General features: G+C 29.4%; 57 protein-coding genes (2 of these 57 only partly in view). 43 read left to right on the top strand and 14 right to left on the bottom strand.

Features of this window, described 5'->3' with window-relative positions; all coding sequences use genetic code 11:
- Positions 1-68, top strand: the 3' portion of a protein-coding gene (locus tag QU666_RS08185) for a PepSY domain-containing protein (protein ID WP_036070878.1). It extends 286 nt beyond the left edge of the window; 68 of the gene's 354 nt are visible here — the last part of the coding sequence; its start codon lies beyond the left edge, outside the window; it ends in the stop codon at positions 66-68.
- Positions 69-266: 198 nt separating this feature from the next.
- Here the strand turns inward: QU666_RS08185 and QU666_RS08180 are convergent, their stop codons facing one another.
- Positions 267-1,211 (bottom strand): ROK family protein, encoded by a 945-nt coding sequence (locus QU666_RS08180; protein WP_036070866.1) that lies wholly within the window; start codon positions 1,209-1,211, stop codon positions 267-269.
- A 290-nt stretch (positions 1,212-1,501) separates the two neighbouring features.
- On the opposite strand from QU666_RS08180, the gene trpS reads away from it, so the two are divergent.
- From trpS to QU666_RS08160, 4 genes are all read left to right on the top strand, one after another.
- Positions 1,502-2,476: a tryptophan--tRNA ligase gene (gene trpS, locus QU666_RS08175; RefSeq protein WP_036070869.1), complete on the top strand. Its 975-nt coding sequence runs from the start codon at positions 1,502-1,504 to the stop codon at positions 2,474-2,476.
- The gene (locus QU666_RS08170) at positions 2,476-2,616 is read left to right on the top strand and encodes a hypothetical protein (RefSeq protein ID WP_021769209.1); all 141 of its coding nucleotides are present in this window, start codon (positions 2,476-2,478) and stop codon (positions 2,614-2,616) included. The genes trpS and QU666_RS08170 overlap by 1 nt, the downstream gene beginning before the upstream one ends.
- A complete protein-coding gene (locus tag QU666_RS08165; RefSeq protein WP_021769210.1) occupies positions 2,588-3,478 on the top strand; it encodes a CPBP family intramembrane glutamic endopeptidase in 891 nt (296 codons plus the stop codon). The genes QU666_RS08170 and QU666_RS08165 overlap by 29 nt, the downstream gene beginning before the upstream one ends.
- A 92-nt stretch (positions 3,479-3,570) precedes the next feature.
- Complete coding sequence (locus QU666_RS08160) at positions 3,571-3,753, top strand: hypothetical protein (RefSeq protein WP_036070871.1); 183 nt, start codon at positions 3,571-3,573, stop codon at positions 3,751-3,753.
- A gap of 320 nt (positions 3,754-4,073) precedes the next feature.
- On the opposite strand, the gene QU666_RS08155 is transcribed toward QU666_RS08160, so the two are convergent.
- Genes QU666_RS08155 through QU666_RS08125 form a run of 7 tightly spaced genes read right to left on the bottom strand, consistent with a single transcriptional unit; the run spans position 4,074 to position 10,386 of the window.
- Entirely contained in the window at positions 4,074-4,598 is a 525-nt protein-coding gene (locus QU666_RS08155) for a gamma carbonic anhydrase family protein (RefSeq protein ID WP_021769213.1), read from the bottom strand.
- A gap of 19 nt (positions 4,599-4,617) precedes the next feature.
- Entirely contained in the window at positions 4,618-5,388 is a 771-nt protein-coding gene (trmD, locus tag QU666_RS08150; RefSeq protein WP_021769214.1) for a tRNA (guanosine(37)-N1)-methyltransferase TrmD, read from the bottom strand.
- A 33-nt stretch (positions 5,389-5,421) separates the two neighbouring features.
- The gene (rimM, locus tag QU666_RS08145; RefSeq protein ID WP_021769215.1) at positions 5,422-5,931 is read right to left on the bottom strand and encodes a ribosome maturation factor RimM; all 510 of its coding nucleotides are present in this window, start codon (positions 5,929-5,931) and stop codon (positions 5,422-5,424) included.
- Between the two features lie 34 nt (positions 5,932-5,965).
- Positions 5,966-6,385, bottom strand: coding sequence for a PTS-dependent dihydroxyacetone kinase phosphotransferase subunit DhaM (locus QU666_RS08140; protein ID WP_021769216.1), 420 nt, complete (start codon positions 6,383-6,385; stop codon positions 5,966-5,968).
- 36 nt (positions 6,386-6,421) lie between these two features.
- The gene (locus QU666_RS08135; protein ID WP_021769217.1) at positions 6,422-6,985 is read right to left on the bottom strand and encodes an RNA methyltransferase; all 564 of its coding nucleotides are present in this window, start codon (positions 6,983-6,985) and stop codon (positions 6,422-6,424) included.
- A gap of 21 nt (positions 6,986-7,006) precedes the next feature.
- On the bottom strand, positions 7,007-8,092 hold the full coding sequence (locus QU666_RS08130) for an O-antigen ligase (RefSeq protein WP_021769218.1): 1,086 nt from the start codon (positions 8,090-8,092) through the stop codon (positions 7,007-7,009).
- A 35-nt stretch (positions 8,093-8,127) separates the two neighbouring features.
- On the bottom strand, positions 8,128-10,386 hold the full coding sequence (locus QU666_RS08125) for a U32 family peptidase (RefSeq protein ID WP_036070881.1): 2,259 nt from the start codon (positions 10,384-10,386) through the stop codon (positions 8,128-8,130).
- A gap of 326 nt (positions 10,387-10,712) precedes the next feature.
- On the opposite strand from QU666_RS08125, the gene QU666_RS08120 reads away from it, so the two are divergent.
- From QU666_RS08120 to QU666_RS08050, 15 genes are all read left to right on the top strand, one after another.
- Positions 10,713-11,156, top strand: a complete 444-nt coding sequence (locus tag QU666_RS08120) for a DUF3290 family protein (protein WP_021769220.1) — start codon at positions 10,713-10,715, stop codon at positions 11,154-11,156.
- Positions 11,157-11,228: 72 nt separating this feature from the next.
- Positions 11,229-11,843, top strand: a complete 615-nt coding sequence (locus QU666_RS08115; protein ID WP_304984797.1) for a DUF421 domain-containing protein — start codon at positions 11,229-11,231, stop codon at positions 11,841-11,843.
- A 287-nt stretch (positions 11,844-12,130) separates the two neighbouring features.
- Entirely contained in the window at positions 12,131-13,345 is a 1,215-nt protein-coding gene (locus QU666_RS08110; protein ID WP_021769222.1) for a saccharopine dehydrogenase family protein, read from the top strand.
- Positions 13,346-13,533: 188 nt separating this feature from the next.
- Positions 13,534-14,574 (top strand): BMP family protein, encoded by a 1,041-nt coding sequence (locus QU666_RS08105; RefSeq protein ID WP_021769223.1) that lies wholly within the window; start codon positions 13,534-13,536, stop codon positions 14,572-14,574.
- A 256-nt stretch (positions 14,575-14,830) separates the two neighbouring features.
- Positions 14,831-16,135 (top strand): thymidine phosphorylase, encoded by a 1,305-nt coding sequence (locus QU666_RS08100; RefSeq protein ID WP_021769224.1) that lies wholly within the window; start codon positions 14,831-14,833, stop codon positions 16,133-16,135.
- A 155-nt stretch (positions 16,136-16,290) separates the two neighbouring features.
- Positions 16,291-16,695 carry a hypothetical protein gene (locus tag QU666_RS08095; RefSeq protein WP_021769225.1) on the top strand — a complete coding sequence of 135 codons (405 nt, stop codon included), beginning with the start codon at positions 16,291-16,293 and terminating at the stop codon, positions 16,693-16,695.
- Positions 16,696-16,757: 62 nt separating this feature from the next.
- The gene (secA, locus tag QU666_RS08090) at positions 16,758-19,418 is read left to right on the top strand and encodes a preprotein translocase subunit SecA (RefSeq protein ID WP_021769226.1); all 2,661 of its coding nucleotides are present in this window, start codon (positions 16,758-16,760) and stop codon (positions 19,416-19,418) included.
- 186 nt (positions 19,419-19,604) lie between these two features.
- On the top strand, positions 19,605-21,152 hold the full coding sequence (locus QU666_RS08085) for a flotillin family protein (RefSeq protein WP_021769227.1): 1,548 nt from the start codon (positions 19,605-19,607) through the stop codon (positions 21,150-21,152).
- Positions 21,153-21,648: 496 nt separating this feature from the next.
- A complete protein-coding gene (gene grpE / locus QU666_RS08080) occupies positions 21,649-22,257 on the top strand; it encodes a nucleotide exchange factor GrpE (RefSeq protein ID WP_021769296.1) in 609 nt (202 codons plus the stop codon).
- A gap of 2 nt (positions 22,258-22,259) precedes the next feature.
- Complete coding sequence (locus tag QU666_RS08075; protein ID WP_021769297.1) at positions 22,260-23,912, top strand: Hsp70 family protein; 1,653 nt, start codon at positions 22,260-22,262, stop codon at positions 23,910-23,912.
- A 146-nt stretch (positions 23,913-24,058) separates the two neighbouring features.
- Positions 24,059-25,825, top strand: coding sequence for a hypothetical protein (locus tag QU666_RS08070; RefSeq protein WP_021769298.1), 1,767 nt, complete (start codon positions 24,059-24,061; stop codon positions 25,823-25,825).
- 112 nt (positions 25,826-25,937) lie between these two features.
- Entirely contained in the window at positions 25,938-26,525 is a 588-nt protein-coding gene (locus QU666_RS08065) for a restriction endonuclease subunit S (protein ID WP_021769299.1), read from the top strand.
- The gene (locus QU666_RS08060; protein WP_021769300.1) at positions 26,515-27,645 is read left to right on the top strand and encodes a hypothetical protein; all 1,131 of its coding nucleotides are present in this window, start codon (positions 26,515-26,517) and stop codon (positions 27,643-27,645) included. The genes QU666_RS08065 and QU666_RS08060 overlap by 11 nt, the downstream gene beginning before the upstream one ends.
- Before the next feature lie 37 nt (positions 27,646-27,682).
- On the top strand, positions 27,683-28,474 hold the full coding sequence (locus QU666_RS08055) for an endonuclease/exonuclease/phosphatase family protein (RefSeq protein ID WP_021769301.1): 792 nt from the start codon (positions 27,683-27,685) through the stop codon (positions 28,472-28,474).
- 218 nt (positions 28,475-28,692) lie between these two features.
- Complete coding sequence (locus tag QU666_RS08050; protein ID WP_021769302.1) at positions 28,693-30,270, top strand: alpha-glucoside-specific PTS transporter subunit IIBC; 1,578 nt, start codon at positions 28,693-28,695, stop codon at positions 30,268-30,270.
- A 274-nt stretch (positions 30,271-30,544) separates the two neighbouring features.
- Here the strand turns inward: QU666_RS08050 and QU666_RS08045 are convergent, their stop codons facing one another.
- On the bottom strand, positions 30,545-31,744 hold the full coding sequence (locus tag QU666_RS08045; protein WP_021769303.1) for a homoserine dehydrogenase: 1,200 nt from the start codon (positions 31,742-31,744) through the stop codon (positions 30,545-30,547).
- A gap of 41 nt (positions 31,745-31,785) precedes the next feature.
- A complete protein-coding gene (locus QU666_RS08040) occupies positions 31,786-33,048 on the bottom strand; it encodes an aspartate kinase (RefSeq protein WP_021769304.1) in 1,263 nt (420 codons plus the stop codon).
- A gap of 318 nt (positions 33,049-33,366) precedes the next feature.
- Here QU666_RS08040 and QU666_RS08035 point away from each other — a divergent pair, with 318 nt between their 5' ends.
- The 3 genes from QU666_RS08035 to groL all read left to right on the top strand — a co-directional run bounded on the left by QU666_RS08035 (position 33,367) and on the right by groL (position 36,226).
- A complete protein-coding gene (locus QU666_RS08035) occupies positions 33,367-33,990 on the top strand; it encodes a hypothetical protein (RefSeq protein ID WP_021769305.1) in 624 nt (207 codons plus the stop codon).
- A gap of 182 nt (positions 33,991-34,172) precedes the next feature.
- On the top strand, positions 34,173-34,436 hold the full coding sequence (locus tag QU666_RS08030; protein ID WP_021769306.1) for a co-chaperone GroES: 264 nt from the start codon (positions 34,173-34,175) through the stop codon (positions 34,434-34,436).
- Positions 34,437-34,603: 167 nt separating this feature from the next.
- Positions 34,604-36,226: a chaperonin GroEL gene (groL, locus tag QU666_RS08025; RefSeq protein ID WP_021769307.1), complete on the top strand. Its 1,623-nt coding sequence runs from the start codon at positions 34,604-34,606 to the stop codon at positions 36,224-36,226.
- A gap of 62 nt (positions 36,227-36,288) precedes the next feature.
- Here the strand turns inward: groL and QU666_RS08020 are convergent, their stop codons facing one another.
- The 3 genes from QU666_RS08020 to QU666_RS08010 all read right to left on the bottom strand — a co-directional run bounded on the left by QU666_RS08020 (position 36,289) and on the right by QU666_RS08010 (position 39,496).
- Positions 36,289-37,581: a hydroxymethylglutaryl-CoA reductase, degradative gene (locus QU666_RS08020; protein ID WP_021769308.1), complete on the bottom strand. Its 1,293-nt coding sequence runs from the start codon at positions 37,579-37,581 to the stop codon at positions 36,289-36,291.
- A 98-nt stretch (positions 37,582-37,679) separates the two neighbouring features.
- The gene (locus QU666_RS08015) at positions 37,680-38,270 is read right to left on the bottom strand and encodes a sugar O-acetyltransferase (protein ID WP_021769309.1); all 591 of its coding nucleotides are present in this window, start codon (positions 38,268-38,270) and stop codon (positions 37,680-37,682) included.
- A 23-nt stretch (positions 38,271-38,293) separates the two neighbouring features.
- Positions 38,294-39,496 carry a hydroxymethylglutaryl-CoA synthase gene (locus QU666_RS08010; RefSeq protein WP_021769310.1) on the bottom strand — a complete coding sequence of 401 codons (1,203 nt, stop codon included), beginning with the start codon at positions 39,494-39,496 and terminating at the stop codon, positions 38,294-38,296.
- 279 nt (positions 39,497-39,775) lie between these two features.
- Between QU666_RS08010 and QU666_RS08005 the strand changes: the two genes are divergently transcribed.
- The 14 genes from QU666_RS08005 (at position 39,776) to QU666_RS07940 (ending at position 50,357) form a co-directional block, all read left to right on the top strand.
- Positions 39,776-40,129, top strand: a complete 354-nt coding sequence (locus tag QU666_RS08005; protein WP_021769311.1) for a hypothetical protein — start codon at positions 39,776-39,778, stop codon at positions 40,127-40,129.
- 305 nt (positions 40,130-40,434) lie between these two features.
- A complete protein-coding gene (gene mreC / locus QU666_RS08000) occupies positions 40,435-41,349 on the top strand; it encodes a rod shape-determining protein MreC (protein ID WP_021769312.1) in 915 nt (304 codons plus the stop codon).
- A 76-nt stretch (positions 41,350-41,425) separates the two neighbouring features.
- Positions 41,426-41,965 (top strand): hypothetical protein, encoded by a 540-nt coding sequence (locus QU666_RS07995; protein ID WP_021769313.1) that lies wholly within the window; start codon positions 41,426-41,428, stop codon positions 41,963-41,965.
- A 41-nt stretch (positions 41,966-42,006) separates the two neighbouring features.
- The gene (recO, locus tag QU666_RS07990) at positions 42,007-42,702 is read left to right on the top strand and encodes a DNA repair protein RecO (protein ID WP_021769314.1); all 696 of its coding nucleotides are present in this window, start codon (positions 42,007-42,009) and stop codon (positions 42,700-42,702) included.
- Positions 42,692-43,162 (top strand): PTS sugar transporter subunit IIA, encoded by a 471-nt coding sequence (locus QU666_RS07985; RefSeq protein WP_021769315.1) that lies wholly within the window; start codon positions 42,692-42,694, stop codon positions 43,160-43,162. Before recO ends, QU666_RS07985 begins: the two co-directional genes overlap by 11 nt.
- A 165-nt stretch (positions 43,163-43,327) precedes the next feature.
- A complete protein-coding gene (gene nrdR / locus QU666_RS07980; RefSeq protein ID WP_021769316.1) occupies positions 43,328-43,789 on the top strand; it encodes a transcriptional regulator NrdR in 462 nt (153 codons plus the stop codon).
- 26 nt (positions 43,790-43,815) lie between these two features.
- Positions 43,816-44,085 (top strand): septum formation initiator family protein, encoded by a 270-nt coding sequence (locus QU666_RS07975; RefSeq protein WP_021769317.1) that lies wholly within the window; start codon positions 43,816-43,818, stop codon positions 44,083-44,085.
- 36 nt (positions 44,086-44,121) lie between these two features.
- On the top strand, positions 44,122-44,616 hold the full coding sequence (locus QU666_RS07970; protein WP_021769318.1) for a hypothetical protein: 495 nt from the start codon (positions 44,122-44,124) through the stop codon (positions 44,614-44,616).
- A gap of 100 nt (positions 44,617-44,716) precedes the next feature.
- Positions 44,717-46,162, top strand: a complete 1,446-nt coding sequence (locus QU666_RS07965) for a serine protease (RefSeq protein ID WP_036070981.1) — start codon at positions 44,717-44,719, stop codon at positions 46,160-46,162.
- A 38-nt stretch (positions 46,163-46,200) separates the two neighbouring features.
- On the top strand, positions 46,201-47,364 hold the full coding sequence (locus QU666_RS07960) for an ABC transporter permease (RefSeq protein ID WP_021769320.1): 1,164 nt from the start codon (positions 46,201-46,203) through the stop codon (positions 47,362-47,364).
- Entirely contained in the window at positions 47,357-48,055 is a 699-nt protein-coding gene (locus QU666_RS07955; RefSeq protein WP_021769321.1) for an ABC transporter ATP-binding protein, read from the top strand. Before QU666_RS07960 ends, QU666_RS07955 begins: the two co-directional genes overlap by 8 nt.
- Before the next feature lie 12 nt (positions 48,056-48,067).
- The gene (dinB, locus tag QU666_RS07950) at positions 48,068-49,159 is read left to right on the top strand and encodes a DNA polymerase IV (RefSeq protein WP_021769322.1); all 1,092 of its coding nucleotides are present in this window, start codon (positions 48,068-48,070) and stop codon (positions 49,157-49,159) included.
- 50 nt (positions 49,160-49,209) lie between these two features.
- Positions 49,210-49,617, top strand: a complete 408-nt coding sequence (gene cdd, locus QU666_RS07945; RefSeq protein WP_021769323.1) for a cytidine deaminase — start codon at positions 49,210-49,212, stop codon at positions 49,615-49,617.
- A 257-nt stretch (positions 49,618-49,874) separates the two neighbouring features.
- The gene (locus tag QU666_RS07940) at positions 49,875-50,357 is read left to right on the top strand and encodes an SH3 domain-containing protein (RefSeq protein ID WP_021769324.1); all 483 of its coding nucleotides are present in this window, start codon (positions 49,875-49,877) and stop codon (positions 50,355-50,357) included.
- A 195-nt stretch (positions 50,358-50,552) separates the two neighbouring features.
- Here QU666_RS07940 and QU666_RS07935 read toward each other — a convergent pair whose 3' ends face one another.
- Complete coding sequence (locus tag QU666_RS07935) at positions 50,553-52,184, bottom strand: ABC-F family ATP-binding cassette domain-containing protein (protein ID WP_021769325.1); 1,632 nt, start codon at positions 52,182-52,184, stop codon at positions 50,553-50,555.
- A gap of 154 nt (positions 52,185-52,338) precedes the next feature.
- Here QU666_RS07935 and QU666_RS07930 point away from each other — a divergent pair, with 154 nt between their 5' ends.
- From QU666_RS07930 to pykF, 6 genes are all read left to right on the top strand, one after another.
- A complete protein-coding gene (locus tag QU666_RS07930; RefSeq protein WP_036070984.1) occupies positions 52,339-53,115 on the top strand; it encodes a histidinol-phosphatase in 777 nt (258 codons plus the stop codon).
- 31 nt (positions 53,116-53,146) lie between these two features.
- Positions 53,147-53,647, top strand: coding sequence for an NUDIX hydrolase (locus QU666_RS07925; protein ID WP_021769328.1), 501 nt, complete (start codon positions 53,147-53,149; stop codon positions 53,645-53,647).
- Between the two features lie 37 nt (positions 53,648-53,684).
- On the top strand, positions 53,685-54,113 hold the full coding sequence (locus QU666_RS07920; protein WP_021769329.1) for a hypothetical protein: 429 nt from the start codon (positions 53,685-53,687) through the stop codon (positions 54,111-54,113).
- Between the two features lie 25 nt (positions 54,114-54,138).
- Positions 54,139-55,368, top strand: coding sequence for a DUF4272 domain-containing protein (locus QU666_RS07915; protein ID WP_036070988.1), 1,230 nt, complete (start codon positions 54,139-54,141; stop codon positions 55,366-55,368).
- 175 nt (positions 55,369-55,543) lie between these two features.
- Positions 55,544-56,506 (top strand): 6-phosphofructokinase, encoded by a 963-nt coding sequence (gene pfkA / locus QU666_RS07910; protein WP_021769331.1) that lies wholly within the window; start codon positions 55,544-55,546, stop codon positions 56,504-56,506.
- Positions 56,507-56,614: 108 nt separating this feature from the next.
- On the top strand, positions 56,615-57,671 hold the 5' portion of the coding sequence (gene pykF / locus QU666_RS07905; RefSeq protein WP_021769332.1) for a pyruvate kinase PykF. 371 nt of this gene lie beyond the right edge of the window; the window shows 1,057 of its 1,428 coding nt (coding positions 1-1,057); its start codon is at positions 56,615-56,617; its stop codon lies beyond the right edge, outside the window.

The raw sequence follows: 57,671 nt of genomic DNA, 5'->3' as shown, positions 1-57,671 counted from the left end.
ATAAGCTAAGATACGAATTTGATATTGATGCTAGCAGCGGTTCAATTATAAAATTTGAAAAAAGGTAAATAAAAAGAAAGACTATATGGAAAATTAATAATAATCTATATAGTCTTTTTAATATGTTTAAATTCTATACTATTGTTAAATAAAATAGCAAATTTAGTATAAGATCTTAAAAAAACAGTTCTTGTTATCAGAAAATAAATAAAATATAAGTTTTGTTTTTTAAAATAGTCTTAGCACCGGTATTATTTGTTTGTAAATTACATCATTCCAAGATAAGCAGCACCTAAAATTCCTGCATCATTACCAAGAGTTGCTGCAACAATTTTTAAATTTTCCAAAATTGATGGGAACGCCACGTCTTTTAATTTTTCTTTTACACGATCAAACAGAAAATCTCCAGCAAGTGCAACTCCCCCACCAACTACTACGATTTCAGGATCTAATATGCTAAGTAAATTTCCGATTCCCAATGCTAATTTTTCTGCTTCATAGTCTACAATGTCAATTGAAAATGCATCTCCTTTTTTAGCAGCATCAAATACATCCTTTGCTTCTAAATCTCTACCTTTTGTCATTTCATAAAGCAAGTTTTGCCTATTTACTGCAAGACGGCTTTTTGCTTCACGAATTATTCCTGTAGCAGAAGCATAGGCTTCCCAGCATCCTTTTTGACCACATCCACATAATTTTCCGTTTGGCTCAATTTTAATATGTCCAACTTCTCCACCTGCTCCGTGTTCTCCACTTACAAGTTTTCCATCGACAATAATTCCGCCACCAATTCCAGTTCCTACAGCAAGCCCTAATACATTTTTATATCCTTGTGCAGAACCTTTCCACATTTCTCCAAGTGTAATTACATTAACATCATTATCAGCTTTTACTGGTTTGCCAAGATTTTTTTCAAATTCCAATGCCAAATCTACTCCGTGTTTCCAAGGGAAATTTGCCCAAAACTTAACAACTCTAGAATTTAACACAGGTCCTGGCACTCCAACACCGACTGAAACAACGTCATCAAAATTAATATTACTTCCTTCAATTTGAGTAATCAAAATTTTTGATAATCTTTGAATTGTTTCAGAAAAACCTTCCATTGAATCAGTTTTTACAATAGTAGTAAAAATAATATTTCCTTGTTCATCAACAAGTCCAATTTTTGTGTTAGTTCCTCCCAAGTCAATTCCTACATAATATTTCATATCTCCTCCTAAGTCTAATTTTATTTTATTTACACAACACATAGCAAAACATCTTTAAAATTAATTATTAGATCAATATAAGTTTACCTTATTTCTTCAACTTTTTCAATATTTTACAAAATTTTTTTTTAATGATATAATGTAAATATGTTTTTTAAAGAAAAAGAGTCTGTTTAATAATCTAATTTTTAAGTGGAATACTTGTGGAGAGGTAGTGGTATTTTAAAAAATTATAGAATAAAAATTAAGTTATTGGACAAATTTAATAATACAGAATTATGGAGGTTTTTATGAGAAGTTTATCGGGAATACAACCCAGCGGGATTTTACATATTGGAAATTATTTTGGGGCTATTAAGCAGTTTGTAGAGTTGCAAGATGAATATGAAGGATTTTATTTTTTGGCAAATTATCATGCTTTGACGTCTTCACCGAAGGGAGAGGATTTGAAGGCTAATACAATTGGTGTAATTTTGGACTATTTGGCTTTGGGGCTGAATCCTGATAAATCAACGCTGTTTTTGCAGTCAGATGTGCCTGAACATGCTGAATTATCTTGGATTTTATCGAACATTGCTCCAATGGGGCTATTAGAAAGAGCTCATTCATACAAGGACAAAGTTGCGAAGGGAATTAAGCCAAATGTGGGGCTTTTTACTTATCCAATACTTATGGCTGCTGATATTTTAATGTATTCGCCAGATATTGTGCCTGTCGGAAAGGATCAGAAACAGCATTTGGAAATGACTCGTGATATTGCAACTAAATTTAATGAAACTTACGGCAAAGAAGTGTTTAAATTGCCAAAAGAAAAAATCGTTGAAAATGTAGCAACTGTGCCAGGAACAGATGGCGATAAAATGAGTAAGTCCTATGGAAATGTAATAAATATGTTTGGTTCAAAAAAAGCATTGAAAAAACAGATAATGAGTATTGTAACAGATTCAACGCCTTTAGAAGAACCAAAAGATCCTGATAACAACATTACAAAATTATATGCTCTTTTCGCAACAGAAACGGAAGTGGAAGCGCTGAAGGAAAAATTCAGGGCTGGAAACTTTGGATACGGACACGCTAAAAATGAATTGTTTGATAAATTCATGGATTATTTTTCTCCATTCCAGAAAAAAAGGGAAGAGCTGGAAAATAATATGGACTATGTATATGGAATTTTGCGAGAAGGTGCAAATAAGGCTAGAAGCATTGCGACTGCGAAGATGGATGAAGTTAGAGATGTTGTGGGGCTTTTGAAGAAAAATTATTAGTGATTTTATTTGAAAAGTTTTATTTTAATTATGAAGAAAAGGCACGTTTAAGTGTCTTTTTGGATTTTAAAAATTTTGCAATGATATTCATAAAACAGGAGGCAGAATCGAATGAAGAGAATAGCGAATTTAGAGGATAATCCAAAAGAAGATGTTTTTTTTATTCCACTTATAATTTATATGTTTCATCTAGTATTTATGATTTTTGTGAATAATAAAACATTAGTTATAGAAAGTCACATATTTAGACATATATACATGTTTAGAATATATAGATGGATACTTAGTCTTCCAATAATTTATTATTTTGTAAAAACTTATAAAAAATATGAATATTTTAAAACAAATGAAAAATTGAATGTAAAAGACTTTAATACATATTTTGCACTAGTTTTTTTCATAGGGAATCTTTGTAATTTATTGATTATATCAATATTTAAATTTAAAGGAAGAACGCCTTTAATAAATGAGCCTTTGTATATAGATGTAATAATGGCAGTATTTGTAGCACCAATATTGGAAGAAATTGTATTTCGTGGAGTTATAATGAATAATTTGAGAAAATATGGAATTAGAGTAGCAATAATTATTAATTCGCTTCTTTTTGGGCTATCTCATTATAACATAGAGATGATTGTTCCAGCATTTTTGACAGGCATCATCTTTTCTTATGTTGCGTGCAAATATTCAATAAAATATTCTATTTTAATACATTTTTTTATAAATGTAATAACAAAAACATCTCAAGTTTTAGCAATTTTAAGAATTGATATACTTCTAATTCTAGTTGGTTTGTTTTCTGCTTTTTTGATTATCTTTTTATTAGTATTTTTTATAATTGGACTGGCAAAAGGAAGATACAAGGAGATATTTTTTATTTTAAAATTAAATGTTGAAGATAGGAAGAAATTAGCTGAGTTTGTGAAAAATGATTTTCTGTATCTGCTGATAATATTTGCGATTGTAGTTTCTAATTTTTTCTTTAATTATAAAATATTTTAATTAATAAGTAATTTGACAAAATATTTAAATTAGAGTAACATATACGCAGAAGGATAAAATAAATTAAAATATCGTTGGTGGAGGTAAAAATTATGAGCAGTAAAAAATATCAAAATATATTAATTATAGTAATCTCTGTAATTTCTTCCATACTTGGAAGCAAAGTTATTGATATGTACGGATGGATTCCAGGATTATTGACTGCAGCAGCGATAGGTGCTGTTATTGGGTTAGGTGGAAAGTATTTGTTTAAGTTTTTTAATAAAACTGAATAGGTAATTTTTAATATTGTGCTAGAAAGGGAGTTTTTGTATGTTTTAAAACTCCTATTTTGATATATTTTAAGCTATATAACATAGTCTGTAATTCAAAATGTATTAACATTTACTATTTAAACAGAAATAATAGAAAATAGTTTATTTTATAATTTTCAGTATTTCATTTTTCCCATTTTTATCATTTTAGCTTCATTGTTATTAAAGTACAAAGTAATTTTCCAATTTTATTGCTCCTAAGAAAATATAAAAATATCAATAGTGAATAAAAAAAGACAACCTTTAGGCTGCCCTTAAACAAACCACATTTTATGCTTTTTTTAGACATTCTCCTTTTTCAAAGTTTTAGTAAACAGTTTTCCATTTTTTACATAATGGTCAGCATTTTTTTGAATATGTTCTATCTCTTCATCAGTCAATTTTCTCACTATTTTAGCAGGACTTCCTAAAATAAGAACCCCTTTCTCATAAGGAATTTTATGAGTAACTAAAGAACCTGCACCTATAAGACAGTTAGGAGCGATTTTTGTCCCGTTTAAAACTGTACTGCCCATTCCTACTATCACATTATCTCCTATTTCACAGCTATGAAGTATCACATTATGACCCACAGTAACATTTTCTCCTACAACACAGGGAAGTCCAAAATCAGTGTGTAATGTCGAATTATCCTGAACATTGCTATTTTTTCCTATAGTTATTTTCTCCACATCTCCTCTTAGTACCGCACCGAACCATATATTTACCCCGTCATTCAGTTCTACATTTCCCATAACATCAGCACTTTCAGCAATAAATACCTCTCCCGATATTTTAGGTTTTATCCCGTCCAATTCATAAATCATCCTGAATACACTCTCCTAACTACTTGTCTTTCTTTTTCAAGTATTTCTTATAAACTTTCTTAAATTCCAAATCTTCATCAATATTTTCTAACTTTTTTTCAAACAAATCCATTCTATTCTTCATAGTTTTCTCAATTGAATGAAATTGCCGGTATTCATCTATTTTAGCGTGATTGCCGCTTCGCAGGACTTCTGGAACGGTGTATCCGTCAATTTCTACGGGCCTTGTGTATTGCGGAAAGCCTAAAAGTCCGTTATAGAAAGAGTCGGTTTCAAAGGATTCTTTTTTTATTACACCTTCCTTTATACGAATAACAGAATCCATGATTACAAGTGAAGGCAAATCGCCGCTGCTTAGGACATAATCTCCAATGGAAATTTCTTCATCCACAAATTTATCAATTACTCTTTGATCTAGTCCTTCGTAACGCCCTGAAATAAGTACAATTTCATCTTTTTCTGAAAGTTCAGTAACTTTTTTATGAGTCAGCTGTTTTCCTTGTGGAGATAAAAAGATTACATAAGGTTTTTTTGAATTTTCATTATTTTCATTGTTATAAAACCCGTAGTTTTCATAAAAGAAGTTCCAGTAGGCTTCTGGCTTTAAAACCATTCCAGCACCGCCACCAAAAGGGATGTCATCCATCTGGCTGTGTTTATTTCTAGCATAGTCCCTTATGTTTACGATGTTAAAGTCGATAATATTTCTTTCGGTTGCTCTTTTTAGTATAGTTTGGGATAAATATTGTTCAAATAATTCTGGAAATAGTGTAAGTACGTTAAATTTCATTAATTTTACCTCTTGTTTAGTTTCAAATTCTATTTATTCTCTCATTCCATCAATTAGAGTTACTTCGATTCTGTTACTTGGAAAATCGATTTTTGTTACAAATTCATCAATTAATGGAATCATTATTTCTTTTTTTGTTGAAATATCCTCAATAATTAAAATATTATGTGCAGCAGTTTCCATAACATCTGTAACTTCTCCAATTTTTTCATTTTCAGAAAATACTTCTATTCCAAACAAGTCTTTTACATAAAACTCCTCTTCATTTCTTTCAGGCAGTAAATCACGACGAATTTTGACTTTATAGCCATTCAGTTCCTTCGCGGCATCAATATTGTCAATCCCTTCAAAGTCCAAGATTGCTTTTTTATCATTTAGCCTTTTTACGTTTTTTACAACAAGTAATTTCTTTTTGTCATTTTTTTCAAGAAGAACACGCTCATTTTTGATAAGTTCAATATTTTCAAAAATTGAGGTAATTTTAACGCTGCCACGTAAATGATGTGTTCCGACAATTGTTCCTATATTTACTAAGTTTTCCATTATTTGTTATTGCTTCTCTCTTTCTTGAATTTTTTTAAATATCTTTTTTTAATTTTGTGAATTTTCTGCTATCCTCAGCAATTGTTTTTAAGTCAGCTAAGCTAATTCCATCAAAGTTAGCTGCAACTGCTGAAATTACTCCTTCCACTAATGGAGCATCTGCAATTTTTGCTTCAACTTGTCCTTCCAGCTCTTTTATTGCCTTAGCTGCATTAAATACAGAACTTCCCATATCTACGAAAACAAGTACTCCAGCACCGCTATCAGCACGGATTATTGCTTCCTTGACATTTTCGACATTTGTTCCGTAAACTTCCCTGCTTGCATTTCCACCATTTTCCAATGCAAAGTCTTCCTGCTTAAATACTTTTACAAAATTAATAATTTCCTGTGCGAGCGTGTTACTGTGGCTAACTACCACGATTCCTACTAAGTTATGATTATTTTCTTTCATTTTTTATTTATGTCCTTTCATATTATGGTTATATTTTTAGTTTTCTCCCAGTAATCTGTCTAAAATTATTGAAACAGCACTTCTGACACACAAATGATTGTATCTGGTATTCCCGCGGATTGGCTCCAGAATTTTATAGGATAAATCCATAATTTCATTTGTAAGTCCCCAACCTGTTCCAAATAAAATTAAATACGGAGTATCGTCTTCGATGATTTCTTTTCCTAAATCAGCATATCCAACAGTATTTGGGAAAATTTTTGCTGAAGTTGTAATAATTTTTGGTTTTTTTCCTTCAATTTTTTCAATTGTTTCTATAGCACTTTGGACAGAATCTTCAAGTTCTGTATTTTCAAAGGCTTCGTTTCTATTTTTGTTAAATTCTATCCCATTTCCTTCAGTCCAGTATCCGATAATTCTGCCAGTCAGCTCTTTCTGGGCATCAACTGGAGTTATAATGAAATATTTTTTTATATCGTAAGTTCTGCAAGTCCTAGAAATATCGTGTATATCAAAGTTTGTGACAGAAGTTGCCACAACATCGTTATTTCTGTTATAAACAGGGTAGTGGACAAGCCCCACATATATGTTATCTCTCATTTTGATATTCCTTTCAGTTTTTTATTTATTTCGTCTCTGTCTGTAGCCACGTATCTGTTCATTTTGCTCTTTATAAGCTAAAGCCATAATAAATAACAGTACAGTTTGTACCCAAAAAATTGCAAAATCGGTAAAATTATGTACTACAATTCCAGCAATTAGAGCAATTTTTAATACATTATTTCTGTCATTTCTCAAAATATCATACAAGTAGCGTAAAAACACAGTAAATAATGCTATTGTTCCAATTAGTCCGTAACTTAAAAGCAGTTCTACAAGTGCATTATGTGAATGTGGATACACATAATTGGTAAATTTGTAGTAAAAAAAGTTTCCGTGTCCATACAGGATATTGGTTTTTTTAAAAATTCTAAACGCCATATCAATAATTTCAACTCTTAGCCAGAAATATTCTATTAATGTACTTTCACGCAAGAATGGGAAAACGCCTGAAACTACTCCCAAAATATATGATAAAAGAATTAAAATACATCCAGCAAAATATCTTCTTCGTAAAAAGTAGAAAAATAATGCGAATATTCCTAAAACAACTGCAATTAGTGAAGATCTTGATCCAGTAAGCAGTATTGTCAGAATATTCATTAAAAATACAGCAAAATTAATTTTTGATTTTTTTTCAAAAGTAAAATATAAATTTATGATTGCTGACATCATCATAATGCTTCCTGAATAATTTGGATTAAAGTATGCAAAATATCCGATTCTGTTATGCGTGAATAAAAATTCTCCTAACCCAACTAAAAGCGAAATTCCGGAAAATTTTGCCATCCATTCCAAATTATTTTTTTTGAATTCTACATCAACAATTAACGTATAATAACGCCCAACTATAATACATAAAAATATGGGAATTGCCATTAAACCTAAAATATTTTTATAAAATGCGGAAGTTATAAGTGAAAATCCCAAAACAATTCCTACTGTAATGAGCGACTTGTCCTTAAATATTTTTTTATATTCTCCAGTTATGAATATATTTATTAATATTAGAATGCTAAATAGGATAACTAAAGCATAATGTATAAAAATTGAAGCACCTAAAAGTAAATACAATTTTTCTAGATACTTCTGATTTTTTGTTTCCAAGGTTCCTCCTTATAATTATAATAACATAGTAATTTTTATAAGACTCCCTGCTCAAAGGCATAAGGAGTATATTTGCCACTTTTTGTATCAATACTTTTAATAATTTTTTTGACTTCTGTTGCTGTTTCAAATGTAAAATCCAGCCTCAATTCATCTAAATTCAGTTCATAAATATCATCCAGCCTTGGTATCAGATTCATTGGCTTGTCTAGATAGAGTTCAATATTATCAAGTTCATTTTTTACAATTTTGTACTTGTCATAAAATTCGCCTTCCAGCTCCTTGTATTCCTTATCAAAAATTTTATGTTCGATATACATTCCTTTTAGGTAACCATAAATCACAAGCCCTTTTTTCAGTTTGTCAGATTTTATGTTTTTTAATTGTCGATAACTTAATTCTGGCGATAAAAATACTGTTTCAAGATTTTTGAAAGTAGAAAACATCTCGATTGTATGATTATTGAAAACATTTAAGTTCCAGTCCAGCGTTTGTCCTTTTACTCCAGTTTTTTCTCCCATAATTGCCTGATAAAGATTGGAAACTAGGTTTGTACCTGTTTTTATCTTATCTGTTTTTGACAAATTCTTTTCCTTTGCAACGTCAAACTGTTTTCGGTAAATTTTTGTTATTCCCATTTCACGGCAGGCATTTTCCTGTTCATCATTTGTAACAAGTGCTGAAATAATAGGTTTTTCATTATTTTTATATTTTATGTCTTCCAGATTAACTGTTTCAAAATTATATGTTTTTCGTTCGATAGCAGTTCTTTTGTAAGAGTCAAGCAATTTTTCCAAAAGTTCTGAAACACATTCTCTTTTGAGATTTTTTAGTTCACTAAAAGGAATGAACGAAGTTCCATCATAATTAATCTGAATTTTACCAAGTTCAAAAGTCGTATCTCCAAGTTCGCCAATTTTCTCTGCGATTTGCTCTTTTGTAATCAATTTTTTGGCATCTTGTTCAATAAGATTCCCTTTCTTTGTCACAGAAATTATCTCATTTTTCAAATTTTCAATTTCCAGCGTAAGTTCGATTTCCTGCCCTTTTTTTGCAAGTAATGTCGCATTAACAGTGGCATACCTTTTAGAAACTTTTATATTATGGATAATTCTGTCGTTAATTTCTTTAGAATAATTTTTGTAAATATATTTTGTTCCTTTTGGTAATTTTCCGATTGAAACAATGTCAAATCTACTAGCCTTTTGGATTTTTTCTTTCTCATTGTGATTATTTTGCTTTTTATTTTCCTGTTCAGAATTTTCACTTTTTCCAGCTTCAATAATCCGAATTTTATTTACATATTCTCCGCCAATCTGCTCAAAATTCTCATCTACAAATTGAACACCATCTCCTAAAATAAGTTCATCATCAATTTTAAAGTTATTTGATTCTCCAATCCTTGCTCCAAGAAAATATCCAAAATTTGAAGAATATTTAAAGTTCATAAGTTTGTTATCCAAATAAAAATATCCTTTTGAATATCCACGGTTAAACAACTTATAACTTTCCGTCGGACGAGGAGTGCCTTTTAAAATATTGTCATAGTAGCTTACAGTCTCGAAAACGTACTCGCTTGATTTTTTTCGTCCTTCAACTTTTATCGCATCAATTCCAATATTTTTTAACATATTGATTTCTTTTTCCTGCAATAACTGGTCATTAGGGCTTAAAAAATAAGCACTTTCTCCATTTTCATCGGTAAACTTTTTACGGCAGGAATAGGCACAAAGTCCACGGTTTCCGCTTCTTCCTCCAATAAAGCTGCTTATGTAGCAATTTCCAGAATAAGAAATACAAAGTGAACCTGAAACAAATATTTCCAGTTCAATGTCAGTTTTTTCACGAATGCTTTTTATTTCTTCAAAGGAAAGTTCTCTTGCAAGGCAGACACGGGTAAGTCCTAGTTCCTTTAATTTATTGGCTTCCACGTGATTTGCCACAGTCATCTGCGTACTTCCATGAATTTTTAAATCTGGAAAATTTTCCTTCAAAAATTTCACAAATCCCAAATCCTGCACAATAACAGCGTCAATCCCATGCTCATAAACTCTCTTAATGTTGTTGTACATGCTGTTAATCTCACTATCTTTCAAAATCGTATTTAAAGTCATAAGTGTCTTAACGCCACGTGAATGAGCATAGTCAATTCCGTCGAATACTTCCTGCATTGCCAGATTTTCATTATTTCTTCTTGCTCCAAATCCTTTCAGACCAAAAAATACTTCATTAGCTCCAGCTTTCACAGCGGAAACTAGTTTTTCATAATTTCCAGCTGGTGCTAAAATATTCATTTTTCCTTTTTTATCAAAATTTATATCTTGTTCCAATTTAATTTTCTCTCCATTTTTCTAAAAGTTTTATCTTATATATTATAGCAAATTTGGTATTTTTTTCCAATTTATTTTTTAATAAACTTGAAAATTATAAAAAATATTTATTAATAATCATTTCTTGATAAACTTTCAATAAAAATCACTAATTTGAAAATTTTAAGAATAAAATTTAGAAACATATTTAGAAATTCAAATTATTTTTTTTATAAAACTCTTTATTTTTTGATAAAAAAATGATACTATATAGGATGTAAATTATAAAGAAAGGAGAGAATGCTAAAAATATGGAATTTTATAATTTTATTTATTTAGAGAATAAAAAGCTTGTAATTGACAAGTTTTTTCTTATTATGATTATTTTTGTAATTGCATTTGTATTATTTGCATTCTGGAAATGGTTTAAAGGAAGTATTTCTTTAAGAGATAAGCAGCTTAGTATGCTTGGTTTGATGTTTATTTTCTTGTTTGGATTGTATCATTTTGAAAATTACAGAGCTAATAATAATCGGGAAAAAGTTTATAAAAATTCGGCAAGTGTTATTAAAAAATTAGCTGAAAAATTTAAAGTTGGAGAAAATGAGATTTTTGTAAATACTCCTGAAATAACAGAACATACAGTTTATAAAATAAGGGATAAGTTTTATCAGATTCATTGGGTAGACAATAATATTTTAGTTGAACAAATGACAGTTCCTTACGTAGATGAAATTAAAACATTTAAAGAATAATGAAACTTCTTGTTTTTAAAAGGAAAGATAATAAAGAAAGTGAGATGATGTAATTTGGATTTTATAATTCCTTTGGCGATAAAACTTACAATTGGATTTATTGCTTTAGTAGTATTTATGAATTTAAACGGACGAAGCCAGCTGGCACCAACTTCAACAGAAGATCAGATAGGTAACTATGTTCTTGGGGGAATTATTGGTGGTGTAATTTACAATCCGAGCATAACAATAGTTCAGTTTTTAATAGTACTGTTAATATGGGGACTGTTAATGACAACAATAGATTTTCTAAAAAATTCAAACAAAAATGTAAAAAAAATGATAGATGGACAAATTGTATACTTAATAAAAGGTGGAAAAATGCTAACAGAAAATTTTGCTCAGGCAACTCTTTCCATTCCTGATTTTTATACAAAATTAAGAACAAAAGGTATTTTCAAAGTATCAGAGATTGAAGATGCATTTATGGAATCAAATGGACAATTAATTGTTATACAGAAAAACGATGAAAATTATTCAAATTTATTAGTTTCCGAAGGTAAAATAATGGAAGATAACTTAGTGCATATTGGAAAAAATGATGAATGGCTTAAGGAAGAGCTGGCAAAGTACAATGTTCTAGATATTAATGATATTTTCTTGGTGGAATACAGTAACGATGATAAACTTTTTATTGTGAAGAAATAATATAAAATAAATTTAAAAAAATACTCAAACAGCTAGGTTATTTGTTGTCTGAGTATTTTTTATTTATGTTTAATTTGTTCAAATAAATATAGAGATACAATAATTTTTGTGTTTCAACTTAAAAAGTTGAAATATTTATAAAATAGTAAAAAAGTAATTTACAGAATAAAAATTTTACAGTATAATATGGACAAAGAAAGACAGAAAAATATTATTAAAGATAAATGATCAAAAAGATTTGGAAATAATATTTTATAAGAATAAATTTATATTGAGGAGGAAAATTAATGGGAAAAAAAGCATTAGTAATCGGAGCTGGAGGCGTATCAAATGTAGTGTGCCACAAATGTGCACAAAATTCAGAAGTATTTAGTTCAATCATGATAGCCAGCCGTACAAAGGCAAAATGTGATGAAATCAAGGAAAGAATTGAAAAAAGTAAATATGCTGGAAGAATTGAGATTCAGACTGCAAAGGTGGATGCAAATAATGTGCCTGAGCTAGTGGCATTGATTAATGAATATAAGCCTGATATTGTGATAAATGTGGCTTTACCATATCAAGATTTGACAATTATGGATGCTTGTCTTGAAACTAAGACTGATTATTTGGATACAGCAAATTATGAGCCTTTGGACACAGCCAAATTTGAGTATAAATGGCAATGGGCTTATAGAGAAAAATTTGAAAAGGCTGGGATTACTGCCATTTTAGGAAGTGGATTTGATCCAGGTGTTACTGGAGTGTTTTCAGCATATGCACAAAAGCATTATTTTGATGAAATAAATTACATTGACATTCTTGATGCAAATGCAGGAGATCACGGTTACCCGTTTGCAACAAACTTTAATCCAGAAATTAATATTAGAGAAGTGACAGCTAATGGAAGTTACTGGGAAGATGGAAAATGGGTAGAAACAGAACCGATGGAAATTAAAAGAGTATACAATTTCCCACAAATTGGTGAAAAGGATATGTACTTACTGCACCATGAAGAATTAGAATCGCTTGCAGTTAATATTAAAGGTATTAAAAGAATTAGATTCTTTATGACTTTTGGACAAAGTTACCTGACTCACTTAAAAGTGCTTGAAAATGTTGGGATGACTTCTATTGAGCCAATAGAATTTGAAGGAAAGCAAATTGTTCCGTTACAATTTTTAACAGCAGTATTACCTGATCCAGCTTCACTTGGGCCTAGAACAAAAGGTAAGACAAACATTGGAAATATTTTTAGAGGTAAAAAAGATGGCGCAGAAAAAACTTATTATGTATACAATGTTTGCGATCATGAGGAATGTTACAAAGAAGTTAGCTCACAAGCTATTTCTTACACAACAGGAGTGCCTGCAATGATAGGGGCTGCAATGGTTCTTACTGGAGAATGGAAAAAACCAGGAGTATTCAATGTAGAAGAAATGAATCCAGATCCATTTATGGATGCGTTAAACAAGTTTGGATTGCCTTGGGTTGAAGATTTTAATCCAACGTTAGTTGACTAATAAAAAATATATTCGTAGTAAAATATTTTTTTAAATCAAACTATTGAAAGATATAAGAACTCATATTTTTTGATAGTTTGATTTTTTATAAAAAAATTTAAAAAAATTATGAATATACTATTTTAAAATTGAAAAAAATGGGGTATAATTAAGTATGAAATTAAATATAAAATTTTTAGGAGGAGAAAATGAAAAAGATTGTAACAATTTTTAGTGTGATTTTTGCACTAATGTTAGTTGTAGCTTGTGGAAATAAACCAGCTACTGGAGATCAAGTGAAAGATGGTAAAACATCTGCAGATGCAGCGAATTCTAAAAAAGCTGTTGCAGTAGTATATTCTACAGGTGGTAAAGGAGATAAATCATTTAATGATGCAACTTTTAGAGGATTAGAAAAAGCTCAGAAAGAATTAGGAATAACTTTTAAAGAGTATGAACCAAAAGATCCATCAACAGAAGCTAAAAATGCTTTGACACAATTTGCTGAATCTGGAGAATTTGACTTGATTATTGCAGTTGGATATAGTATGAAAGATTCTTTAGTTGCAGTGGCTCAGACTTTCCCTGATCAAAAATTTGCAATAATTGATGAAACTGTAGAAGGTTTACCAAATGTTGCTTCTATTTTATATAAAGAACATGAAGGATCATTCTTAGTAGGTGCATTAGCTGCAATGATGGATAAAACAGGAAGTGTTGGATTTGTTGGTGCAAATGAAAGTGATCTAATCAAGAGATTCTATGCAGGATATGCACAAGGTGCACAATATATAAAACCTGACATCAAAGTTTTACCTGTTTATATTGGAGGAAATAACTCATTTAATGATCAAGCATCAGCTAAAGCTAAAACTGAAACATTAATTCAACAAGGTGCAGATGTTATTTATCATGCTGCTGGAGCAAGTGGACTAGGGGTTTTCCAAGCAGTTAAAGAAAAAAATGTTTATGGAATTGGAGTGGATTCTAACCAAGATAACTTATATCCAGGAATAATTTTGACATCTATGATGAAATATGTTGATAATACAGTATTTGATATTATAAAAGCTACTATGGATGGAAAATTTGAAGCAAAAGTTCAAACTTTTGGAGTTAAGGAAAATGGAGTAGGAACAACTAACTTTGAATTTACAAAAGATAAAATTGGAGAAGAAAACATCAAACGTCTTGAACAAATTAAACAAGACATTAAAGATGGTAAAATTCAAGTAAAACCTGCATTATAATTATTTTTCAAAAAATAAAACATAAAAATTAAAGTGTAAAAATTTACTAAAATAAGTTATTTGAATACTCAGTACAATAATAAATGGTTGTTTGAGAGTGGAAATTGATTGATTGCCATTCTTTTGCAACCTTTTTATCTTTTCTTTATTCTTTACCTTAAAATTTTTATTAAACTATTAATCTGAAATTGGAATAAAAAGATTTTAATTTTTAAAATGGAATTTAATAATATCAAAATATTTAGGAGATGATTTTATGAGAGCAGTTGATATAATTGAAAAAAAGCGTGATAATCTTAAATTATCTGATATAGAGATAGAATTTTTATTAAATGAATATTTGGCTGGAAATGTACCTGATTATCAAATGTCAGCATTTCTTATGGGAGTTTACTTTAATGATATGACACAGGAAGAGCTGTTAAAATTTACAATGGTAATGAGAGATTCTGGAGATGTTATAAAATTTGATGAAATAGATAAATTTCTTGTAGACAAGCATAGTACAGGAGGTGTGGGAGATAAAGTTACAGTAATACTTTCTCCTATTTTATCAGCACTTGGAATGGGAAATGTGAAACTATCTGGAAAAGGACTTGGACATACTGGAGGAACAATTGACAAGTTTGAATCAATTCAAGGATTTAAGTTTTCAGCAACAAAAGAAGAGCTTGTAAAAATTGCCAATAAAACGGGAGTTGGGCTGATGGGCTATAGTGACAAAATTGTTCCTCTTGATAAAAAATTATATTCTTTGCGTGATGTAACTGCAACTGTACCAAGTATTCCATTAATTGCAAGTAGTATTATGAGTAAAAAATTAGCAATTTATTCAGATGTTATAATTCTTGATGTAAAAGTTGGGGATGGAGCTTTTATGAAAGATTTGGAACAAGCTAAAAAATTGGCTCAAAGAATGATTGAAATTGGAAAAGGTGCTGGAAGAAAAGTTAAAGTTGTGCTTAGTAATATGGATGAACCGCTTGGACACGCAGTTGGGAATGCAAATGAAATTATTGAGGCTATTGAGTTTCTAAAAGGAAATTGTGCAGCTGACGTAAAAGAAGTTGTTTACACTATCGCAGGACTTGCCTTGAAAGAAAAGGGTGAATTAACAGAGCTTAGTGAAGCAAAAGAAAAAATTGACGAAGTAATAAAAAATGGAAGTGCGTTGCAAATATTAGCAGAATTTATTGGAGAAAGCGGTGGAAATAAAGAGCTTATAAATGACTATAACTTACTTCCGAAAGCTAACTCTGTAATGGAAATTTTTTCTGAAAATGAAGGATATGTAAAAAAAATAAAGACAGAAGAAATTGGGAAAGCTGCAATGATTATAGGTGCTGGACGTGCAAAAAAAGAAGATGAAGTTGATCATGCAGTTGGAATTAATATTTTTAGAAAAGTTGGAGAAAAAGTATCAAAAAATGAAAAAATCGCCGAAATATATTACAATGATGACAAAAATGTGCAAGATTCTAAAAATATGATTTTGGATGCATATGTAATAACACCAGAAAAAGTTGAAGAACCGAAGGCAATTTTAGAAATAATAGAATAATTTTAAAGTTTTATAAATGCGTTTGATGGAATTTTTAGGATTAAATTTTTAATTTTTTATTCTGTCAAAGGCATTTTTTTTATAATAGACAAAAAGCACAATAATATGATATAATAAATAAGTTTTTAATAAACTAAAACATTGAAATTTTAGGAGTGATAAAAATAGTTATAGATAAAAGAAAAAGAGTAATGCTTGTTATGACTTGTATTCTTTTTATGATGACTTATTCGAGTCTTTTAGGAACACCTAGTTTTAGTCATAAATTAAGTGTTTTTGTAGATGAGAATGATTTGACCCATGAGGATATTCGAGATTTGATTGTGAAAATTAATCAAATTGAAACTGTAAACAATAGACGATTGACAAAGGAATTGAAGAAAATTGGAAAACGTAAGGAAAAAGAAAAGGAAAAACATAAAGATAGCCTTTTTTTGTCATTTGAAAAAAATCAAAATATCGTTTTTTATAAAACTTATGATAAAATTCCTAAAAGTATTGGAAATATTAGTGCTTTTTTAATGAAAAAAGATGAAAATAATTTGCGAACACGAGAATAGGAATCAAATATTTTGAAACCTGTAATTTTAAAAATTTAATATACGAAAGGAAAAATTAGAAAATGTTAAAAAAAATAGGAGAAAAAATATTTGGTACATCAGATGAGAGAGAAATCAAAAAAATGCAAAAATTGGTAGACAAAATTAACGAGATTGAACCACTTTTTGAAAAACTGACAGATGAGCAATTAAGCCATAAAACAGTTGAATTTAAAGAAAGATTAGAAAAAGAAACACTTGACGATATATTAGTGGAGGCATTTGCAACAGTTAGGGAAGCTTCTAAAAGACTTATGGGTATGCGTCACTATGATGTTCAGCTCATTGGTGGAATGATACTTCATAAAGGTTGCATCGCAGAAATGAAGACGGGGGAAGGAAAAACTCTGATGGCAACACTGCCAATTTATTTGAACGCATTGCCAGGTAAAGGAGTACACGTTGTAACGGTTAATGATTATCTTGCAAAACGGGATAGAGATATTATGGCAGGACTTTTTGAGTTTTTGGGATTGACTTCTGGAGTTGTTGTTGGAAACATTACCCCAGAACAAAGAAAAGCTGCTTATAATTGTGATATTACTTATGGAACAAATAATGAATTTGGATTTGATTATTTGAGAGATAATATGGTTGGAGAGCTTGATGAGAAAGTACAACGTGGACATAACTACGTTATTGTCGATGAGGTAGATTCAATCCTAATTGATGAGGCAAGAACGCCACTTATTATTTCGGGAGCAGCAGAAGAAACTACAGAATGGTACAACACTTTTTCAGAAGTTGCCAAAAAATTAAAAAGAAGTTACAAAACTGAGGAAATTAAAGATAAGAAAAATACGGTAATTCCTGACGAAGATTGGGAAGATTATGAAGTTGATGAAAAATCACACACAGTTACAATTACTGATAAAGGAATTAAAAATGTTGAAAGAATGTTAAAAATTGATAATTTATATTCGCCAGAATATGTAGAACTTACTCACTTTTTAACACAAGCATTGAAAGCAAAAGAATTGTTTAAACTAGATAGAGATTATATTATAAACGATGACAATGAAGTTATTATAGTAGATGAGTTCACTGGACGTTTGATGGAAGGAAGACGTTATTCAGATGGACTACATCAAGCGATCGAAGCAAAGGAAAAATTGGAAGTTGCTGGAGAAAACCAAACTCTTGCGACAATTACATTACAAAACTATTTCAGAATGTATGAAAAATTATCAGGAATGACAGGGACTGCAAAAACAGAAGAAGACGAATTTAAACAAATTTACAGCTTAAAAGTTATTGTAGTGCCTACAAATAAACCTGTTGCTAGAGTAGACCTGCCCGATGTTATTTATATGAATAAGAATGCAAAATATAAAGCAATTGCAAGAAAAATAGAAGAACTTTACCAGAAAGGGCAGCCAGTTCTTGTTGGTACAGCTTCAATTCAGCATTCAGAAGAAGTATCTGCATTATTGAAAAAAGCTAAAATACCACATGAAATATTGAATGCGAAACACCATGAAAGAGAAGCAGAAATTATAGCACAAGCAGGGCGTTTCAAAACAGTAACAATTGCAACAAATATGGCAGGACGTGGAACGGATATTAAACTTGGAGGAGATGCAGAGTCGTTTGCTACAAAAGTTGCTGTAAAAGGAACACCTGAGTATGAAGATGTTTACAGAGCATATGTAAAAGAATGTGAAGAAGACAAGAAAAAAGTGATTCAAGCTGGTGGATTATTTATTTTAGGAACAGAAAGACATGAAAGTAGACGTATTGATAATCAGTTAAGAGGACGGGCAGGGCGTCAAGGAGATCCTGGAACATCAGAGTTTTATTTGTCGCTTGATGATGATTTGATGAGATTATTTGGTGGAGATAGATTAAAAAGCATGATGAAAATGTTAAAAATTGACGAAGATGAAGAAATTCGTCACAAACAAATAAGTAAATCTGTTGAAAATGCTCAAAAACGTATTGAAAGCCGAAACTTCTCATCAAGAAAGAGCCTTATCGAATATGATGATGTAAATAATACTCAAAGGGAAGTTGTTTATGAACAAAGGGATGCTATCTTGAAAAATGAAAACTTGAAAGAGTTAATTACAAATATGATTTCAGATACTGTAGATGATATTGTGCATTCTGCCTATGTTGGTGAAGATAATGGGGAGAAAGACTTCAATTTATTATCAGATAAACTTCACGAAATATTTGAATATGAAGTTTCAGCAGATTTAGCAAATGCAAGTGCAGATGAGATTTCAAATAGTGTTTACAATGATTTGGTAAGAATTTATGATGAAAAAGAAGAAGCAATTGGAGAAGAAATTTTTAGAAGAATTGAAAGATACATTATGCTGGAAGTACTAGATTCTAAATGGCGACAACATTTGAAAGATTTAACAGAACTGCGTGAAGGAATAAGACTACGTTCTTATGGACAAAGAAATCCTATTCATGATTATAAAATTGTGGCTTATGAGATTTATAATGAAATGATTGACGCTATAAAACGTGAAACGAGCTCGTTTATCTTAAAATTAAGAGTTCGTAGTGAAGAAGATACAAACAACTTGACTCACGAAGAAGTTTCAAATGTAAGATACGAGCATGAAGAAAATGAGATGATAGGTGATGATATTTCAGATAGAACACCAAATGAATCACACCGTCCCCTTTCAAGAAGAGAAAGAAGGGAACGTGAAAGAAGAAATGTATAATTTTGAAAAATTAAAAGACTTACTAATTTTAAATAAAAAATATTCATATTTTTATAAGTTTTGGTAAAAATTGTTTTTCTTAGATTAATTTATTTTATAAGGGTATGATATTTCATGCCCTTTCTTTCGTTTTTTAATAAGTTTATTAATTTATAGTTGTAAATAAAAAATAAGGAGTTGGTAAATATGGCATTTTTATTAGGAAATTTTATTCCGATATCGAGTGTTTTGCTAATTATTTTTGTACTTTCGCTTGTTGGATTTATTCGTGTTCCTATGGATAGGGCAGCATTTATAAGTGGATTTAAAAGAAGAGTTGTGACTGGGAAATTGGCTTTTTATTTGAGATATTTTGAAAGAGTGGATTATCTAGATCTATCGTTATTTTCTGTAGATGTTAACACTTCGGTTTTTGTTCCAACAAATGATTTTATCAATATAAAGGCTGATGCAATTGTAAAACTACAAATTTCACAAGAGCCAGAAATTTTGAATATTGCTTCTAAAAACTTTTTAAATAAAAAAAGCGAATATATTGGTGAATCTGTAAAGGAAGTGCTGGAAGGAAATTTACGTGAAATTATAGGACAAATGAACTTGAAGGATATGGTTCAAAATAGAAAAGAATTTAATGTGAAAGTTCAAGAAAATGTATCCCCAGACTTACGGGAAATGGGTCTTGTCGTAGTTTCATTTGCTGTACAGTCGTTTATGGATGAAAAAGGGGTAATTGATAATTTAGGAATTGAAAATATTTCAAAAATTTCAAAAGATGCAAGTATCGCCAAAGCACAAGCTGAAAAGGAAATTGCTATTGCAAAAGCTAATGCAGATAAAGAAGCAAAGGACATTGAATTAAAAGTAGCAGAAGAAATTGCTGAAAAAACAAATAAACTAGAAATAAAAAAAGCAGATTTAAAAATTGAGTCAGATACGAAAAAAGCCTCTGCAGATATGACTTATCAACTAGAAACTGAAAGAAAAAGAAAAGAACTGGAAGAAGTTCAGGGGGAAAGTAACTTTACTCGTGAAACACAGGCAATAAAAACAAATCAGGCAAAATTAGAAGCTGAAATCAAAGTAGATAATCAAATAAAATCAGATGCAGAACTTTATAGAAAGACGAAACAGGCTGAAAGTAAACTGATTGAAGAACAAAGAGAAGCCGAAGCAATCCTTTACCAAAAGACGAAAGAAGCTGAAGCCTTGAAAATAATGGCACAACAGGAGGGAGAAGCTATGAAAATCAAAGCACAAGCTGATTCTGAAAGTATAAAATTAAAGGCTCAAGCAGAAGCAGAAAGTATTAAATTAAAAGCATTGGCAGAAGCTCAAAGTAAACGTGAAATAGGACTTGCCGAAGCTGAAGCAATAAAAGCAAAAGCTCTTGCTGAAGCCGAAGGAATAGATAAAAAAGCTGATGCAATGAAAAAATATGGAAATGCTGCAATTATGGAAATGTACTTTAAAGCATTGCCAGAAATTTCAAAAAATGTTGCTGCTCCACTTAATAATATTGATAAAATAACTATGTATGGTGATGGAAATACTTCTAAATTAGTTAGAGATATTACAAAATCAATTGCTCAAATTAATGATGGTATTACAGATTCAACAGGAATTGATTTAAAATCTGTATTGGCTGGAATGCTGGGAGGAAAAATAATTTCTGATAAAGAAAAACTAGATTCTGAAACTAAGGATAATATTAATTCTGAAAAAAATAAGAAATAATAAATGATTTGTCTACAAAAATAATAGGGACTATTTTTCTAAAAAGTTAATTTTTTAGAACTTAGTCTTTTTTTTCTTAAAATTTATTTCTAAAAGATTTTTTAAGATATTGAGAATTGAAAAGTTTTAATGAATTTTAAACTATTTATATGGTAATACTTTTAAAGCTCTATATTGTTTTGAAATATGAATAACAAAGAATTCAAATGGCATTTTTTGGTCTCTACAAAAAAAATTAATGAAATTTAATAATGAATATGGTATAATTAAAACAATTAATTTTATAGATACTTGATTTTTAAATAAAAATTAAGAGTTTTAAGAGAAATGTTATTTTAAAAATAATAAAAAATGAATAAAAAAGGGAGAAGTTTAATTTTTTTACTCAGAAAAATATTAAAGTTTAGATAGAATAGTTACAATTTTTAATTATTGCTAATTTTTTATATCAAAATTAAGAATGAAATAAAGATAATATCTAAATTTAGGAGAAGGGATGAAAATTATGAAAAAAGAGGAGATGGAAGAAAAGGGAAATATTAATTGGAAAGTTGAACACAGTGATAATAATAGAATTGATGAAATATTAGAAAATATTGAAAATATTAATACTAAGCTAGATGGAATGAATGAATTATTTTTGAAAAAAATTCAGAGTACGAGTTTTGAAAAAGAAATTGCGGATAAACTTCACAAAGAAATTCAAGAATATAGGAATGATTTACATTTTCAGCTTATAAAGCCTCTTATATTTGATTTGATAAACATGAAGGAAAGTATGAAAAGAGGTTTGGGAAATTTTAAGGAAAAAACGGATGAGGAAAAGTTAAAATTACTTCAAAGTTATATTGAAGAAATCGAAATGATTCTTGATAACAATAATATAGAAATTTATGATACAAAGAATGAAGAAAATTTAGATTTTGATGGGAAAAAGCAAAAAATAATAAAAAAAATTGACACTTCAGATAAACAACTACATGGTAAAATTTATAATATTTTGAGCAGTGGTTATATGTACAAAGGAAAAGTAATTTTTCCTGAAAAAGTAGAAGTTTATATTCATCAAAAAGACGAAGAAAATGATAAAATGAAGGGAGAATAAAAATGTCAAAATATGTGTTTGGAATTGATTTGGGAACAACGTATTCATGTATAGCACGGGTAGATGATACGGCAAGAGCGGAAGTGATAAAAAATAATGATGGAGACAATATAACACCTTCTGTGGTTGCGTTTGAAGGAGATAATGTTATTGTTGGAGCTGATGCAAAAGCTGAAGCAGTATTAAATCCTGAAACAACAGTTATGCTCGTAAAAACGTTGATGGGAAAAACTGATTTTGCAATTAACTATAATGGGGAAGATAAGACGCCTGAGGAAATTTCAGCATTTATCTTGAGGAAATTAACGCAAGATGCGTCAGAACAGCTAGGAGTGGAAGTTAAAGATGTTGTAATAACTTGTCCAGCTTATTTTGGTACAGCAGAACGTACAGCCACAAAAAATGCGGGTAAAATTGCAGGGCTAAATGTGTTGGAAATCATAAGTGAGCCAACAGCAGCAGCACTATATTATGGATGTGCAAAGGAACAGGATGAAAAAACAATTTTAATCTATGATCTTGGCGGTGGAACATTTGATGTAACCATTATGAGGATAAGTGCTGATAAAATTGAAGTTATTTGTTCAGATGGAGACCATGATTTAGGTGGGAAAAACTGGGATGAGGTATTAATTGGATATTTAGCTAATCAGTTTGTCGAAAAAATAGGTTATGATATTGAATTTGACGAATATGCAAAACAAGATTTACGATTGAAAGCAGAAAAAATAAAAAAACAATTAACTTCGAGAAGTCAAGCTGGAGATATGTTGGAAGTTATGGGAAATAGAGAAAAAGTGACAATAACTAGAGATGAATTTGATGAAATAACATCTACTCTATTAAATGAAACATTGAAGAAAACTAAAGAAGCTATTGAAGTTGCAAAAAATAAAGGATATGATGTAATTGATGAGATTCTGTTGGTTGGTGGTTCTACGAGAATGCCGCAAGTTAAGAAAGCACTTGCCAAAAATTTCAGTGAAATTGAAATTAAAATTCTTGAACCAGATGAAGCTGTAGCAAAAGGGGCAGCAATTCATGCTGTAAATGTTTATGTGAACAATCAAAAAAGTCTTACAGCGAAGGACTTTGAATCAAATGAAGAAGTGAAAGTTACAGTTAATGGCGATGAAAAAGAGTTGAAAGCACAAGATTATAAGGAAAATTTAACATTTTCTCCTGAAATGATGAGTATTGGTGGAAATACGAGGGAAATTGTTATAGCAACAACAAAAAGTTTTGCTGTAAAAGTAGAAAATAAAGAAGGCATTAAAAGTTGTTTTAATATGATAATAAAAAACGAGGCAATGCCTAGTGGATTTTTGGAAGTATCAGGTAATTTTAGTACACTTTATGATAATCAAGCTACAGTTGACATTGAAATCTATGAAAATGATTACATGGATAAATATTTTGAAGTGGATGAGGATTTGAAAATAGGAGATGCAGTGTTAGAATTACCTAAAAATACACCTGCTGGCTCGCCAGTTGAAATTACTCTTAAATTAAATAAAGAAGGGATTTTAGAAGTAAAAGGATTAGATAAAACTGGGAATAAGCAAGTTAATGTAAAATTTGAAACAAAAGGTGTAATGACAAAGGAAGAGTTAGAAAGATTGACACAAAAATCACAGGGAATAGCGGTATTATAGTAAATTCTTAATAATGATTAACATATTTGAGTTTAAAATTGAACTGATAAATACTAAATAATTTAGTAGTATGAAATAACAAAATTATAGTTTTATAATTGCAAATTCAAAATAATTTTCTATGGAAGGAGGAAGAAGTTTAAAAAATGGCAGAAGAGAACAAAAAAATAGCCAAAATACGCAATAATTGGTATGAAATACTTGAATTAGAATATTATCCAGTTCCTGAAGAAAATGAAAAAAAGATAGAAGCTAGAATTGAAGAGAAAAAGCGGCATTGGTTGGCAAAAGAAAGTGATCCATTTGATGGAAAAAAATATAAAAAATATAATAATTTGGCCAAAAGTGGCATTATACAGAAAGAAATGCTAGATGAAACTAAAAGAAAAGAACTTATCGAAGACGCACAACAAAAGCTATTTGAACCAATAGACGACTTTTTAAAATATCTTGGTGGAGTTACAGTTACTGAAAAAATAGTAACAGAGATTGCTAATAAAACTCGAAGGAAGGAAAATCTTGTACGAGAACGGATAGAAAAAAGCGGATTAAAAATAGAACAAAAAGAATACGATGTGAAAGTATACCAAAAATTTTTGAAATATGTTCATATAAAATTTGATGAGTTTTATGAATTTTCAGCATTTGAGAAGTATCTAGAAATATTAAGCAAGGATAATTTATATGATTTTCTGGTTTCAGAAGGACTGAATATAAAAAATTTAATACAACAGCAAATTGATGACAATCGAAAAAAATTGATTAAGTTTGACAATGAAACTTCTGCCAAAAAAAAGCTATATAGTGCTTGTGAATTAATGTTAAATGATAAAAATAAAATAAAAAAATATGATGATTATTTGCAGCATTTAAAGTATTTGAAAGTATACAAGGAATTAGAGAAAATAGAGCAGGTTCATAATTTAACAAAAAATAAAATTCCTGCTAACGAATGTATTCATAAAATTGATAAAATATTAAAAAATAAGAATGAAGCACAAAACATTGTAATTGGATTTTGTAAAGAAAATAAAATACCATATATAACTTCAAATATTTCAAATAAAACAAATGAAAATATTGAAAGTAATAAATCTAAACGAGAAATAAGACAAAGCAGATATGCCGAAAAATCAGAAAATTTGTGTATTGAAGCTCTAAGAGCTATAAAAAAATCTAAGTTTGCAGAAGCACAAAAATATTTGAATGATGCGAAATTATACTGGGCTGAAAATTCATCAATCACTGTATTGCAAGAAAAATTAGATGAAGTTAAACGAGAAAAACTACAAGCGAATAAAAGTAGTAATACTGTAAATCAAATAAATAAAAGTATCAGAATTAGTCATAAAAAAGAGGTTAAAACATATACACGTAATAATAATAAAAATGGTATAAATATTATTTTTTCAATAATATTAATAGTATTTTGTTTAACAATTTATTGGATAACAACATCATTGGGATCTTCTGAAATACAAGGAAATCAAGAGGATACAGAATTAGACAATGAAAATATAATTTCAACTGTGGGAGAAGAAAAAATAATACCTTTAGAGCCAAATGCTATTTTTTCTGTTACAACAAATAATCTTTATTACAGCGGAAAAACAGATACATATTTAGAACAAACAGCAATGGTAGGAAATAGTAACATAGGAAACTATACTTCATTAGTTATAGAAAAATTTTCTAAAAACAGATACGATATGTTGCTCGAAAATGGAGTAAAAAACAGAGTGTTTAAATTTAAATGTGGAGTAAAGTTAAAAGCTAAAGGAACAACATTATTTGTTGAGAATGCTGAAGATGTTGTAAGCTTTAAAAATAAAAACATTGCGGAAGAAAATGCACACATTAAAGAAAACAAAGGATGTTTTACTGATTTTACAAAAGTCAAAGAGAATAATTAAAATAAAAGTTTTTTTTAATATATACAAATCAAAACATGTTATCTTATAGTATTCCATATTTTTTTATGGTATAATATTTACAGAAGCAGGAAATGGAAAAGGAAGTGAAAAAATGAAATTAGGGGATAATGTAGATATAATAGCACCATTAAATGTAAAAACAGCCGATTCAAAGACTGGCTATCTTTTATTAAATCCAACCCTTGTAAATAATGGAAAGATAGAAAGTTTTGAAAATGCAGAAGTTCCAGAAAGATATAGAGATGGAAAAAATAAAATAAATGAAAAATATTTTGTAAGAAAAAATGATGTACTATTTCAAGCTAAGGGAAGTAAAATAGAAGTTGTATATGTGGATAAAGATTATGAAAATGTATTACCAGCTACACTTTATTTTATTTTGAGAGCAAATGAAAAGGTAAATCCTAAATACCTGCAATGGCTTTTGAAAACAGAGTTATTATTGCTTTATTTTGAAAAAAAATACAAGACAATGAGTGCTGTAAGGGCAGTAAACAAAACTGATATTGTAGAGCTTGATATAGACTTGCCTGAAAGAGAAGTACAGGATAGAATGGTAGAAATAATAAATAATTTTGAAACAGAAGAAGAAAGCACAATGGAATATTTACAGCTTAAGAAAAAGTATATAGAAGAAAAAATTCTGGCGGAAAATAAGGTGATAATAAATGAAGAATAGATTTTTTGAACTTATAATGGAAGAATTGGAAAATAATAAAAATTATCAAAAATCATCAATCCTTAAAATGTCGCTTCTCTTATATATTGCTTCTGTGAGTAAAGTTGTGGGGGAAGAACTAGAAAATTTACGAGATGATAATTATTTATTTTTAGAATATTTAAACAATCTTGGATTTGAATATAATTTTCAAAGTAGTTATTTGGAAAATATAGAAAAACTATCAAATAAGATAGATATGTTTGCAGAAACATATGATTTTGTAATTAATTATCCTGATACAGCCGAATTTATCGAAAGCTTAAAACAATCAGAAATGGATTTAAAATTAGATATTTTAAGAGGTAGATATGCAAAAATAGTCAAAAATTATGCAGATGGTGTAATTAATATGTCTATTATGCATGATAAAAGTATTAATGAGTTATCTGCAGAGTTTTTAAATATTCAAAAGAATGAAATTTTATATAATAATGATTTTTTTGAAAATAATAATTTTTACGGAGAGAAAATAAATAAAAATGATAAAAATACAATCATTGAGATTTTAAATGCTATGGCAAATCTCGAAAATTCAGAAAACACAGTAAAAATTTTGACAAAAAAAGAGAATAATGAAAAAACAATATATGATTTTTTTATAAAAAATAAAAAAGGAATGATTGAAAAAGACGCTTTTTATCTAATGGATAGTAACAAAATAGAAGAAATTATAAAAATGGATAAAATAAAATGTATTGTTTCAATGCCTTTTAATAATATATTGAAAAATCAAGTAATAATTTTTAACGATGATAAAACTAATAGAAATAATATATTATTTATTCAGGCACAAAATTTCTTTGAAAAAGGCAGTGACAAAATAAAACCTGAAAATTACAAGGAATTAGTAGAAGTTTTTAGAAGTAAAAAAGAAATAAATGGTATTTCTAGACTAATTTCAAATGAAGCAGTATTAAAAAAAGGCTGTAATTTAGATATATTAGGTTATGTCTTTAAAACAAAAGAATATGTTGATTTGGATGAATTAAAAGCCGAAAAAGATAACATATTTAACTTAATGATTCAAAATAGAGAAAATTGTGACAATCTTATAAAAAAATATTTGGAAGAAAAATAAATTTTATAAATAAAAAAAACGTATAAGGAGTACAAGAATGAAATTATTAACAATTAATGTTCATGCATGGCTGGAAGAAAATCAAATGGAAAAAATTGATATTTTAGCACGAGATATTGCAGAAAAGCAGTATGATGTGATAGCGATGCAGGAAGTAAATCAACTTATGAACAATCCTATAATTTTTGATGATATAAGACAGGAAAACTATGGATGGGTACTTTTGGAAAAATTACAGGAATATACAGACACAGATTATTATTATCACTGGAGTAACTCACATATTGGATTTAGTAAGTATAATGAAGGTGTGGCAATAATAACAAGACATAAAATCAAGGCTGAAGATGAGTTTTACTGTACTTTTGCACAATCAGTAAGAACAATATCGGCAAGAAGAATTGTTAGTATCACTATTGATTATAAAGGACAGGATATTGAATTTTACAGTTGTCATATGAATTTACCAAATTGTGAAACTGAAGATATGGGAGAAAATTTGAGAAATATTTTGAAAAGATCTAAAACAGATAATTTAAAAATATTAATGGGAGACTTTAATACAGATGCCAATGGAAATCCTGAAGATTATCAAAATATTTTAAACCAAGGATTATATGATACATATGTTTTAGCTGAAAAAAAAGACCATGGGGTAACTGTTGATAAAGGAATTCATGGATGGGATCATGATAAATCTCAAAAGAGAATAGACTATATATTTAGTAATAAAGAAATAAAAGTAAAAGAAAGTAAAGTTATTTTTAATAATGAAAATAAAGGAATAATATCAGATCATTTTGGAATAGAATTGGAATTAGAAATTTAAATTTTGATTAATAAATGATAATTTTAAAATGAAATCATAATGTTAAACTAACAAAAAACCTAGTAATAATCGGAGGTTTTTAATAACATAACGAATTTTTAAAAAAATTGATAGAAAAAAGATATACGTAAATGTATTGACATTTTAAAAAAGTGTGGTATATTTAATATAAGGAAAAAATAAATCAAATATATAAAAATTTTTAGGAGGTAGTAAAAATGATGAAAAAAATCCAACGTTTTGGTGGAGCAATGATGGCACCAGTTCTATTATTTGCATTTACGGGGATAGTAGTAGGACTAGCATCAGTATTCACTAATACGCAAGTTGTAGGGAAAATTGCTGAAGAAGGATCAATGTGGTATAATTTCTGGTATGTAGTTGCAGAAGGTGGTTGGACAGTATTTAGACAAATGCCATTATTATTTGCAATAGGATTACCAATAAGTTTGGCAACAAAGACAAATGCAAGAGCATGTTTAGAAACATTTGCATTATATATGACATTTAACTATTTTGTATCAGCGATATTAAAAGTATTCTACGGAATAGATGCAGCTAAACAAATAGCAGACGGTGTAACAGGTTATTCTGCAATAGCTGGGGTTCCAACAATAGATACAAGTTTATTCGGTGGTATTCTAATCGCAGCACTAGTAGTATATTTACATAATAAATACTTTGATAAAAAGTTACCTGATTTCTTAGGAGTATTCCAAGGTTCAGTATTTGTATACATAGTAGGGTTTGTAGTTATGATTCCTTGTGCATTCTTAACAGTATTAATCTGGCCTAAAGTTCAAATGGGAATTGGTGCAATGCAAGGATTTATGAAAGCTTCAGGAGTATTGGGAGTATGGGTTTATACATTCTTAGAAAGAATATTAATACCTACAGGATTACACCACTTTGTTTATACACCATTTGTATTTGGTCCGGCAGTAGTTCCTAACGGAATTCAAGTTTTCTGGGTTGAACACATAAAAGAATTTGCTCAAAGTACAGAAGCATTAAAAACTTTATTCCCAGGTGGTGGATTTGCATTACATGGAAACTCAAAAATATTTGGTGCAGCAGGAATAGCACTTGCTATGTATGCTACTGCAAAACCTGAGAAAAAGAAAACGGTAGCGGCATTATTAATACCAATAGTATTTACAGCAGTAGTTTCAGGAATAACTGAACCATTAGAATTTACATTCTTATTTATAGCTCCAGTATTGTTTGCAGTTCACGCTTTCTTAGCAGCAACAATGGCAGCAACAATGTATGCTTTTGGAGTAGTTGGAAATATGGGTGGAGGACTTCTTGACTTCCTTTTCTTAAACTGGATACCAATGTTTAAAAATCACTCTGGAACAGTAATTATTCAAATAGTAATAGGATTAATATTTACAGTAATATACTTCTTCGTATTTAAATTCTTAATTCAAAAAATGAATTTAAAAACACCAGGTAGAGAAGATGAAGATGAAGAAATGAAACTTTATACAAAAGCTGACTATAAAGCTAAACATGGTGAAGGTGCAGCAACTTCAGGTTCTTCAGATGATCAGTATATGGATCAAGCAATAATCATTCTTGAAGCATTAGGTGGAAAAGATAATATTGAAGAATTGAATAACTGTGCAACAAGATTAAGAGTTAGTGTAAAAGATGAATCAAAATTAGCAAAAGACGCTGCATTTAAAGCTGGTGGAGCACATGGAGTAGTTAGAAAAGGTAAAGCAATTCAAGTAATTATCGGTCTAACAGTACCGCAAGTAAGAGAAAGAATTGAAAACTTAATTAAATAAAACATAAAAATTAAGAAAGAATTTTCAAAAGTTATGGAGAACTTAAGAAAGTTCTTTCTTTTTATATTACTATTTAATAAACATAAACAATGTAAGTAGAATTTTAAAAAAGTACTTATTATTTATACTAAAAAAACCCCATTTAAATAGCGAATTTGTTAAGAACTTTTTTAATAAGGGGAATTCAAACTTCATATTCCCAAAGAATTAAAATATAATTTTTGCTGTTTAAACAGGGTACAGTACTAGTAAAAAAATATCCTTAAAAACTTTTTTATTTCATGACTCTTAATACAAGTTTTTCTTTCGCATCTTTCAAAATCTCATTAATCTCATTTTTTGAAATATTATTTGCCAAGATGATATAGTAATTTTCAATTTGATTTATTAGTTCAAAAGGCGAATTTTCTATATCAAAATCATCTGAAACTCTTATATAGTAAGAATCTTTTACTGTATTAGAATCAACAATCTCAAATACTTTTGTAGAATTAAAGAAATAATCTGATTCAATGTGATTTCTTGTTACAATTTTTACAATATCTGCCACCACAGCTGACGCAGTAGGATCCATTCCAGCACCTTTTCCATAAAATAAAGTTTTGTCTGTGTAAGAACCAGTTGTTTCAATTGCATTGTAAACATCATCAACTTTTGCTAAAATTTCGCTATTTGGAATTAATGTTGGTTCTACAGAAATTTGTGCTGATGTATCAGACAATAGTTTTGAGCTTGCAATTAATTTTATAGTAGAGTTTAGCTGATTTGCTGAGAAAATGTCAACAGTGCTGATTTCTCTTATTCCTGATAATTGCATATCTTTAAATTTGATTGAACCTCCGTAGGCAAGTGAGGCAAGAATATTAATCTTGTGTCCTGCATCAATTCCATCTACATCATAAGTAGGATCAGCTTCTGCATATCCTTTTTCAGAGGCAAGTTTTAACGCTTCGTTAAACGATAAGCTGTCTTCTTTCATTTTTGTCAAAATATAGTTTGAAGTTCCATTCATAATTCCACGAATTTCAGTAACTGTATTTGCAACTAAACTTTCCATTAAAGGTGTTACAATAGGGATTCCTCCACCAACAGCGGCTTCAAATAGAAATGATACTCCATTTTGTTTTGCACGTTGGAATAGTTCCACTCCGTATTTTGCAATTAGAGCCTTGTTTGCTGTAACAACACTTTTTTTAGCTTCAAATGCTTCAATAATTATTTGTTTTGCTACAGTTTCTCCACCAATTAGTTCTACAACGATCTTAATTTCAGGATCATTTAATATTTTTTTGTAATCATTTGTAAGTATTGATTTATCAAAATCAAAAGAAAAATCACGGTTAATGTTTAAATCACAAGCATATTTCACTTCAATGTCAGCTCTTGATTTTTCAAAAATGCTTTCTTTTTCGTTAGTTAATACTTTAAGAACTCCTTCTCCGACAGTTCCAAGTCCAACAATTCCTATTTTCATATTTTTAAAAGACCTCCCTTTAAGTTGTTTATTTTTGTTTTTTAATTATCAATTTCAATAAATCTTTTATGAAGTGCAGTAACAGCTTTATCTACATTGTCTTCATGGATAATGCATGAAACATTAATTTCAGAGCAAGAAATCATATCAATGTTTATATTGTTTTCTGCAAGTGTGTCAAAAATTTCAGATGTTGTTTCATAATGGCTTTTTAGACCAATTCCAACAACAGATACTTTTGCAATTTTTTCTTCAAATGAAACACCTTCTGCTCCAATTTGTTCCTTTATTTGTTCTGAAATAGCAACAGCTTCCTTTAAATCATCACTTTTAACAGTAAATGAAATGTTATTCAATTCTTTATTTCTGCTCGAACTTTGTAAAATTATGTCAGTATTAATTTTTTCCTTTGCAAGTCTGGAAAATACTTTTGCAGCAATTCCTGGTTTGTCAGGTACTCCAAAAAGTGTAATTTTTCCTTCATTTTTAGAAGATGTGATACCTGAAATTTTTACTTTTTCCATAGTTTCTCCTTTTATATTAATATTTTCGCTTTCTATTCCGCCAGCATTTTCATTATATTGGACAATAGTTCCAGTAGAATCGTCAAATGATGAACGTAAATGTATTTTTATACCATACTTTGCAGCAATTTCAACTGATCTTGGATGCAACACTTTTGCTCCCGAAGCCGCCAATTCCAGCATTTCCTGATATGAGATAGTTTGCAGCTTTTTAGCGTTTTTTACAATTCTAGGATCAGCTGTGTAAACTCCATCAACATCAGTATAAATTTCAACTTCATCAGCATTAAGAGCAGCTCCCAGTGCAACAGCAGTTGTATCAGAACCACCACGCCCAAGCGTAGTAATTTCATTATTTTCAGTGATTCCTTGAAATCCAGCAAACACAACTACATTTCCTTCGTCTAGTTTTTCTTGTATGATTTGGGTATCAATGTCAATGATTTTAGCTTTTGTATGCACAGATGTTGTTTTAAAATTGACTTGAAACGCATTTAATGAAACTGCCTTTTCTCCCAAATCAGCAACAGCAATGGCAAGAGATGCAATAGAAATTTGCTCTCCTGATGTCAAAAGCATGTCAAATTCACGTTTATTTGGAGAATCTGACAGTTCATAAGCTCGTTTTATTAGCTCGTCAGTTCTCCCAGCTGGTGCAGAAACAACAACAATTACATCATGTCCAGCCTTTTTATACTTTACAACCCTTTTTGCAACTTCTTTTACACGTTTGGCATCGGCTACGGAAGTTCCACCATATTTTTGTATAATTAAAGCCATTTTACCTCCTATTTTATTTAAATATATTTCTCAATATTTTCACAAGCAAAGAATAACATATTATAAATAAAAAAGCAAGGTAATTTCATATATTTATTATCATGCCAAAGGTTTTTAAAAATTTGTTTAAAATATTTGGGAATTTATTAAAAATACTATAAGTAAAAATAAATTGAAAAAATAAAATAAATGTGGTATCATTAGTAGGTAAGATATGGATGAATTTTTTTTGATAATTGTATAAAATATAATATCTTAAAATAACTTCAGATATATTTTATTTACTTTATTTTTAAAGTAAAATTAGGAGGAATATTCATGAAGAATAAAAAGAAATTAATAATTATAACTTCAATTTTGGCAGTAGGAATCCCATTACTAGCTATTGGTACACAAACAATTTTAAGAAAAGTAAGGGATGATTACTACAAAAATCAAAGAGAGCAAATTGAAGCGGAAAAAGCTAGAGAAAGGGAAGAAAAAGCTAGAAAGCAAGCCGAAGAAAAGGCTGAACGTGAAAGATTGCTCCAGCAAGAAAAAGCTGAAAGGGAAAAACAATCAGTTGAAGAAAAAGAAGAAAAAAAACAGCAAGTTGTTGAAAGAAAAACACCAAAAGTAAAGGATAAAAAGGAAAAAGTTAGAATAACAGATGCTTCTTCAACATATGAACCAGTTCCAGCTCCAACTGTAAAACGTGAATTGACACCAGAAGAAATGAAACGAGCTAAAAAAGCACTAAAAGCAGCAAGAGCAAGTTATTTTAGTGGAAACAAAGCAGCCAAACCTGCAAAAACGCCGAAAAGTACAGATAAAATAATAATAAAATCTGATAGTAAAGGAAACGTTGAAGCAGTAAGGCACACAAAAGAGCAAAATGATAAAGCACAAAAAATCTTAAAAGAAATACGTGAAAGTTATTACAAGGATAAAGGTAAAAGATAAAAAGAATGGCTCAGAAATGAGTCATTTTTTCTAATCTTTAAAAAACTATAAAAATTTTTGAAAAAAATGGAAAAAAGACTTGAAAAATTTTAAAAAATGTATTATTATATTGTTAGCACTTAAAGTTAAAGAGTGCTAAAAATGAAATTGAATTAAAGATTAAGATATTTTAGGAGGGAAAAATGATAATTAAACCATTGGGAGAAAGAATTTTAATAAAACAGACAGAACAGGAAGAAGTTACAAAAAGTGGAATTGTATTGCCAGGAACAGCTTCAAAGGAAAAACCGATAATTGGAGAAGTTTTAGCAGTTGGTTCAAAGGTTGAGGAAGTTAAAGCTGGAGATAAAGTAATTTTTGAAAAATATTCTGGAACTGAAGTTAAGGATGGGGAAGAAAGCTACTTAATTTTAGAAAAAGACAATGTTTTGGCAATTGTTGAATAATAAAAATTTTAAAAAACAAATTTGTATAAAAATTAAATGTATAAAAAAATGATACAGACATTGCGAAACAAGTAATTTTGATTACTTTTAAAATAAAAATTATACTATTAAATTGCGGAGGAATTTTGCAATAAAAAATTTACAAACTTTAGGAGGAGATAATTAAAATGGGAAAAATAATAAAATTTAATGAAGATGCAAGAAAAGCGCTTGAAGTGGGAGTAGATACATTGGCTGACGCTGTAAAAATTACACTTGGACCAAAAGGAAGAAATGTAGTATTAGATAGAGGATTTGGAGCACCAATGATTACAAATGATGGTGTTACAATAGCAAAAGAAATCGAACTTAAAGATCCAATCGAAAATCTTGGAGCACAAATTGTAAAAGAAGTGGCTACAAAGTCAAATGATGTGGCAGGAGACGGTACAACTACCGCAACTGTACTGGCACAGGCTTTAATCAAAGAAGGACTGAAAATGGTAGCTTCTGGAGCAAATCCTGTATTTATAAGACGTGGAATGGAGCTTGCTTCTAAAAAAGTTATTGAAGAACTTACAAAAAGAGCTAAAAAGGTGGAATCAAATGAAGAAATAGCACAAGTTGGGGCAATTTCAGCAGGAGATGTAGAAATAGGACAATTAATTGCTCAAGCTATGGAAAAAGTTGGAGAATCTGGAGTTATTACAGTTGAGGAAGCACGTTCTTTGGATACAACTCTAGAAGTTGTGGAAGGAATGCAGTTTGACAATGGATATTTGTCACCTTATATGGTTTCAGATTCTGAAAGAATGGTTGTAGAAATGGATAATCCATTTGTTTTAATCACAGATAAAAAAATTGCAAACATGAAAGAGTTATTGCCAATCTTGGAAAAAACAGTAGAATTAGGACGACCAATGCTTATAATCGCTGAAGATGTGGAAGGAGAGGCGCTTGCAACTCTTGTTGTAAATAAACTTCGTGGAACATTAAATATTGCCGCTGTAAAAGCCCCTGCGTTTGGGGATAGAAGAAAGGCTATGTTACAGGATATTGCAATTTTAACAGGTGGAGAAGTTATTTCTGAAGAAAAAGGAATTAAACTTGAAACTGCTGACTTGAATTTCTTGGGACAAGCTAAAAAAGTTAGAATTACTAAAGATAACACAGTTATCGTAGACGGGCTTGGAGAAAAAAATGCGATTCAAGGAAGAATTGAACAAATAAAAAATTCTATTGCTGAAACAACTTCTGATTATGACAGGGAAAAATTACAGGAAAGACTTGCAAAATTAGCTGGTGGAGTAGCTGTAATAAAAGTTGGGGCTGCAACTGAAACTGAAATGAAAGAAAGAAAATTGAGAATTGAAGATGCTTTAAATGCAACAAAAGCCGCTGTGGAAGAAGGAATCGTTCCAGGAGGAGGAACAATCTTAATCCAAATTGCAAAAGCAATTGAAGACTTTAAATTGGAAGGCGAAGAAGGGCTTGGAGTGGAAATTGTGAAAAAAGCATTATCTGCACCACTTAGACAAATTGTTATCAATGCTGGAATTGATGCAGGTGTCGTAATTGAAAAAGTAAAAAATTCTGAAAATGGAACAGGATTTGACGCTGCAAAAGAAGAATATGTAGATATGGTAAAAGCTGGAATCATAGATCCTGCCAAAGTAACTCGTTCTGCAATCCAAAATGCAGTATCAGTATCATCAGTATTATTAACAACTGAAGTTGCTGTTGGAAATGAAAAGGAACAATCACCAGCAGGCGGAATGCCAGGCGGAATGGGAATGCCAGGAATGATGTAATCTAATAAAATGTAATAAAATAAGGGGTAGTCATTATAAACTACCTCTTTTTTTCTGCTATATTATTTTTTGATTTTTATTTCTTCCAAAATTGCCTTCACATTTTCCAAATTAACACTTTTTCCACTTTCCAAAAGTTTTTCTACGGCAATATCAATTTCCATGCCTTTTGCACCAGCAAAAAGTGCTAACGAACGAGCCTGCAGCTTCATGTGTCCGTGCTGTATTCCAGTTGTAACAAGTGCTTTTACTGCGGCAAAGTTTTGAGCGAGTCCTACTGATGTGATAATGCTTGCCAGTGTCCTTGCGTCAGGATTTCCTAAAATATTAAATGCGGCTTTTACGCTTGGGTTTAGTCCTATTGAGCCGCCTACACTTGCAATTGGCATTGGAAGGGTAAGTTCCCCTTTTAATTTATTTGTGCTTTCATCAAAAGTCCAAGTTGTAAGCCCTTCGTATTTGCCATTTTTCACAGCAAAGGCATTTCCACCAGCTTCAATTGCACGCCAGTCGTTTCCAGTAGCGATTACTACAGCGTCAATTCCGTTGAAAATTCCTTTATTATGAGTTGCTGCACGATAAATATCAAGTTTTGCAAATTTACTCGCAAGTTCTATTTTTTTTGCAGTTTCAATAGATGTTTCCATTGAACTGCTAAGAAGTTTTACATTTACTTCACATTCGGCTTTTACAAGAGATTCGGTTGCATAATTTGATAAAATTGCCATTAGGCTTTTTCCGTTTGTAATATTTTCAAGCGGCATTTTTATTGCCTCAAGCATTGTATTCAAAATATTTGCTCCCATAGCCTCCTTCACATCGGCAATCAGATAAACAATCAGAAATTCATCAATATTCTTCACTTCAATATTAATCGCACCACCACCACGGGCTACAATCGAAGGATGAGCATCATTTGCAATTTTTAAAATCTCATTTTTATTTTCTAAAATCATCGAAATAGCATTATCAAAGTCCAAAATATCATACAATGCAACTTGTCCAATCATTTTCCTGTCTAAAATTTTTGTCATAAAACCACCAGATTTTGCAATAATTTTAGCTGCATAGCTACACCCTGCCACAACAGATGGTTCTTCCGTAACCATTGGCACAGCATAATCTTTTTCATCAATAACAAAGTTTGGAGCAATGCTGAATGGCAAGGCAAATGTTCCGATTCCATTTTCAGCCATTTGATTTGCAGTTTCTAGTGGCAAGTTCTCGTTTTTTTTCAGAAGTTGTTCAAATTCTTCAGTTAAAAAGCCATTATCTTTTAACATCTGTATTCTTTCAGTACGTTCTTTTTTTTGAAATCCAAGCCAGTTTAATTTTTTTTGATTTTCCTTTTTCATATTTAAAATCAGTTCCTTCCGTTTTGAGTTTATAATAAAACTCAAGCACTTAAAAAATTGTCAAATTCTAATGCTTGAGTGAAAATATAGTTTAAATTTTAAGGTTTATAGCCAGTTTTATCTTTTTCTGTTATTTTTCTGATAGCTTTGCAAGGCACTCCTGCGGCAATTACATTATCTGGAATATCTTTTGTAACTACGCTTCCAGAGCCAATAATAGTGTTGTTTCCAATTGTAACTCCTTGATTAATGTGGACTCCTGCACCAATCCAGACATTATTCCCAATTTTTACAGGTTTGGCATAACATCCTCCGTTTATTCTTTCTTCTGCATCAATACTGTGATTGGAAGTATAAATTCCTACTCCTGGACCAAAAAGAACATTATTTCCAATTTCAATTCCGCCACCATCAAGCATTACACAGTCAAAATTTGCATAAAAGTTATTTCCTATTGAAATATTAAATCCAAATTCACATCGAAATGTTGGTTCAAAATGCACATTTTTACCAATTGATTTTAAAAGATTTTTTAGGATAGCTTCTCTTTCTGATGTCGGTTTTCCAAAACTTTCGTTATATTTATTTGTTAAAAAAACAGTATTTTCTCTAGCTTTTATAAGCTCTGGAGTTAAATCATTGTAAACTTTTCCTGATAAAATAAACTGCCGCTGTTCTTCTAAATTCATATTAATTAGCTCCTTTCAGAAATTTATTTTATTTTTTTGTAAATCCTTTTATGATTTTCCACTTTTTCCAATACAAACGCATTATCACTTTCCTGAATAAGTTTTCTATTTGAAAAATCGCAATTTCCTTCATTATCTAAAATTATTTTTTCAAAAAATAAATTTTCATATTCATTTATTGATAATTGTTTTCTATTGTCAAAATCGTTTAACCTATCATGCCTTAGATAATTTTTAAAGTCTTCTGCAAGGGTTAGATTAAAAAATTCACAAACAGCACCGCTTCCATAACTATACATTCCAATCTTGTCGCCAGCTTTCAAGCTATCACAGTTTTCAAGTAATGAAAGCAAACTTAGATAAAGAGAGCCTGTGTAGATATTTCCGACTCGTTTTCCATAAATTATTGAAGTATGAAATTTTTCCAAAAATTTATTTTTTACTTCTTTTTCAATATTTTTCTCTAAAAGTGAATTAATCGCTTTTAATCCAAGTTTTGGAAATGGTAAATGAAAACAGAAAGCATCAAAATCCGATAAATCTTGATTATATCTTTTTTTGTATTCATCAAATGTTGTTACAAGACAGTCAAGATACTGCTTTGTTGAAAAATGTCCGTCTACTATTGGGAAATCTGAATAGTTGGGACGCCAGAAATCCATAATATCACGGGTTTGGCATACATTTTCATCATTTATGACAGCAATTTTGGGGTCTTTTTTTATTAGCATTGCGATACTTCCTGCCCCCTGTGTAGATTCTCCAGGAGTGTCAATTCCGTATTTTGCAATATCTGAAGCAATTACTAAAACAGAGGCATTTTCATTTTTTTCAATATAATTTTTTGCAAAGGTCAATGCGGCGGTTGCCCCATAGCAGGCTTCCTTAATTTCGATACATCTTGCAAATGGCTGAATACCCAGCAGATGATGAATGAAAACAGCAGAAGCCTTACTTTGATCAATTCCAGATTCTGTTCCAACAATAACCATTTCAATATTTTTTTTATCTTCTTCGTCTAAAATTTGTTCAGCCGCACTTGCCCCAAGCGACACAATATCATCCGTTACAGGTGCAATGCTCATCTCGCTTTGCATAAGACCTTTAACAAACTTATTTTCATTCTCATTTCTTCCAAGTGCTAGATCTCGTATATCTAAAAAGTATTTTGGCATAGCAAAGCCAATTTTATCTATTCCAATTTTGATTTTTTCTTTTATTTTCATACAAATTTCGCCTTTCTAATTAATTATTTTTTGAAAGAATCTTTAAAAATGTTATTTTTGTTGTATTAAATTTTCTTTAATCATACATATTGTACTATAAAAAAATTTAAATATCAAATAATTATACACTTATTTTTTAAAAATCTTTTTAACAAAAATATAATTATAAATTGAAATATTTATTTTTTTCTTGCAGTTTTTTACAGTTATTGGTATAATAAGTTGAAATTATTTAACAATTTAAAGTTAATATGTATAATTATAGAAAGGGTGATAAGCATGAAAAAAATTATTTTAATTGCATTAACAGCTATTTCAGTAGTATCATTTGCTGATAATACAAAAAAGATTCTTGAGCAATACAGAAAGGAAGCTCTTATGGAGCAAACAAAAGTTGAAAAACAAGCGAAAGAAGTAAAACCTGAAAAAAAATCTAACAAAAAAATTACTTTTCAACCAGTTGATGAAGTTACAGAAGAAGTAGTAGTAGAGGAAGTTGTAGAAGATGTTGATGATGGTAGAACACATACTACTGAAGATGTAATTGAAAAAGTAAACTTTTATTTAAGAAATAATCCAGAAAAAAATGCAAAACTTCAAAGACGTTATAAAGCGGTTATTGGTAAAGACTAATTAAATTAAAGAAAGACACAAATTAGAAAGTGTCTTTTTTTCTTCTTTTTTTACTTTTGCTTTTAGAAATTTAATATTAAAAGAAGTTTTGTAGGTTAAAATTTTATAATTGTATAAAAAAATTAATTATAAAAAAACTTGATATAATATAGGTTATGTGCTATTATAATAATGCTACTTTAAAGCCAAAGTTAAAAGTTATAACTACTTTAAATAAACTAGATACATGTCAGTTTTGTTTAATTCATTTTTTCTGGGGTTTTAAGTATAATTTTTAAAATAATAAACGAGAGGATTATATAATAATGAGTTTGGATAATTTTTCTGAGAAAAAAAGTACAGGTAGAACGCTTTTAATAATAGTAATTATAATAATAGTCTTATTTGCCTTTAAAAATAGAATTACAAGTTCGTTTACATTTCTTGATGGAATAACACAGGCAGTTAATTTTAGGCTAGTAAAAGTAAAAAGTATGCTTTATACTCAAGTTTTGAAATTAAAGTCCAGAGTTAATGACATCAGTTATATTGAAGATTATGTTGAAAATAATAAAACTAGGGATTTTGAATTGCAAAAAAATAAGGTTCAGAATATGGAACTTGCATATCTAAAACAAGAAAATGAAAAATTACGTCAAATGCTGGAAATGAGACAAAAAAATCCTGCTGAATTTATAGCTGCAGATGTGGCACTTGTAGAAAATGGAAATTCATCAGAAAAAATGTATATAAATAAAGGTACTTCACAAGGCATAAAAGTCAATTTGCCAGTAATGTATGATGGTTATCTTATTGGTAAAATTTCAAAAGTCAGTGAAGAATACTCAGAAGTTACTTTGTTGACAAGTAAATCTTCAAAATTAAGTGTAGTATTAAATAGTAATACTCAGCAAATTTTGCGTGGAAATGGAAATGGAACTTTTTCAGTACAAAACTTTAATGAAGGAAGTGTAACTAAAGATACAATTTTTAATATAGAAACTTCTGGTGTGAGTGATGTATTACCAAAAGGAATAAGAATTGGTACATTTAAAGTGACAGAGATAAATGCTTTTAATAAAATGAAAGAAATTAGATTTAAACCTAGCTTTAATATATTTGATATTCAAAGTGTGTTAGTTTACAAATGGAGCGTAAACGATGCTATTAATACACAAATACAAAATAAGGTAAAAGCAGAAGCAGAACAAGAAAATAAAGAAAATTCACAATCAAATTAAAGAAATTTGTATTAATATATAAAAAATAGCAATATAAAAAGGAGCTATAAAAAATCAAAAAGAGGTGAGTTTAGTTATGTTAAAACAATTAACATTGACAAAAAAAGTTATATTATTATTTTTATTGGTATCAGTTTTTTCTTTTTCTAAGGATTTTTGGGAAAAGAGCAGTTTTACAGTAAATGTTACTGAAGATGCTAATATTAACGGAACAAGAAAAAGCAAAAGCTATGTGATGACATATAATTCAGGAACAATGAAGCTAACAATTACAGCACCAAGTATGAATAAAGGAGAAGTTTACACTTTTAGCGGAAGCAAAAAAACAATTTACTATCCAAAATTAAAACAGACTGTAACACAAAAAGTTGAAAAAAGTGAAGCAAATATACTAGGAGTATTTAATAAGCTACGTGGTATAACGTCTAAAAAAACACAAACTAAAAATGGAAACACTTTCACATTTTCAAGCAATTGGTTGACATCTATAAAAAGTAGTGGAACTACAGTGAACTTTAGTGATTATAAAACTTCAAATGGATATAGCTATCCAACAAAAATTTCTGTCTCAGACGGAAGTTCTCAAATAATTTATAGATTATCAAATTTCAGATAATTTAAAAAATTGAATTTTGAAATAAAAATGTGAAGTAGAGTATGAAAATAATAAAGACAAATTGTATTGTTTTAAAAAAAAAGGAAATGAAAGAAGCGGATTTATTAGTAACACTTTTTAGCAAAGAATACGGTAAAATAATGGCAACAGCCTATGGAATTCGTAAATCAAGAAAAAGAAATGTTGTTTCTTTAAATCCGCTAAATGAAGTTGAGATAACGCTTTCACAAAAAAATAATTTTTATGTGGTACAAGATGTAGAAATTTTAAAAAACTTTAAAAATATTCTAAAGAACATTGAAAAGTTGGAAATTTCATTGTATGTACTTGATAGTATAGATAAAATTTATTATATTACAGATGAAAATGGGGATTTTTTTGATAAGTTACTAGAAATATTGAGCTTTATTGATATTCTTCCATATATGAAAAGAGGATATAAATACTATGTTGTGTTATCATTTTTACGAAGAATAATGATAGAACAGGGCATTTATGATATTGAAGAGATTAGCTTAATAATGGAAAAGGAAAAAAAAGAAAATTTACAAAAATATAAAGAAATTTTGAAAATTGTAAGAAATAGTTCAGATATTCTTGATACTCAGCAGAAATTAGAAGATTATGCTGATTTTTTGAGAAGAATGGTTATTATTTTTGAAAATTTTATAAATAAAAATTTACAAGTTGAAATAAAAATAAGGAAATTTATTATGGAGGAATTTTATGGAAGATAAAAATATTGCTGATTATATCAAGGTTGAAACAATAAATTTGAATTTAGAATCAAAAAATAAAAATGCAGTAATTAGAGAGTTGTATAACAATTTAAAACAAACAAATTTGATAAAAGATGAAGAACAAGGACTGAATGATATTTTTAAAAGAGAAGACATGGGATCAACTGGAATTGGTAAAAGAATAGCTTTACCGCATGCAAAGACAAAAGCTGTGGATGAGTTGATGATAACGTTTGGAATCTCAAAAAATGGGATTTCATATAATTCGGTAGATGACGAAAATGTAAATATATTTTTCATGTTTTTGTGTCCAGAAAATAAAACGCAGGAGTATTTAAAAGTTTTGGCAAGAATTTCAAGGTTAATAAGAGAAGATAAATTTGTAAATGATTTGTTAAAAGCAACTTCTAATCAAGAGATTCTGGAACTTATCAGAAAAGAAGAAATTAGCAGTTAATTAAACTAAAACAAGTAAGTAAATTCCAGCTTCATTTTTTAGTAAACAGTAAAATTTCTTTAGACTAAATGAAAGAATTAAACTTTAAATTTCTAAATGTTTTTTTTTAGAGCTTGATAGATATTCTAAAAATATTTTAATATTTAGAAAAGATAGGGGGAATTTATGAGATGTCCATTTTGTGGTTATGAAAATACAAAAGTTGTTGATAGTCGTGTTTATTTTGAAGGAAATTCAATAAAACGACGACGTGAGTGTGAAAAATGTGGAAAGAGATTTACAACTCATGAAAAAGTGGTTGAATTATCACTTTTTGTAATAAAGAAAAATGGAGAAAAACAGCCATATTCACGTGAAAAAGTTTATAATGGAATTATTAGAGCATTTAAGAAAAGAGATATTGAGAATGAAAAAATTGAAGAAACATTGGATAAAATTGAACGTGAAATTTTGACAGATTATTCTGGTGAAATAAAATCTAGTGAGTTGGGTGACAAAATACTTTCATATTTAATTGATTTGGATGAAATTGCGTATGTTAGATTTGCATCTGTTTATAAAAAATTTGATAGTTTAGATAGTTTTGTAAAAGAAATTGAAAAAATAAGAAAGAACAAAAAAAAATAAATTAAAAATTTTGAAAAGGAGAAGGCATGAAAAAACTTATTGTTGTTGGAAATATTATATTTATATGTTTAGTTGTATATTTCATTGGTCAAAGTGTAAAAGTATTTTTAGGAAAGCCTGGCATGCAAAAAAAGTTGGAAACAGCAAATAATGAAATAAAAGAGCTTACTGATAAGAAAAATAAATTATTGGAACAAGCAAAAAATTCTAATGATGATGACAATACCGATAAATTTGCAAGAAATAATTTGAATTTAAAGAAAAAAGGAGAAGAAACTTATAAAATTGTTGACTAAGATTCTAAATAGTTAATTTTATAAGTCTATAGAACAATGAACAATTTTAATAATACCAAACAATTAAAAGAGAAATTAGAAAAATATAAAATAGAAGATGACAGAAATAAATATATTTTTAGGGCAAACTTAAAATATGTACTTTCATCATCTATTTTTTTTATAATAATTGCATTTATTGCAGGATATTCATTATATAAAGGAATTACAGGTATAGAAAAACTTACGCCATTAAAAATAGCTTTTATAGTAATTTTATTTGGATATGTTCTTATCGCTTCTTTTCTTTTGTTTAAATTTAAAATTACAATTGAAAACAATGAAATAGTTTTAAAAAATATGCAAATTAAAATGGAAGATATTGAAAGTGCAACTGTGAAAATTATTAAAGTCAGTGCAAGCAAAGTCGATAAATTTTTGGAAATAATAACAAAAGATAAAAAGAGAATACAAATTAGATTAAATATAAGTAATGAATTATTATTTTTTAAATTATTACAAAATCAAATTGGAGAGAAACTGGATATTTAAATGTAATTTATAAATTAGGATAATGTTAATTAAATTATAAGTATGTTTAATTTTAAGAAGTTATAAGTATAATTTGAAATTTTAGAAAGGAATGATTAAAATGAAAAAAATAATTTTAATAATTAATATATTTTTGTGCAGTTTTATTTTTGCAGATGATAGTTCAGTAAAAAAAGCACTTGTAAAAGTTTATGCAGCTCATCAGATGTATAATTATGCCTCACCTTGGCAAAATGGGCAAGATTACAATTCGACAGCAACAGGTTTTATAATTGATGGAAATAGAATTATTACAAATGCTCATGCTGTACTAAATGAAAAATTTTTACAAGTTAGAAAAGAAGGAGATTCACGAAAATATAAAGCAAGTGTAAAATTTGTATCAGAAGAATATGATTTGGCGATGATTGATGTGGAGGATAAATCATTTTTTAATGGAACAACCTCGTTAAAATTAGGTAAATTACCACAAATTCAGGAAAATTTAACAGTTTACGGATACCCGCTTGGAGGTGACAAGCTTAGTACAACTAGAGGAATAGTTTCAAGAATGGAGCATAATACGTATACATTAACAAATCAGAAATTTTTGATTGGACAGACTGATGCAGCTATTAACAGTGGAAACAGTGGTGGACCAGTTTTGAGTAATAACAGAGTTGTAGGTGTTGCTTTTGCTGGACTTACACAAGCTGATAATATTGGGTATTTTATACCTGTTAATATACTTGAAAACTTTCTTGATGATGTAAGAGATGGAAATTATGATGGACCACCAAAACTAGGAGTACAATGGGGAAAACTAGAAAGTACGTCGCAACGTCAGATGTTAGGATTAAAAAATGATTCAAAGGGTATCATTATAAAAAAAGTGTTTACAAATTCACCATTTTATGGAATTTTAGAACGAAATGATGTATTATTAAAATTAGATGGGCAAGATATTGAATCAGATGGAACAATTGAGTTCCGTAGAAATGAAAAAACAGACTTTAATTTTATAAATCAGGAAAAAAAATATGGACAAAGTTTGAGTTATGAAATTATAAGGGATAAAAAGGTTCAAAAAGGGCAAGTTACATTAAAGAAAACAGATATAAAATATAGTGTCGTAAAAAGTACAAAATTGCAGGATGCACCATCGTATTATGTCTACGGAGGGTTAATATTTGAACCACTTACAACAAACTATATTACAGCACTTTCCCAATCTCGTCCGACAAACACACTTGCTGCAATTTATGATAGAGAAGAATTGTTTAAGGATTATAACGGATTGGTAATATTAGTGAGAGTTTTGCCATTTGATGTGAACCTTGGATATTCTGATTTGGAAAATAAAATAGTTACGAAAGTTAATGGAAAAAAATATAAGGATTTTGATGATTTTGTACAGAAAGTTAAAAGTACGAATAGTGAATTTATTGTTTTTGAAGATGAGGATAGTAATGAAATAGTGCTGGATGTAGCAAAAGTTAATGCTCAGAAATCAGAATTGATGGAAAATTATAATATTTCACGTGAAATGTCAAGTGATATAAAATAAAAAAATATTTATTCATATGAAAGGAGAAAAAATAAAATATGGTTGAATTTTTTATTGCATTTAGGCATGTTGTTGAAAGGAAATTTCAAAGTGTATTTTCTGTGCTTGGAGTGGCTATTGCTGTAACAGTATTTATTGTTTCACTTACTGTTTCAAACGGACTTGAAAAAAATATGATTAATTCATTGCTTACAATGAGTCCCCATATTTTGATAAAAAATAAGAAAAAAACTTTTTTTCAAGATTATAATCAAATTGTAGATAATATAAAAAAAATACAAGGTGTAAAAGCTGTTATTCCACAAATTAATAGTCAATCGATAATAAAATTTGAAGGCTTTGCAAAAGGAGTTCTTGCTGATGGAATTAGTCCTGAAAATGTAAAACATGGACTAAATTTGAAAATAGTTGAAGGAAATGATAATATTGCAGAGCTTAATTCAGTTCTGATTGGAGAACAGTTAGCATATGAAATGAGATTAAAAGTTGGACAGGAAATAAGTCTTGTGTCTTCAGAAAATAAAGAAATAAAATTAATTGTAAGGGGAATTTTTAAAACTGGTTTTTTAGATTATGACTCAAATCTTATTGTTGTTCCATTGGAAACTATGCAAATTTTAGCAGAACAAGATAAAGCTGCAACGGAAATAGGAATTAAAGTTGAAAGTCCACAAAAAGTGGAAACAATATTAAACCAAGTGAGAAATATAGTTAATCAGGAAGAATACAGTACAATAAGTTGGAAAACAATTAATCAGAATCTTTTGAAGGCAGTACAGTTTGAAAAATTTGTATTAATTGCGATTTTAAGTCTACTTCTTGTTATAGCAAGTTTTGCTGTATCGGTAATTTTAAATATGATTGTCCGAGAAAAAATAAAAGATATAGGTATTTTAAAATCAATTGGATATACAAATAAAAACATTCGTAGAATTTTTACAATAGAAGGGCTAATAATTGGAGTTTTTGGAATGATTATGGCAAGCGGATTATCGCCACTTGTATTGATAGGACTAAAAATTTTATTTAAGGAATATATGAAAGGTGGAACCTATTATTTAGAAGAACTGCCGTTGTATATTTCCCAAAAGGAACTTTTAATTATTTATGGAGTAACATTTGTAGTTGTATTTCTATCAACAATTTTTCCGGCAGCCAGAGCGGCCAGATTAAAACCTGTGGAGGCGTTAAAATATGAATAAAATAATAGAATTGAAAAATGTTAATAAAATTTATAAGACAAAAGTTGAAAATATTCATATATTGAAAAATATAAATTTAGCCTTTAACAAAGGGGATTTTATTTCGATTCAAGGCAAATCAGGAAATGGAAAAACAACACTTCTGAATATACTGGGACTTTTGGATGAACCAACTGATGGAGAAATCTATATTGGAGGAGAGAAAATCCATTATAAGAATGAAAAAGCCAAAACTGCAATAAGAAATCAAAAAATAGGTTTTGTATTCCAATTTCATTATCTTTTAAATGAGTTTACAGCACTTGAAAATGTTATGATGCCTGCACTTGTTAATAAAAATATGAGCAGGAATGAAGCACAAAAGAAAGCCAAGGAACTACTTGCACTTGTTGGTCTTGCAAAACGTTTAAAACATAAACCTATGGAGCTTTCAGGTGGTGAAAAACAGCGTGTAGCGATAGCAAGAGCTATGATTAACGATCCTGATATAATACTGGCTGATGAGCCAACAGGAAATCTGGATACAGAAACAAGTAATATGATAAATGAACTATTTATGAAAATAAATCAAGAAAGAAACCAGTCTATAATAATAGTTACTCACAGTTTGGAACTAGCAAATCTGGCTTCTTACAAATATAAAATTGAAAATGGCGAATTTAATATGATTTTACCAACAATACAATTTTAGGAAAATTTACTAATGAAAAAAGAAAAAATTTATCTGCATTACGATATGGATGCTTTCTTTGCGGCAATTGAGCAAAGGGATAATAGGGAACTTAGGGGAAAACCTATCGCAATAGGACATGGAGTTGTGACAACGGCAAGCTATGAAGCCAGAAAATATGGAGTAAAATCTGCGATGCCAACAGTTCAGGCTAAACGGCTATGCCCAAATCTTATTGTTGTAAGCCTTAGAAAAGGTGTTTATTTTGAAGAAGGCAGAAGAATACAGGGATTAATAAAAAAAGTCTTGAAAAAATGCGAATTTACTTCTGTTGATGAAGGTTATATTGATATTACAGAGTTTATTTGGAATAGAAATACAAGACTTGATAAAAGAGATGAAATTTTAAAAATTGAAAGATTTATAAAAAAATTTAAAAAGTATATTTATGATAATTCAAGACTTACTTGCTCAGTTGGTATAGGTTTTAGCAAGATAAGTGCTAAAATCGCAAGTGATATTAATAAGCCAAATGGTTATTTTATATTTAGGAACCGTGAACATTTTTTAGATTATATTTATAATAAGGAGCTTGGAATAATTCCAGGAATTGGAAGAAAGACAAGGGAAGTATTAAAATTATTTAATATAATAAATGTCTTTCAGATTTATGAAATTGAGAAAAATGAATTAATCAGAAGATTTGGGGAAAGCAAAGGGGAGTATCTGTATAATTCTGTTCGTGGCTTACATTCTTCTGAGATAAATACAGATAGAAAAAGACAGTCTTATGGACACGAAGTAACTTTTCATCAAGAAGAAAATGATATTTTGGCATTGCATGCTGAATTAAAAAAACAGTCTGAAAGATTGAGCAGCAAACTTATTGAAAACAATGAATTTGCCAAAACAGTTACAATAAAAATCCGATATTCCAATTTTGTAACACACACTCGCTCAAAAACGTTGAAAAGTGCAACGAATGATGTAAATGGAATATATAAAGCAGCCCTTGAAAATCTGGAATTTTTTGAAAAAAAGGATGAAGTACGGCTTATTGGAGTACAGTTAAGCTCGATTTTGAAAAGTAATGTAGTTCAGTTGTCGTTTGACGATTTAAAATAAATTATTAGAATATTTTAATAAAAAATTATTTAAGATGGGAAGTGGAATAAATGATTTTAAGTGAAAAAGAAATATTAAGTTATATTGATGAAGTAAATCTTTTGCTGGAAAAAGCATACGTGCCGTATTCTAAATTTCCTGTTGCTGCCTTATTAATTGATGATAATGGAAATATGCACAAAGGAGTTAATGTTGAAAATGCTTCTTTTGGACTTACTCTTTGTGCTGAACGTAATGCAATCACAACAGCAATTACTGGGAACATGAAAAAAATAAAGTTACTTGTTATAACAGGAAATACACCTGAGCCAATTAGTCCGTGTGGAGCATGTAGACAGGTAATAAAAGAATTTTCAGATAAAGACACAGTTATTATTTTGACAAATAAAAATAGAAAATATAGAATTACTTCGTTAGATGAATTGTTGCCATATTCGTTTGGACCAGAAGATTTGTAAAAGTTAAATAACAAACAAAATTTTTATTGAATTATTTTGAAGAATAATATTGAAATTTTCTTAAAATAAGGTATAATTATTATGAGAGGAGAAGGTAAAAATACCTATTTTTAGAAATCTTCATTATATTATTTTTTGAAATTTATTTTAAAAATATTACATTTTTTATTAGTTTTTACTTGCAAACTTAAAAAAATAGGTTATAATATAATTACAAATAACGTGTGTTATATAAAATTATTAAGGAGTGATTTTTTATGAAAAAGTTTATACTAAAGAAAATGTTTCTAGTTTCAATTTTATCTATGGGTTTTAGTGCTATCTCAATGGGAGCTGCATTTGTGACTTCGTCAAAAGATAACGCGATTAACATAAGACAGTCTGCAACTACAGATTCTAAAGTTGTTGAAACTATTACAAATGGACACATACTAGAAAGCAATGAAAAATCTGGTGAATGGCATAAAGTAACATATTATAATGATGAAATTAAAAAGTCATTTACTGGTTATATTCACAATAGCCAATTAAAAGAAATTGTAGGTAAGCTTACTATAACTTCAAGCGAAGGATACAGTAATATAAGAGAAAAACCAACAACAAAGTCTACAATTAAAACTAAACTAAAAACTGGACAGACAGTTTACGCAATAAGCAAAACAGACGATGACTGGTATTATATTAGATACAACGGAAATCAATATGGATATATTTACAGTAATCAGGTAGCTAAAAAATAGATTTTCAAACAACTAAATAAAAAATGGCAGGAAATATTAACAAATATAATCCTGCTATTTTTATATCAAATAATTTATAGTAAAACTACCTTACAACCAAACTCAAAAGCTATAACTATTTTATTTAAACCCTAAATTTATATAATTTTTAATAGTTTCATTTCAAATAGATTCGAGTATCTTTGAAAAATAAAGTTACACAATAACTTCGCTATACATTTCATTTAGCCTTGCTTCAACAGTTTCGTCATTTAGATAATCATCATATTCCATTTCTTTTTCCAAAATACCTTTTGGTGTAATTTCAATGATTTTATTTGCAATTGTCTGAATAAATTCGTGGTCGTGCGTTGTGAATAAGATTGTTCCGTCAAACCTTTCTAATGATTTATTAAGCGATGTAATTGCTTCAAGATCCAAGTGATCTGTTGGGTTGTCTAATAATAGGACATTTGCGTTGGATAGCATCATTTTTGAAAGCATACAACGAACTTTTTCCCCTCCAGAAAGAACTTTGGCTTTTTTTCTTGCCTCTTCTCCTGAGAATAGCATTCTTCCTAAGAATCCACGTACATATTCTTCGTGCTGGTCAGTTGAAAATTGTCTTAACCAGTCAATTAGCGATAAATCTACATCTTCAAAAAATTCTGAGTTATCTTTTGGGAAATAGCTTTGTGAAGTTGTAACTCCCCACTCAACAGTTCCTGAATCTGGTTCTAATTCTCCAGCTAGAATTTGGAAAAGAGTAGTCTTTGCAATGTCATTTTTTGATAAAATAACAACTTTGTCCCCAGTATTTATCGTAAAGGAAATATTGTCAAGAATTTTTTCTCCGTCAATGGTTTTTGTTAAGTTCTCAACTTTTAGCATATTATTTCCAGCTTCTCTTTCAGGCTTGAACTCAATGTATGGATATTTTCTATTAGAAACCTGCATATCTTCAAATTGTAATTTTTCCAGCTGTTTCTTACGGCTTGTAGCCTGTTTTGATTTTGAGGCGTTGGCAGAGAAACGTGCAATAAAGTCTTGCAATTCCTTTTTCTTTTGTTCCATCTTTTTATTTTGGTTTCTGATTAATTCTTGCATTAATTGATTTGACTCGTACCAGAAATCGTAGTTTCCAACAAACATTTTAATTTTTCCGTAATCAATATCAGCAATATGGGTACAAACTTTGTTTAAAAAGTGTCTATCATGCGAAACTACAAGTACAGTTGTGTTTTCCAAGTCCATTAGAAAATCTTCTAACCATTTTACTGCGTGCAAGTCAAGTCCATTTGTAGGCTCATCTAATAATAAAATGTCAGGATTTCCAAAAATAGCCTGTGCAAGCAGAACTTTTACCTTTTCAGGTTCTGTTAATTCTTTCATCAGTTTATGATGAAGTTCAGCGGGAATTCCTAAACCAATAAGGAATTTTTCAGCATTTGTTTCGGCTTCCCAGCCATCTAGCTCTGCAAATTCTCCCTCAAGTTCAGCCGCTAAATTTCCGTCTTCTTCTGTAAATTCGGTTTTTGCATATAAGGCATTTTTTTGCATCATAATATCGTATAATTTTGCGTGTCCCATCATTACTACATTTAACACTTCTTCATCCTCATAAGCAAAGTGATCCTGTTTTAAAAATGATAGTCTTTTATTTTTTTCTACAATAACTTCTCCAGAAGTAGAATCGAGTTCTCCAGTTAACACTTTCAAAAAAGTTGATTTTCCAGCTCCATTCGGTCCAATAATACCGTAACAGTTTCCTTCTGTAAATTTAATATTTACTTCATCAAAAAGTTTTCGTCCACCAAACTGGACAGATAAATTACTTGTTGAAATCAAAAAATTTCCTCCTTAAATATTTATAATTTATCTACATTATATCAAAAATTTTCACTAAAAACAAAATAAATTTATTTAAAACCTTTATTTTTTTCAAAATAATTGGTAAAATATACGAAAGAAAAAAATTGAAAAGGATAGAATGGGGAAAAGTATGAATAAGACAAATTTTCACACTCACAATTACCGATGTGAACATGCCGTTGGAAATGTGGAAGATTATGTAAAAGTAGCGATTAGAGAAGGCTATACGGAACTTGGAATATCAGATCACGCTCCAATGTCTGAGTATTATGAAAATAATAGAATGAAAGAAGAAGATTTTGACGGATATTTGAAAGAAATAGAAGAAGCACAGGAAAAATATGGAGATAAGATTAAGATTTATAAATCATTAGAAATTGAATATTTTCCAGAATTTATTGAAAAATATGATAGATATAGAGAAAAATTGGATTATCTTGTTTTAGGGCTGCATGCCTTTAGAAAAGATGGAGATAATACAAATTATAATGCCTGGAAGATACAGACAGGGGAAGATGTGCTGGCTTATGCAAAATATATGGCTGAAGCTATTGAAAGTGGAAAATTTGACTACATTGCACATCCAGATTTGTATGTAATAAATTATCGAACTTGGGATGAAAGCTGTGAAAAAGCGGCACACATGATTTCAAAAGCGGCAGAAAACATGGATGTACCGCTTGAAGTAAATGCAAATGGAATAAGAAAAACATTTGACAGGCATCCAGAATGGGACAGATACATGTATCCATATAAGGAATTTTGGGAAATTGTAAAACAGTATAATGTTAGAACAATAATTGGTTCAGATGCGCACGATTTTAACAGAATGGAAGATAAAGAAATGGAAATTGCGAGAGAATTTGCGAAAGAAATTGGGCTGAATGTAATTGAGAGTATTTTTTAAATAAAAGGAAAATAAACTTTAGGAGGTAAAAATGGATAATACTTTTAGATTTTTAAAAGGTTCAAAAATGACACATCCTACGACAGGGATAACTTTGGAGTATTTAGATAAATCTGATGCAGTTTGTTTTGTGTTATTTAACGAAACAAAAGAAAAAGTAATTTTAGTGAAACAGTTCAGACCAGGGCCAAAAAATTATGAAATTGAAGTTTGTGCTGGGCTAATTGATGGTAATGAGGAGCCTAGAGTGGCTGCATTTAGAGAGTTGAAAGAGGAAACTGGGTATTTAGAAAAAGATGTGACAGACATTGAAGAAATGCCACAAGGACTGTATGTATCGCCAGGATACACTACTGAAAGATTGTATTTTTTCAGTGCGAGACTAAAATCTGATGATATTAAACCAATAGAGCAGTCACTTGATCATGGGGAAGAAGTGGAAGTAGTATGGGTTAATGTGAAGGATATTACAAAAATGTCAACTGATATGAAAACAATATTGGCGGTAACGTATTTTCAAGATAAAAAATAATTTTTAGGTAAGTAAAAATTTACGAAGGGAGGATAGTATGAACAAATTTTATCTGCCACTACCTGTCATAATATTGATTTTTTATATAGTTTATACAGTTTTTGCAATAACTATGAGGAAAATCAAATTTAATGTGGAAAATTTAGAAGAACTAGACGGAGAATTTATATTTACTTTTATAAAAAGAATAAAAAAGAAAGAAATTTATTTTAATATTGATGAAGTAAAAATATGTCTTTTAACAAGAATACTTATTCAGAAAGGAACTTTTAGAACGATAAACTTCAATATATATCTGAATGACGGATATAGTCTAAGATTGAGAAAAAAAAGAGAATGTCTGCTATTCCTACAAGTATGCAGGGAGAAAAGAGAAGATTTGTATCAAAAAATTTTGAGTATGATACCTGCAGAAACAACAGTCGTTTCAATTATTGAAAAGGAACTGGATAATTTTAAGCGATAAAAATAAATTAGGAAAGGGAGACAAGATGAATCTGTGGAATTTTTTTAAAAGAAAGAAAAAAACAAAATCAGGAATATGTTTTTCAAAAGAAAAGTCAAAAGAAGAACTTGTAAAAAACTTTTTGGAAATTAATGCTGATAAAATTGAAACAATTACGACAGAGACTGGAGAAGAATTAACTGGAAATACCAGTAAATTTTTTCTTTATTTAAAGGATGGGAGAAAAGTTACAGTATTAATAAATCCAAAGCGTGATTTTCTTCTTAAACAGCAAATAGGACTTGAAATATTTTTGGAAAAATTAAAGTCAGAAACTTTTAAAAATATAGATGAGAAAGAGCTTTTTGAGTATAACAGTCTGTTTGTAATTTTTGAAGCAGTAAGTAAAGAAGAAGAGAAAGAAAATGGGAAATTATTAGATCAACTGGCAGTTTTTTTAGGGGAATTCCATAAATTTATTATACAAAAAAATTTGAAACATTATCACTATGATAGAAAAAGAATGGTTCAGAATAATGAAAAATGGGAAATTTCAGACTTTATTCCACCCCTTTCAGATAAAATGTTCTTTGAATATGAAATAGAAATGACTGACAATGATGCCGAAAGAATGAAAAAAAATATTGAAATTTTGAGAGAAAACGGTCTTCCTTATGATGAAAAAATGGAAGTGAGCATCTCTGAAAAAGATGTAAAGATATATAAAAAATGGGATATTATAAGAAGAATTGTAGCAATAGTAGTAACACGCCTTGCTGCAGAAACATATCTTGAGAAAAAAGAAAATGGTAAAAAAGAGTTGGCTGCAATGGTAGATGTTTTTGAAGAAAAGTACCAGTTTAAGCAAGTTTTATCAGAGCGTGAAAAAGATTTTATTGAAAATTTAAGTGGGGATAAGGATTTGAATGCAGAGTTTTATTTTAGACTTGAGTCAGCAAAAATGCTACTATGGGTTTTATCAATTATAGATATTGAATTTCAGGATTTTAATACATTTTGTGATATTTCAATTTTAATAAATGGAATAAAAAATGAAAATTTAAAATCATTTGCAAGAAAATGTGAGATTCGTTCCAAAAATAAAATTATGGATATGCTTGACTATATATATAGGTTAAACTGGGCAAATGTTGAAATAAAAATGAATGGGTATGAAAGAATTGTAAATGAAAGTATTTTATATTTTAGTAGGTTGGCAGTGGAATGGGTAGTTCAGGATGGAAAAAGTATGGATGATATTGTAATTCATACATAAAAAAACTTATTGCTAGATTATTTTGAAACCATTAAAAAAACAGGCTTAAATAAAATAATTTTAAAAATTATTTGACAATGGAAATTAAAAATGCTAATATAAAAATGTAAGATTTATAAAGATTTTTTTAAGTTAATAAATTTGTAATTATATGTATAGAAGGAGAAAAAATACAATGAAAAAAATCGCAATTTTAACAAGTGGAGGAGATTCACAAGGTATGAATACAGCGATAAGAGCTGTCACTAAAGCTGCAATAAACAAAGGAATGGAAGTTTATGGTATAAGAAGAGGATACAAAGGTATGCTTGAAGATCAAATTTTTCCATTGACATTGTTAGATGTAAGTGGAATTGCTGATAAAGGTGGAACCATTTTATTATCAGCTAGATTGCCAGAGTTTAAAGATCCTGAAGTTAGAGCAAAAGCGGCGGCTAATTTGAAAAAACATGGAATAGACGGACTAGTTGTAATTGGAGGAGATGGTTCATTCCATGGAGCACATTATTTGTATGAAGAACATGGAATTAAAACAATTGGAATACCAGGGACTATTGATAATGACGTAGCTGGAACAGACTATACAGTTGGTTATGATACAGCATTAAATATTATATTAGACGCTATCTCAAAATTGAAAGATACTGCTACTTCTCACGAAAGAACATATTTAGTAGAAGTAATGGGAAGAAACTGTGGAGATTTGGCTCTTTATGCTGCAATAGCAGGAGGAGCAAGTGGAGTTATGATTCCAGAAACTCAAACATCTATTGATAAAATATCAGAAGTAATTAAAAAAAGACGTGAAGAAGGTAAATTATATGATATAATCGTTGTTGCTGAAGGTGTAGGAGATGTTATGAAAATTAAAGATGAGTTAGCCAAAAAAGTTGATACAAGCATAAGAGTTACTATTTTAGGACATATACAAAGAGGTGGAGCACCTACTGCATTTGATAGAATTTTAGCAACAAGATTAGGAGTAAGAGCTGTTGAGCTTATTGAAGAAGGACAAGGTGGATTAATGGTTGGAATTCAAAGTGAAGAAGTAACAACTCATAAATTATCTTACGCTTGGGAAAATTATTCAAAAGCATCTGTTGCCGATTATGCAATAGCAAACATATTATCATTATAATTGTTAATGAAAGACTGATTTTTTTAAAATAAATGAAATTTCTTACACAAAGTGAGAATTCATTGATAATAAGGCAATGAAATTTTAAATCAAATTTTAGGAGGAAAAATGAAAATTAAAATGACTAAAGTTGTTTGTACCATTGGTCCAAAAACTGAAAGTGCTGAAATGTTAACAAAGTTAGTGGAAAGTGGAATGAACGTAATGAGATTAAACTTTTCACATGGTGATTTTGAAGAACATGGAGCAAGAATTAAAAATATTAGAGAAGTAATGAAAAAAACAGGTAGGGAAGTAGGAATTTTATTAGATACTAAAGGGCCTGAAATCAGAACTGGTAAATTAGAAGATGGAAAAGATGTATTATTAGAAACTGGTAAAAAAGTAACAATTACTACAGACTATACTTTTGTTGGAAATGCTGAAAAATTTGCAGTTTCTTATCCTGGAATTGTTGATGACTTATATGAAGGAACAACAGTTTTATTGGATGATGGTTTAGTTGGATTAAAAGTTGAAAGTGTTGATAAAGCAGCTGGAGAAGTTCACTGTGTTGTTACAAACACTGGAGAATTAGGAGAAACTAAAGGTGTAAACTTGCCAGATGTTTCAGTTGGATTGCCAGCGTTGGCTGAGAAAGATATTGCTGACTTGAAATTTGGTTGTGAACAAGGTGTTGACTTTGTAGCAGCTTCATTTATAAGAAAAGCATCTGACGTTGCTGAAGTAAGAAAAGTGTTAGATGATAATGGTGGAAAAAATATCCATATTATCTCAAAAATCGAAAGCCAAGAAGGTGTCGATAACTTTGATGAAATCTTGGAATTAAGTGATGCAATCATGGTTGCTAGAGGAGATCTAGGAGTAGAAGTACCTGCTGAAGAAGTTCCGTTTATGCAAAAAATGATGATTAGAAAATGTAACAAAGCTGGGAAACCAGTTATTACAGCAACACAAATGTTAGATTCAATGATAAGGAACCCACGTCCTACAAGAGCAGAAGCTGGAGACGTTGCTAACGCTATCTTAGATGGTACAGATGCAGTTATGTTATCAGGAGAATCTGCAAAAGGTAAATATCCAGTGGAAGCTGTTAAAATGATGGCAACTATCTCAAAAAGAACAGACGAATTTAAAAAATTCAAAACTATCGAAACTCCAGATG

The sequence above is a fragment of the Leptotrichia sp. HMT-225 genome (assembly GCF_030644325.1).
In the GTDB taxonomy this organism is placed as follows: Bacteria; Fusobacteriota; Fusobacteriia; order Fusobacteriales; family Leptotrichiaceae; genus Leptotrichia; species Leptotrichia massiliensis.
The sequence above is the reverse complement of the archived record's forward strand: the minus strand, read 5'-3'. Positions and strand labels throughout refer to the sequence as shown.

Coding starts and splice junctions, on each gene's coding strand:
- QU666_RS08180 (WP_036070866.1), bottom strand. CDS start 1,211: ATGAAATATTATGTAGGAATTGACTTGGGAGGAACTAACACAAAAATT.
- trpS (WP_036070869.1), top strand. CDS start 1,502: ATGAGAAGTTTATCGGGAATACAACCCAGCGGGATTTTACATATTGGA.
- QU666_RS08165 (WP_021769210.1), top strand. CDS start 2,588: ATGAAGAGAATAGCGAATTTAGAGGATAATCCAAAAGAAGATGTTTTT.
- QU666_RS08160 (WP_036070871.1), top strand. CDS start 3,571: ATGAGCAGTAAAAAATATCAAAATATATTAATTATAGTAATCTCTGTA.
- QU666_RS08155 (WP_021769213.1), bottom strand. CDS start 4,598: ATGATTTATGAATTGGACGGGATAAAACCTAAAATATCGGGAGAGGTA.
- trmD (WP_021769214.1), bottom strand. CDS start 5,388: ATGAAATTTAACGTACTTACACTATTTCCAGAATTATTTGAACAATAT.
- rimM (WP_021769215.1), bottom strand. CDS start 5,931: ATGGAAAACTTAGTAAATATAGGAACAATTGTCGGAACACATCATTTA.
- QU666_RS08140 (WP_021769216.1), bottom strand. CDS start 6,385: ATGAAAGAAAATAATCATAACTTAGTAGGAATCGTGGTAGTTAGCCAC.
- QU666_RS08135 (WP_021769217.1), bottom strand. CDS start 6,985: ATGAGAGATAACATATATGTGGGGCTTGTCCACTACCCTGTTTATAAC.
- QU666_RS08125 (WP_036070881.1), bottom strand. CDS start 10,386: ATGAATATTTTAGCACCAGCTGGAAATTATGAAAAACTAGTTTCCGCT.
- QU666_RS08120 (WP_021769220.1), top strand. CDS start 10,713: ATGGAATTTTATAATTTTATTTATTTAGAGAATAAAAAGCTTGTAATT.
- QU666_RS08110 (WP_021769222.1), top strand. CDS start 12,131: ATGGGAAAAAAAGCATTAGTAATCGGAGCTGGAGGCGTATCAAATGTA.
- QU666_RS08105 (WP_021769223.1), top strand. CDS start 13,534: ATGAAAAAGATTGTAACAATTTTTAGTGTGATTTTTGCACTAATGTTA.
- QU666_RS08100 (WP_021769224.1), top strand. CDS start 14,831: ATGAGAGCAGTTGATATAATTGAAAAAAAGCGTGATAATCTTAAATTA.
- secA (WP_021769226.1), top strand. CDS start 16,758: ATGTTAAAAAAAATAGGAGAAAAAATATTTGGTACATCAGATGAGAGA.
- QU666_RS08085 (WP_021769227.1), top strand. CDS start 19,605: ATGGCATTTTTATTAGGAAATTTTATTCCGATATCGAGTGTTTTGCTA.
- grpE (WP_021769296.1), top strand. CDS start 21,649: ATGAAAATTATGAAAAAAGAGGAGATGGAAGAAAAGGGAAATATTAAT.
- QU666_RS08075 (WP_021769297.1), top strand. CDS start 22,260: ATGTCAAAATATGTGTTTGGAATTGATTTGGGAACAACGTATTCATGT.
- QU666_RS08070 (WP_021769298.1), top strand. CDS start 24,059: ATGGCAGAAGAGAACAAAAAAATAGCCAAAATACGCAATAATTGGTAT.
- QU666_RS08065 (WP_021769299.1), top strand. CDS start 25,938: ATGAAATTAGGGGATAATGTAGATATAATAGCACCATTAAATGTAAAA.
- QU666_RS08060 (WP_021769300.1), top strand. CDS start 26,515: ATGAAGAATAGATTTTTTGAACTTATAATGGAAGAATTGGAAAATAAT.
- QU666_RS08055 (WP_021769301.1), top strand. CDS start 27,683: ATGAAATTATTAACAATTAATGTTCATGCATGGCTGGAAGAAAATCAA.
- QU666_RS08050 (WP_021769302.1), top strand. CDS start 28,693: ATGATGAAAAAAATCCAACGTTTTGGTGGAGCAATGATGGCACCAGTT.
- QU666_RS08045 (WP_021769303.1), bottom strand. CDS start 31,744: ATGAAAATAGGAATTGTTGGACTTGGAACTGTCGGAGAAGGAGTTCTT.
- QU666_RS08040 (WP_021769304.1), bottom strand. CDS start 33,048: ATGGCTTTAATTATACAAAAATATGGTGGAACTTCCGTAGCCGATGCC.
- QU666_RS08035 (WP_021769305.1), top strand. CDS start 33,367: ATGAAGAATAAAAAGAAATTAATAATTATAACTTCAATTTTGGCAGTA.
- QU666_RS08030 (WP_021769306.1), top strand. CDS start 34,173: ATGATAATTAAACCATTGGGAGAAAGAATTTTAATAAAACAGACAGAA.
- groL (WP_021769307.1), top strand. CDS start 34,604: ATGGGAAAAATAATAAAATTTAATGAAGATGCAAGAAAAGCGCTTGAA.
- QU666_RS08020 (WP_021769308.1), bottom strand. CDS start 37,581: ATGAAAAAGGAAAATCAAAAAAAATTAAACTGGCTTGGATTTCAAAAA.
- QU666_RS08015 (WP_021769309.1), bottom strand. CDS start 38,270: ATGAATTTAGAAGAACAGCGGCAGTTTATTTTATCAGGAAAAGTTTAC.
- QU666_RS08010 (WP_021769310.1), bottom strand. CDS start 39,496: ATGAAAATAAAAGAAAAAATCAAAATTGGAATAGATAAAATTGGCTTT.
- QU666_RS08005 (WP_021769311.1), top strand. CDS start 39,776: ATGAAAAAAATTATTTTAATTGCATTAACAGCTATTTCAGTAGTATCA.
- mreC (WP_021769312.1), top strand. CDS start 40,435: ATGAGTTTGGATAATTTTTCTGAGAAAAAAAGTACAGGTAGAACGCTT.
- QU666_RS07995 (WP_021769313.1), top strand. CDS start 41,426: ATGTTAAAACAATTAACATTGACAAAAAAAGTTATATTATTATTTTTA.
- recO (WP_021769314.1), top strand. CDS start 42,007: ATGAAAATAATAAAGACAAATTGTATTGTTTTAAAAAAAAAGGAAATG.
- QU666_RS07985 (WP_021769315.1), top strand. CDS start 42,692: ATGGAAGATAAAAATATTGCTGATTATATCAAGGTTGAAACAATAAAT.
- nrdR (WP_021769316.1), top strand. CDS start 43,328: ATGAGATGTCCATTTTGTGGTTATGAAAATACAAAAGTTGTTGATAGT.
- QU666_RS07975 (WP_021769317.1), top strand. CDS start 43,816: ATGAAAAAACTTATTGTTGTTGGAAATATTATATTTATATGTTTAGTT.
- QU666_RS07970 (WP_021769318.1), top strand. CDS start 44,122: ATGAACAATTTTAATAATACCAAACAATTAAAAGAGAAATTAGAAAAA.
- QU666_RS07965 (WP_036070981.1), top strand. CDS start 44,717: ATGAAAAAAATAATTTTAATAATTAATATATTTTTGTGCAGTTTTATT.
- QU666_RS07960 (WP_021769320.1), top strand. CDS start 46,201: ATGGTTGAATTTTTTATTGCATTTAGGCATGTTGTTGAAAGGAAATTT.
- QU666_RS07955 (WP_021769321.1), top strand. CDS start 47,357: ATGAATAAAATAATAGAATTGAAAAATGTTAATAAAATTTATAAGACA.
- dinB (WP_021769322.1), top strand. CDS start 48,068: ATGAAAAAAGAAAAAATTTATCTGCATTACGATATGGATGCTTTCTTT.
- cdd (WP_021769323.1), top strand. CDS start 49,210: ATGATTTTAAGTGAAAAAGAAATATTAAGTTATATTGATGAAGTAAAT.
- QU666_RS07940 (WP_021769324.1), top strand. CDS start 49,875: ATGAAAAAGTTTATACTAAAGAAAATGTTTCTAGTTTCAATTTTATCT.
- QU666_RS07930 (WP_036070984.1), top strand. CDS start 52,339: ATGAATAAGACAAATTTTCACACTCACAATTACCGATGTGAACATGCC.
- QU666_RS07925 (WP_021769328.1), top strand. CDS start 53,147: ATGGATAATACTTTTAGATTTTTAAAAGGTTCAAAAATGACACATCCT.
- QU666_RS07920 (WP_021769329.1), top strand. CDS start 53,685: ATGAACAAATTTTATCTGCCACTACCTGTCATAATATTGATTTTTTAT.
- QU666_RS07915 (WP_036070988.1), top strand. CDS start 54,139: ATGAATCTGTGGAATTTTTTTAAAAGAAAGAAAAAAACAAAATCAGGA.
- pfkA (WP_021769331.1), top strand. CDS start 55,544: ATGAAAAAAATCGCAATTTTAACAAGTGGAGGAGATTCACAAGGTATG.